Source organism: Sulfitobacter noctilucae (assembly GCF_000622365.1).
In the GTDB taxonomy this organism is placed as follows: domain Bacteria; phylum Pseudomonadota; class Alphaproteobacteria; order Rhodobacterales; family Rhodobacteraceae; genus Sulfitobacter; species Sulfitobacter noctilucae.
Genome location: NZ_JASC01000014.1, coordinates 1,539,858 through 1,597,347 on the forward strand (window position 1 = coordinate 1,539,858; position 57,490 = coordinate 1,597,347).

A 57,490-nucleotide genomic window follows, 5' to 3' on the forward strand; every position below is an offset into this window, starting at 1 on the left:
GCGTGATTTCATGCAGGAAAACGGCGTGGGTCAGCCCTCGTTCAAAGCCACACGCCGCATCAACGACGAGCACCAGATCGAACAGGTCGGCCAAAAGCTGCGTGAAATGATGCCATGGATTTCTGCAGGGAAAATGGTGGATAAGGCCAAGAACTAAGGCTTCTTCCCTGACTATTCAGAAGGCCCGGAGCGATCCGGGCCTTTTTGCTTTATACGTCTGCGGGTTTGCCATGAGACAACTTGGCGTTTGCCCATGTAGAATGCAGCACGCCGTCAGTTTCGATCCGCCGTTCTATCTGTTGCTTGCTGATAAGGGCCAATGTTGCCGAGATCAAAAGGGTGAAGAACGCAATTGCGCCCACAGGTGATGTCCAATCCATGAAGAAGTCTCCTTTATCCTGTCATACCCTAACAACGTGGCCGCGCTTTCATTCGTTCCCGGACCGCCTGTCACTGCGTGATCGACGTTGACCCTGTGTTCGATCCCGCATAGCCCCGTATTATGAACCAGCCCCCCAAAATTACCGCAAGCAGTTGGCTGATGATTGCCGTACTTGCCTTCGTCTGGGGCGGGACTTTCATGGTGACCGAAATTGCCCTGACCGGGATGCCGCCCTTCTGGGTCGCGGCCTCGCGCATCGGCTTTGCGGCGGTGGTCATGGTCGTGATCTGGGGCGCGCGTGGTTTCGCGCTGTTCGAGCAACGCCCCACATTCGCTCAATGGGTCACCCTGTTTTTCGTCGGCTGCCTGAGCGGAGCAGTGCCGTTTGCGCTTCTTGCCTGGGGGCAACAATATGTCACCTCGGGTTTTGCGGGGGTGTCGATGGCGTCTACAGCACTGATCGTCGTGCCATTGGCGCACTTCATGGTGCCGGGTGAACAGATGACATGGCGGCGCGTGGTCGGTTTTGTCATCGGATTTGTCGGAGTGGCCGTGCTGATCGGCGGACAGGCCTTTGACACCACAGGGTCGGATCTGGAAACCGCCGGGCGCATCGCTTGCGTGACCGCGGCCAGTTGCTATGCGCTTAGCTCGATCCTGATGCGGCGGTTGCCGGGGGTCGATGCCATCGGACTGGCCACCCTGCTCTTGGTGATCGGGTCGTTTGTCAGCCTGCCGATGGCTTTGGCCGTGGAAGGCCCACCACCCCTGCCCTCAGGTCAGATTTTGCTGGTGCTGTTGTTTCTGGGACTGGTGCCCACGGCAGCGGCGAATTTCCTGCGCGTACTTGTGGTGCGCAGCGCAGGGCCGGTGTTCATGTCACTCGTCAATTACCAGGTCCCGGTTTGGTCCGTGGTCCTTGGTGCGCTGATACTGTCCGAGCCGCTGCCGCCCTCGCTGCTTTACGCGATGGTGCTGATCCTGATCGGTTTGGGGATCAGCCAATACGGCGCGTTGCGGCGGCTGTTCGGTCGCAAGCCTTAGGCGACGGCCTCTTCGACTGCAGCAACCACGCTATCTACCGCCCGCTCCATCAGGCCAGCATCCAAGTGCTCTGCCATGACCCGCACCAAAGGCTCGGTGCCTGATGTGCGGATCAGCAACCGGCCGCCGCCGGTCAGATCAGCCTCGGCCTGTGCAATGGCAGCTTTGACTGGTGCTGCGTCCAGAGGCGTTTGCCCCGCGCCAAAGCGCACGTTCTTGAGAAGTTGCGGTACCGGATCAAACTGGTGCAGCAAATCGGATGCAGGCCGCTCGGACCGCACCAGCTCCGCCAGAAACTGTAGCCCTGCCATCAGGCCATCACCCGTTGTAGCATGGTCCGTCATCACAATGTGGCCGGATTGTTCACCGCCCAGATTAAAGCCGCCCTGCCGCATCCGTTCCACCACATATCGGTCGCCAACGCCGGTGCGTTCTAGACGCAGCTTGCGGTCGTTCAGAAAATGCTCCAGCCCCAGATTGCTCATCACCGTGGCAACAAGGGCTGCGTTCCTGAGCCGCCCTTCCTCTGCCCACCGCGCCGCCATCAGCGCCATAAACTGATCGCCATCGCCGACATTGCCCTTCTCATCGATCAGGATGACCCGGTCTGCATCGCCATCCAGACAGATACCCACATGCGCACCATGGGCCACGACCATCTCTGCCGCGGCGTGCGGATGGGTCGAGCCGCAGCTCTGGTTGATGTTATGCCCGTTCGGTGCCACCCCCATCGGGATCACTTCGGCCCCCAATTCCCATAAGGTTTCAGGTGCCACGCGGTGCGCAGCCCCATTCGCGCAATCCACCACGACCTTAAGCCCATCGAGCCGCATTTGGCGTGGGAAAGTGGACTTGACCCGCTCCATGTAGCGATACCGCCCGTCGTCGATGCGCTTCGCCCGTCCGATCTCGTTTGAAGGTGCCGCGTCGACGCCGCTTGCGATCAGGGCCTCCAGCTCGGCCTCGACCTTGTCAGAGAGTTTGAACCCGTCCGGGCCGAAAAACTTGATCCCGTTGTCATGCGCAGGATTATGACTGGCAGAGATCATCACCCCCAGGTCAGCCCGCATAGAGCGCGTCAGCAATCCTACCGCAGGTGTAGGCACCGGCCCCAGAAGCAGCACATTCATACCCGTACTGGTCAAGCCCGCCGTCAGTGCGTTTTCGAACATATAACCCGAGAGGCGCGTATCTTTACCGATCACAACCCGGTGCACTGCATGGCCGTCATGGCGGAAATACCGCCCCACCGCAGCGCCGATGCGCAAAGCCATCTCCGGCGTCATGGGGTGGATGTTGGCCGTGCCGCGCACGCCGTCTGTGCCAAAAAGCTTGGTCATAATAGGTGACTTCCTGCCATAGCTGAGCGCCAGAGCGCAATTGCCTGAATTGTTTCAGGGACATCATGCACGCGCAAAATCTGAACGGCATGGGAAATCGCGGCCAATCCTACCCCTAAACTGCCGGGCATGCGGGCCGTGGCTGCCGTAGTGCCACCAATTGTGCCGATGAACCTCTTGCGCGAGGCCCCCAAAAGGACTGGCACACCCAATCCATGAAACAGGCTGAGCCGGGCCAGAAGTGCGAGGTTATGCTCCAGCGTTTTGCCAAATCCGATGCCCGGATCTGCGATAATGCGCGACCGGTCAATGCCCTGCGCTTCCAACGCGGTAATCCGAGCCGCAAGATAGTCATAAACATCAAGCAAAACATCGTCGTATTGCGGGTCTTGCTGCATTGTGGCTGGATCGCCTTGGGCATGCATCACACAGACCGGCAGATCGTGCTGCTGGGCGACAGCGGCCAGATCAGGATCATAAGTAAGACCCGACACATCGTTGACCAGCCCCGCCCCTGCCGTAATGGCGGCCTCGGCCACGCTGGCCTTGCGGGTATCAATCGAAACCAATGTATCGACACCTGCGGCGCGCAGGCCCTGAATGACCGGCACCACACGCTGGGCTTCGTCCTCGGGCCGGACAGTTTCAGCCCCCGGACGGGTGGATTCGCCGCCCACATCCAACAGATCGACGCCCGCATCACGCATCGCACGGCCTGCGGCAACTGCGTCAGTAGAGGCAAAATGTTTACCGCCATCCGAGAAACTATCAGGCGTGGCGTTCAATATGCCCATCACGCGGGGCTGCGCCATAGACAGCCCGCCAATCGCGGCCCTTGGCTGACTAAGCCGTGTGATCACCGCATCAGGCGCTTCGGTCAGTGGGACCACAAGCGGCATGCGCCCCCGCGCCAGCACTTCAAGATGGGTGAACCATGCCCAGCCTCCCGCCAGCCGCACCGCCCCCTTGGGACGCGCGGGGCCAACCTGCGCAAGCGGTCGAAAATAGGAGGTGTCCTCGCTCATAAGTCGCTCTGGGAAACCGGCATCGTACGCAACGGGACAGAGGCATCAGCGGGCAGATCCGCGCCTATCACCAGCATCTCCTGCGCCTCGAAAGTTGCCGCGAACCATGCCGCCAGTGCAACCGCATCACGGGGCTGCGCGGAGGGGGTGTCAACGGAATCCAGCAAGATCTTGGAAGGGGCCCAAACAGAAGTCTGGCCATTCTTCATCGCCCAATCAAGCTCGGTCCGCGTCTCTACCACTACGCAGCGCGGATCGCGCGCGGCCAATACCCAGGCGTTTTGCTCGATCGCCAACAGATCAATACGCCGTTGCGCCATAGGGTGCGGCACCTGCGGTGCAGCACTTTGCGCTGCTCCGACACAAAGGATGAGCGGACTGCCCGAGGCCTCAAGCTGGTCCAGCCAACCTGTGAGATGTGGGGACGCAATCGCGTCATTGCTCAGAAACACAAGTTCGGGATGCGGCAAGTCTTCGGGCAGCGGCAGGCTTTGCAGCGCGTCCTGACGGTTGCGTACGATTTCAACACCCAAAGCACCCGGGCCCCGGTCCAGCTTTTCGATGCGCACGAAAACGCGCATTGCTTGCGGCTCCAGCAGCACACGTTCGGCCACGCGCTCTGCAAGGGTCTCCAGAAGGGCCAACCGTTCCACCGCCAGTTCGGCGGCGATCGCCTCGGTCACACGGTCATAGCTGAGGATACGGTCCACATCATCATCGATCGGCCCTGTCAGCGGCCTGACCTCGACCACCACATTAAAGCAAACCCGTTGGGTGACCCCGCGTTCGGCCTGAAAAGCGCCGATTTCGACCTCGGTAATGTGGTCGCGCAATGATATGCGGTCAAGCGGATCATCCCCCGCCATGGCCGCAGCCCGTTCGGAGGGATGTTCAAAAGCGAGGCGCACTTCATTGGTCATGTCGCAGGTCCTGTCTGCAAGGGCTTGGGACCGTTTAGCGGATCACCCCCCTGCGTACCAACGCAATTTCCGGCAGACCAGCTGCCGAAACCGTCAGTTCGACGCTGAACGCCATGTGTGGCGGTAAAACAAATGCACACCGATCCGGGCTGTCCGGGTATAAACGCGTGCCCAACGGGGGTTCACCGCAGTTGTGTGGTAGTGCGTCGCGCCATCCGTAAGGTTCGGCACTTTGCCGTCCAGAATATAGCGCGCAATCTTGCCCACGCGGGCAAAAGCCGCTGGCTCCGCGATCACTTCCGCATGGCCATCGCAGGTATAGGTGAACTGGCACTGATACTTCTTGCCCGTGCCCTGGTTGATTACACCGCACAAAGAACCCGGAAAACGCGCCGACTTCACCCGGTTCATAATCACTTCCGCCACCGCGAATTGACCTTTGACCGTCTCACCGCGTGCTTCGAAGTAAAGCGCTTCGGACAGGCACCGCCACTCATCCGAGCCACGCGCTTTGGGCTGTGCATCAATCCAATTGCGCGAAAACTGTACGTTGGTTGCGATGGCCGGTTTGGTGATCATATCCTGCAGCCGCGCTTCGCCTGCCGACTTCAGCCCCTGCTGTTCAATCCGGGCAAGGTCTTCGGCCTTTTCGGCGGAGGCATAGGCACCACCACCCAGGGTTGCGAATGCCGCTACTGCGAGGGCAAAAATAGAAAAACGTGAAATAGGCATTTCGGAACTCTGCCGTTGTTAAAGTTGGCCAGCGCCTACTCAGAAACGGTCAATGCGTAAACCCACAGGGCCTAAAATGCGCCAAAAGCCGCCCAAAGGCGCTTTATCTGCCAAAAGCGGTGCCAAAACCTACCCTATCTTGTGGCGAATTGCCAATTGGGCCGCTGCGAGCCGTGCAACCGGAACGCGAAAAGGTGAACAAGAAACATAATCAAAACCCGCATCCCGGCAAAAAGCAATCGATTCGGGGTTGCCCCCGTGCTCTCCGCAGATTGACAATGTGATGCCTGGCTGCACGGACCGACCCCGGTCGGCACCCAATTTCAACAGCTCTCCCACGCCGTCATTATCAAGCACGTGAAACGGGTCTTCAGGGAAAACGCCCTGCTGCACATAGTCCGACATGAAGCGTCCCGCATCGTCGCGCGAAAGCCCATAGGTCATCTGTGTCAGGTCGTTGGTGCCAAAGCTGAGGAACGCGCAATGAGGTGCAATCTCGGCCGCGCGAAGCGCCGCGCGCGGGGTTTCGACCATGACGCCGAGACGGTAAGCAAAGCTGGCATCCTGTTCGGTGCGCACCGCGGCGGCGACGGCATCGACCGAGGCTTTGACCAGTTCGACTTCGCGGCGGGCAGAGACCAGCGGGATCATGATCTCGGGCACCACCGGATCGCCATCGCGGCTGGCCTTGATCGTCGCCTCAAAGATGGCACGCGCCTGCATTTCATAAATCTCAGGCACCGTCACACCCAACCGCACACCGCGCAGACCCAACATCGGGTTATATTCCGACATCGCTTCAATCCGGCGGGTCACGCTGGAGAGCGGCAGATCAAGCGCATCTGCCAACTCGCGCTGGCCCTGTTTGTCCATGGGCAGGAATTCATGCAACGGCGGGTCAAAGAGCCGGATGCACACGGGCTGTCCCTGCATGATACGGAAAAGCTGGGTGAAGTCATCGCGCTGCATCGGCAGCAAACGCTCTAGCACAGCGCGGCGGTCTTTGCCCGTCTCTGCAAAGATCATCTCGCGCATCACGGTTAGGCGACCCGGCTCAAAAAACATATGCTCGGTCCGGCACAAGCCGATGCCGTGGGCGTTGAAGTTGCGGGCGGTCTGCGCATCGGCAGGGGTGTCGGCATTGGCCCGCACCCCGATGTCGGCCACATCCTCGGCCCATTGCATCAAACGCGTGAATGTCTCGTCCAGCGCAGCCTCTTGCATCTTGGCCGCTCCTGCCAGCACCTGACCGCTGCTGCCATCGACCGTGATCGTATCGCCAACATTGAACACGCGGCCATCTGGCGCGGTGAGCTGGCGCTTGATCAGGTTGAACTTCATATTGGACACGCCGACCACACAAGGCAGGCCCATGCCACGCCCGATCACAGCAGCATGGCTGGTGATGCCACCGCGTTCCGTCAGCACGGCAACGGCGGCCTGCATGCCGCGAATATCTTCCGGGCTGGTTTCACGCCGGATCAGGATGCAAGGCTCGTTGCGCGAGGCACAGGCCTGCGCTTCCGTGGCGGAAAACACCATCTTGCCAGTCGCGGCACCCGGACTGGCGGCGATGCCATGCCCTATGATGTCGCGTTTGAACGCGGGACTGATCTGTCGGTGCAGCAGCTCGGTCAGCGTGCGCGGCTCGACCCGCATCAGGGCTTCTTCGCGCGGGATGATACCCTCATCGGCCAGCGCCACAGCAATCCGCACCGCGGCGCGGGAGGACCGTGCTACGCGCATCCCGTCCAGGATGTGCAATTCGCCTCCCTCGATCACAAACTCGACCAGCATCTCGGCCCGCAGCTTTTTGCGCATCAATGCCGCATGGGCGAGCAACTGGGCATAGGCATCGGGGGCAAGCTCTTCCAGGGAGGGACCGCGCGGGTCGCGGGTGATATAAAGTGCGGCGGCATCCCCCTCCATCGCATCACGTCCCTGCGACTGGCTCAGATACCGGCCCGTCACCTGCGGCAACCCCGTGTCGCTGTCCACCAGTTGCAACACGCCCGAGCCGCATTCGCCCACGCCGACGCCAAAGGCCATCTGCTGCACTACCAACCCCAGACCGGCATCGGCAGGCGCACCCTTGGCCTGCCGCAACAGCCGCGCCGAAGTGCCATCCCACGCCCGCGCCATCGAACGCAGCACGGCCGAAAGCTGAACCGTGGTGTCTTGCGGAAACACCTCTTCTTGCTCGGCCTCATAGGCCCGCAGCGTCTGTTCGAGTGCGGCACGCCCCTGCCCCGAAACATCGTCAAACATATCAGGGTCCAACCGTGCCACGTTGATCGCATAGCTTTGCACAAAGCGGGTATAGAGCGCGGCCGCAGGCCCTTCGCCGATGACACCACATAATTCCTCGAACCGGCGGTCGTTGATCCCGATGTTCAGCACAGCCCCCGGCCCGCCCCAATCGGGGTCTTCGCTGGAGGGACGCACACACATCAAGGCGCCCGGCTGCATCTGGGCCACGATGGCGGCGACATCGGGCATCTCGCCCTTGGCGATCTTGGTCACAGCCTCGAATGAAATCGCCACGGTGCGCGGCACCGGCAGATCAAGCCGCACCAGCCGTTGCAGGCACTTGGCCCGCCCGCCGTGCGTGTGGTTCGCAATCGGCGCCTTGGCCGTGACAAGAGTTGTTGTGGGGTTATTCTGCACTGCAGCACCTATGGAGTTCTGATGCAGCATAGGCGGTATTTGAGGGCTGGCAAGCGGCTTGCCCTTCTGACGTAGCGCTCTGCAAACCGTGATACGCGCGGACAGGGCGGTATGGTCATGCCTGTTGCGTGTCTCGCAGCAATTGCAGGAAAGACAACAAACGCCTTCCCCGCCGTTCGGTGTTAGCCGTCGATGCGCGTCAGATCCGCGACTGATGTGCAGATGGTGCGGATCCGGCTGAGCAGGTTCAAACGGTTGCGGCGCACGGTGGCGTTGTCGCTGTTGACCTGCACCGCCTCGAAAAACGCATCGATGGGCCTGCGCAGGGCGGCCATTGCGGACATGGCGGTGATGAAATCCTGTGCATTCATTGCGGGGGTGATCACGGCTTCGGCCTCATCGAGGGCCTTGAACAAGGCCTTCTCTTCGTCTGTCTCGGAAAACTTCACATCCGCGCCGTAGGAGTATTCGACGCCGTCCGCTTCCTCGGCTTGCGTGAGGATGTTGTTGGCGCGTTTGAAGCCCTGGATCAGGTTTTCACCATCGTCGGTGTTGAGGGTTTCGCTGAGGGCGCGGGCGCGTTTGACGAGAAGGGTCAGATCGTCGTTGCCTTCCATGGCGATGCAGGCGTCGATGATGTCGTGGCGAATGCCTTGGTCCCGCAGGTAGACTTTGAGACGATCGTGGAGGAAAGCGATGAGATCATTCGCGTCAGCCGATGCGTTGGCGCTGCGCACCGCCTCAGACGTCCGAAGAGAGACATCGTTCTCGATGAGGATGCGTATAACCCCCAGCGCCGCCCGCCGCAAAGCAAACGGATCCTTGCTCCCCGTCGGCTTCTCATCAATCGCCCAGAACCCGGTCAACTTGTCGATCTTCTCGGCCAGCGCCACGGCCACTGACACGGGTGCGGTCGGCACATCATCGGATGGCCCCAAAGGCGCGTAGTGTTCCTGCGCCGCAGCGGCCACCCCATCGGACATGCCCGCTGCCTGCGCGTAGTAACGGCCCATCAAGCCCTGCAATTCGGGGAATTCATACACCATTTCAGAGGACAGATCGGCCTTGGCGACCCGCGCCGCCTGCTCTGCTTCATCCGCATCGGCCCCCACCATCGGGGCCAATTCGCGGGCCAGCACGGCCATGCGTTCGATCAACTCGGCCTGTGTGCCCAGTTTGTTGTGGAAGGTCACGTTCTCCAGCGCCTTGACCCAAGCGTTCATGCCTTCGTCAGATTTCGCCACGCGCAGGTCGTTCTCCCAAAAGAACTTCGCGTCAGACAACCGTGCCGACAGCACCTTTTCGTTGCCCGCCAATATCGTCGCGCCATCGTCCGCCGTGGTGCGATTGGCCACGGTGATGAAGCGCTCGATCTGGCCGGACTTGGGGTTGCGCACGGAGAAGAACTTCTGGTGTTCGCGCATGGAAGTCTGCAAAACCTCCGGCGGCAGGCCCAGAAAATCATCCGCGATCCGGCCCATCAGCACTACGGGCCATTCCACCAGCCCTGCGACCTCGGCCAGCAACCCGGCGTCCTCTACCACCTCAAGTCCGTTGGCGAAGGCCATATTCGTCGCGTCGTTCCAGATCGTTTCGGCCCGTGCATCGGCGCGCAACACCACATGGGCGCGGGCCAACTTGGTCTCGTAATCATCAAAGCCACTGACGGTGATCGCGTCCGGTGACAGAAAGCGGTGGCCGTAGGTCACATCGCCCGACTTGATCCCGTCGACCTCCATCGGTACGACCTCCGCACCGCCTTCATCGCTGATCACGCAGAGGATGGATTGCAAGGGGCGCACCCATTTCAGACTGCCACTGCCCCAGCGCATGGACTTGGGCCATGGGAAATCACGGATTGTCTGGTCTAGCACCTCGGCCACGATCTCCGCCGCCGGACGGCCCGGTTTGTGGATCATCGCAAACAGGATCGCGCCCTTGGGGGTTTCACGTTCCTCAAGCTGGTCGCGGGTGACGCCGGCACCGCGCAGGAACCCCTCGATGGCTTTTTCGGGCGCGTCGGCCTTCGGGCCTTTGCGTTCTTCGGTCACAGCGGGGCTGGCCGCCAACATCCCGTCAATCGCCAGCGTCAAACGGCGCGGCGTGGCGAAAGCGGCTGCGGAGGCATAGGTCACGCCGGCCTCGACCAGACGATTGGTCAGTAGCTTTTGCAGATCCTCCGCGGCACGCTTTTGCATGCGCGCGGGAATTTCTTCGGAGAAAAGCTCAATCAGCAGGTCAGGCACGGGAGGCATCCTTCGTCTTGCCGCATTGCGGCGCGTCTTTGCGAGTTGAGATAGCCGCCCAGCCCGCAAGGGTCCAGAGCTAGGTTACCGATTTGAGCTTTGCGGCCAATGTCTCGACGTCCGGGCTGCTGAGTTTAGGGACAACCCGATAGGCAGCCTCGACGAAGTTGTAGAAGGCAAAGGCGACAAGCCCCAGCCCCGCAGCGCCCATGAGGAGCCGTCCGTATGTCATACCGCGCAACTCGGTCAAGGCAGCACCCAGCCCCCCTGCTTGTCCGGGGTCGGCATTGAAGGCCGCGAAGCCGATAGAGGTTGCAACAAGTGCCAGTAACGCACCGTAGATAACCAGACCAGCGGTCAGCACCGGATCCACCTGCGTGGTAAAGTCAGAGGCGGCGAGGTGCTCCTTGTACTTCCCGCTCCAGCCTTTGTAGGCATAGTAGATGCCGGCCCCCGCGATCACTGCTGCCGCTGCGCCAATTAGCCAACGGCCCATCGGCATCTGCATTATTTTTTGGGTCCAATCCTGTGCGCTGTCATCCGTACCCGCACCGCCCATCGCAAGTCCAATGACGGACAGGCCGATGATCCCGTGAATGATGCCCGTGGTGATCTGCCCGCCGCGTGCCGTTATTCCCTTGGCATCATGCCCGTGATCCTCGACATCCGCGATGCCCGCAACGATCCGCCAGACCATATAGGCGAAAAGGCCAATACCAATAGCCCAAAGAGCGATTACACCCAAGGGAGTAGCGCGGAGTTCGGCCAAGGCACCTTTGGTGCCTTCGGCCTGCCCGGACCAGAGTGCCGCCTTGAAGGCCAGTCCGCCCACAACAAGATAAATAGCGGCCCGCGCACCATAGCCCGCCCGCATGATCCATTTCAAAGTGTGAACGGATGAACTCGACATATGCGCCCCCTGTTGCATCTGATACAGCGTTCGGGAGCGGCCTTTGGTTCCCGGCTAATGCTATTCAGTTGCTTCCGCAGGGCGGCGTGGGCATTCCTCGCCCACAATGGTACCATCATAGGCTTTGTCGCCACAGTCGTTCAATTCGTGCCAGACATAGCCGCGTCCGTCTTCGGTGATTGCCACAATCCGGTCCACACCGAAGTCCACGTTCTTTGCACCCATGAATGTAAGTGCCGTACCTGCCTCCAGCTCGGCCCCGATTTCGGATGCGTCGAAGCATTCAAACCAGTCAGGCGCATTGCGCGGGTCGACATTGTCGACCAGCACATAGTTTTCTGTCAGGAAAGCAAGGCTTTGCGAGGTGGTGAAACAGGCCCGGTACCGGATCGGAGAGCTTTCGGCGTCGATGGCTTGAAAATTGTCAAACACGATGGTTTCGGGCTGATCGGACGTCAGCGACACCAGTTGCACATCTTCGGTCGCCACGGCCTCGTAGAAGCCATAGACCTGAAGGTAGTACATGCCGATCCCTGCCGCGAGTGATGAGATAAGAATGATGACCCCCATGATTCTGCCGGTCATTGCTGTGCACTTTCTGCTGTCGGCATTTCGGTTCCGAAACACAGGACGTTGCCGTCCGGATCGGTGACCTCAACCTCTTTCATATTGTATGCCGTTACAGTCGGACCTTTGAACACGCAGCTCACAGCCGATAGATGCGCAACCAGTTCTATCAGATCATCCATGTAGAAATGCGCGCGCCAGCCTGCGTAGGGCACTTCTGCACCATCCCAAGCGCTGAGAAATATCATTGCATCGCCGGCACGGAAAATACCAAAGCCCGGATCAGGTTCGCCGGCTTCAGTGATTGGCTCAAAGCCCAAGACCTCGGTGTAGAAGGTCTTTGCACGCTGGTAGTCCGACACCCGAAGGACCGGCTTTGCGTTGCAGTATTTCACGCCGCATCCTCGGTCCAGCCACCTGCCCGCGTTTGCACAAAAGCGTCAGCGCACATCTTGGCCAGCGTGCGGACGCGGCCGATGTAGGCTTGTCGCTCGGTCACGGAAATCACACCGCGTGCGTCCAGCAGGTTGAACATGTGGCTGGCCTTGATGCACTGGTCATAGGCCGGATGCGCCATGACGATACGCTTGCCAGTTTTGGGGTCCGCGGCGGGCTGTTCAAGGATATGCTTGCAATGCGCCTCGGCCTCTTCGAACTGGCGCAGCAGCACTTCCGTATTGGCCGTGTCGAAATTCCAGCGGGCGTATTCTTCTTCGGTCTGTTTGAAGACGTCCGCGTAGGTCAGTTCGATGGGCGAGCCGGGATCGTTGAAAGGCATGTCCATCACGTGATCGACGCCCAGCACATACATCGCCAACCGCTCCAACCCGTAGGTCAATTCGCCCGAGACCGGATGGCAATCATGGCCGCCGACCTGCTGGAAATAGGTGAACTGGCTGACTTCCATGCCGTCACACCAGACTTCCCAGCCCAACCCCCAAGCGCCCAAAGTCGGGCTTTCCCAGTCATCCTCGACAAAGCGGATGTCGTGCAGATCCATATTGATACCGATGGCCTCGAGCGAGCCGAGGTAAAGCTCTTGCAAGTCCGGCGGACTGGGTTTGATCAGCACCTGATATTGGTAATAATGCTGAAGGCGGTTGGGGTTCTCACCATAGCGGCCATCAGTGGGGCGGCGCGACGGCTGGACATAGGCCGCAGCCCAGGGCTTTGTGCCGAGCGAACGCAAGGTTGTCGCCGGATGAAAGGTACCTGCCCCCACTTCCATGTCATAGGGCTGCAGGATCGCACAGCCTTTGGACGCCCAATAATTCTGCAGTGCCAGGATGATGGACTGAAAGGATTTGGGCTTGGACGGGGTGCTGGAAACGGTCTGTGCCATGGGTCTTGCCTCTTGCGGGATCGGGGTTCTACCTACGGGCCACACCCTTGGGCGTCAATTGCATCACATCGACAAAATCGCCGCAGCGGGGCATGGCATCTGACGCGGTTTCCTGCTTATGTCGCTCGAACCTTGATCCAAATGAGAAACTTCCCGTATGACGCGTATTTTCCCGGTTTTGCTGTTTGTTATCCTGAGCACTTTTGCAGCCTTTTCCGCATCGGCACAGTCGCAATCTCCTGATGATGTTGTCTGGGTGCAGATCGAGGCACAGCCCAGTTTATCTGAGGCTACGTCGCGCGCACGGATTTATGCCGGACAACTGGAAGATGTGAACGGATTTGCTTTGGGCGGCGGCTGGTACGGGATCGCAGTCGGGCCTTATCGCCGGGCGGATGCGGAACAAGTGCTGCGCACCTATGTGCGCCAGCGCATCGTGCCGCGCGACAGTTTCATCCAGTTCTCCACTGCCTTTGGCCAGCAGTTCTGGCCCGTGGGAGCCAATGTGCTGAACCGAGGCGTGATCGAAGCCCCTGCGTCGGTCGATACTGCTACCGATGCGACACCGCCCGCTGTGACCGAAGAGCCGGTAGTGGCCGAACCCGTGATCCAGCCCGCAGATGAAACCCTGCGCGAAGCGCAGCGCAGCGAACGTGCCCTGACGGCGGATCAGCGTAAGGAATTGCAAGTCGCCCTGAAATGGGCCGGCTTTTACAATGCCGCGATTGACGGGTCATACGGACGCGGCACGCGCACCTCGATGGCCGAGTGGCAAACGGCGAATAATTTCGAACGCACCGGCGTTCTGACCACTCTGCAACGCGCAGCCCTGCTGGGTCAGTATAACGCCGTTCTTGACGGTCTGGGCCTGCGTATGGTGCGCGACTCCCAAGCCGGGATCGAAATGATGATGCCCACCAACGAGGTCGGTTTTTCCCGCTACGAGGCTCCTTTCGCACACTACGATGCCACTGGTGATATCGGTGCGCGTGTGCTTTTGATCAGCCAGGCAGGCGATCAGGCGACGCTCTACGGTCTTTATGACATTATGCAGACCCTGGATATCGTGCCACTCGATGGCCCCCGTGAACGACAGCGGTCCTCCTTTTCGCTGGTCGGCCAAAACAGCCGCATCGTCAGCGAAACCCGTGCTTCGCTTGAGAATGGCCACGTCAAAGGGTTTACATTGATCTGGCCTGCGGGCGATGAGGAACGCCGCACCCGCGTGCTGGCGGAGATGAACAAAAGCTTCACCCGCCTGCCCGCTGTGCTGGACCCGGCCGCTGGTGGCGACGCTGAGCAGGCGATTGATCTGGTGTCGGGGCTTCAAGTGCGCCAGCCGAAACTCTCGCGTTCGGGCTTTTTCATTGACGGCAGCGGTGCCGTGCTGACCACCACCGAGGTTGCAGGCAGCTGTGGACGGCTGACCCTGGACGGAGAGACCGAAGCCGATCTGGTGGCACAGGATCCAGCAAGCGGTGTCGCGGTCCTCAAGCCGCGCAGCCCGCTGGCACCCTTGGCCGTGGCCGCATTCAATCTGGGGACACCGCGCCTGCAATCCGAAGTATCGGTGGCAGGCTATTCCTATGAAGGTGTCCTGAGTGCGGCAACGCTCACCTTTGGCAAGCTGGAGGACTTGCGCGGCCTTGGCGGTGAGGAAAACCTGAACCGTCTGTCGCTCAAGGCGCAAAGCGGCGATGCCGGTGGTCCTGTCTTTGATGCCAGCGGCAATGTGATGGGCATGCTTAGGCCGCAGCCTTCCACAGGTCCGCAACTGCCAGAGGATGTGAGTTTTGCTGTCGACGGGACAGCAATTGCCGATGTGGCAGGGCAAGCGGGTGTGCAACTGACAGCCGCCACCGCCGGCGGCACTGTCGCCCCGCGTGATCTGCGCATCGCGGCACAGGGGATGACAGTGCTGGTCAGCTGCTGGGAGTGAGCGGAAACTTTCAAAGTTTCCGGCCCGTTTTCTTTGAAAGAAAACGTTCAGGCGGTGAGTGCCGGTGTCAGATAAATCAAGGTCGGGCCGTCCGCTTTGAACGCGGCCGCGACGGCCGCCTGCATCTCTTCTAGCGTTTGCGGTGCCACCGCCCCTGCGCCAAAGGCTTCTGCCAGTTTCACGAAGTCAGGGTTGCGCGCGACCACTGCATTGGGCGCAATTTGTGCCCGCACCATGCTGTCCTCAATCTCGCCCAGCTTGCCATTGTCCCACAGGATGATTGGCAGGCTCAGCCCGAGTTCGACCGCCACGCCAAGTTCCTGCACAGTATAGTGAAACCCGTAATCCCCGATGATCGCCATCGTGGGTTTGCCGCGCCGCGCCACTGCCCCGCCGATAGCCGCAGGGGTCGCGTAGCCCAACGTGCCAAAGCCGTAAGGATGGTGCCAATGGCCGGGGCGGTCCATGTCCCAGACCTCCTTGGCCACATAAGCGAATTGGGTCATGTCGGAGTAGATCATAGTGTCGGCTGGCACAGCCTCGCGCAACGCATCGCAAATCGGCACGATACCGGGCCGCTCGGCATCTGTCTCGACTCGCCAGCGGGCACGGGTCTTGGCGATTTCTTGCGCCGTCCATCCGGTTGCAGGCCTATGTCCTTCAACGGCATCCAGCACCGCCTCCATCGTTTCATAGGCCTCGCCCAGCACAACACTGTCTTGCGCGCGTTGTTGGCTGGCAAGCACGGCAGGATCGATATCAACCCGGATGATCGGTGCATCCCCGCCCAGATTGTCACGCCACAGATCCACTTCGGCCAGTTCACAACCGACTACCAGGATCAAATCAGCGCTTGCAATGACCCGTTCGGACTCCGGCCGCGCCAAAACGGCACCGAAGGACAAAGGATGCTCTGGCGGCATGATGCCGCGCCCGGCGTAGCTGGTGAAAACGGCTGCCCCCACCTTTTCGGCCAGCTTTGAATAAAGCGATGCACCCGTAGTGGCACCGCCCCCAAGGACCATGACGGGCCGCTCCGCCGACATCAGCGCATCCGCAATGCGGCGCACCGCCAAAGCATCGCGTCGCATGTCGCCGGCAAGTTCAGCGTTGGCCATTTCGGGCGCGGGCGGTGCGTCCGCCTCCAAAAGCTGGATCGGCACTTGCACATGTTTGGACCGTGCACGCCGGGTCTCGAACTCCATGAAGGCACGGTCGATCAGCGCATAGGCCGCCTGCGGCGTCCGCGCTTCCTCTGACCAATCACACACCGTCGCTGCCGCCGCGCGCTGATCCTTCATCTGGTGCAACTGCCCGCGCTTGGCCGCCACCTCATCCAGACAAGACGAGATGACCAGCATCGGCACGCTGTCCGAATAGGCCTGCCCCATCGGTGTCATGATATTGCACACCCCCGGACCGGTGATCACGTAGGCCACCCCCGGTTTGCCTGTCGCCCGTGCATAGCCGTCGGCCATGAACCCCGCCCCCTGTTCGTGCCGCGCCAACACATGGGTGATGCCCGCCTCTTCGATGCCACGGTACATTTCCTGATTGTGCACGCCGGGGATGCCAAAGATCACATCAACACCACGATCTTTTAGCATATGGGATATCTGCGCCCCGAGGGGTCTTGCAGTCTCGGCCATCAGGCTCTCCAGAATTTGACGGTTAGAATAACGTAGACGGCCATCAGCTCCAGCCGTCCGATCAACATGGAAATGCTAAGGATCCATTTCGCAGTATCGTTGAGGGTGCTGAAATTGCCGGCAGGGCCAATGATCGGCCCCAACCCCGGTCCGATATTGGCCAGCGCGGCCCCGGCCCCGGAGATGGAGGTGATAAAATCGAGGCCTGTCAGGCTCAGCGCGACAGCGGCCAATCCGAGTGTCAGCACAAAAAACATGAAGAACGACATGACAGAGGACAGCACATCCGGTCCCACAGGCCGTCCGTCATAGCGCGGCGTAAAAATACCGTGCGGAGAGCGGATGCGCCGCAGTTGCGCGCGAATGGAGGCAAACAGAAGCTGGAACCGGAAAATCTTGATTGAACAGGCTGTGGACCCCGCACAGCCGCCAATCAGCCCGATGAAGAAGAACAAAGCAACCGCAAAGGAGCCCCATTTCATGTAATCGACAGAAGCATAGCCTGTGCCCGAGATGATTGAAGTGATGTTGAAAAGCGCCTCGCGCAGGACGCGTTCCTCTTCGCCCGGAAACACGTTTTGCAGCAGCACAAAGACCACTGTGACAAGGACCGCTATCGTCATCAGAAAGCCGCGCACCTGTGGGTCGCGGTGCAGCGCTTGCGCATTGCCGTTCAAAATTTGCACATAGCGCACGAAAGGCAGCGCCGAGAGAATCATGAACAAGGATGCAACATATTCGCCGGGGCCGGAAAATGCCCCGAAAGAGGCATCGTAATTCGAGAACCCACCCGTAGAAATTGTCGTCAGCGCATGTACTGTCGCGTCAAAGACGGACATGCCAACAGCGATATAACTCATGACACAGGCCAGCGTCAGCCACAGATAAATCACCGAAATCTGGCTTGCGATCTGGCCGGCGCGGGGCAGGATTTTTCCAAAAGTATCAAAGCTTTCAGATTTAAAGATCTGCATCCCGCCAACGCGGAGTTCGGGCAGAAACACCATCGCGACAACGATGATACCAATGCCCCCTAACCATTGAAGGATGCCGCGCCACAAGAGCAATCCTTTGGGCAGAGCGTCCAACCCCGTCAACACGGTAGAGCCGGTCGTTGTCAAGCCCGACATCGCCTCAAAAAACGCATCGGTGAAGCTGGATTGCGTGGCCCCCAGGATGAACGGCAAAGCCCCGAAAAGTGGCAGCATCATCCAGACGCCAGTGGTCAGCAAAAACGTCTGCTGGATGGTCAGCCCTTCGTTCACACCATTGGCACAGGCCAAGGCGATCAATCCGCCTGCAAGGATGCTCAGCGCGCCAGCTTCGGCGAAGACCAGCCAATGGCCGCGCCCTTCGGCGACATCCACCAGAAGCGGCAACACCATGGCCACGCCCAGCACTGCAACCAAAAGGCCGATCACATATCCGACAGGGCGCAAATCCAACATGGGCAAAGCGTTGGCGCGGCGCTTGGCCGGTGTCAAGCGGTCACCGCTGTGCAGAGGTCCGCGCAGTTGACATGCAAACGGCCCGGCCTGCCCCGCGAAGGACAAGACCGGGCCGTAAACCCATCATCCGAACCGACGATCAAATGTGGTAAAGATCGCCGAAAACGTGATGTACGATATCGTCACGTCTGATGTTCAAACGCTTCAGCTGGTCATCGCTCAGATCCTGCAGGGCGTGCACCTGGTTTACGCGGCGCTGACCTTCGGAGGCCATTGCCATGTTCTGGGCAATCTGGCCGAACCATGCGCCGATCCCTGCAAAAAAACGGCCTGTTGCGGCGATTTCCTGGTTCAGAACGATATTGGCTTGAGTAACTTCTTGGTATGCCATGATATTTCTTTCATTGCGGTGTGTTTCGTTGAGACAGAGATAGGCCGATGCTGCACTGCAGAGAAGGCCCAAATCTGCATAGCCGCCCCTCGCTTTGCGCATGCCGCGAATAGAATTATCTGAAAATTTTCAGCTTTAGATTTGGGTCGACACCACAACGATCATCGTACCCGCGAAAGCGAAAAGCCCACGCCCACCGATAGGTGAGCATGGGCTTCTAAAAGGCACACGGGCGCAGGTTAGAACGGCTATCTCAGCCCGTATGGAACAGCGTGTTGAACAACTTCGGATCTATGCTGTGCACCTCGAAGGTCGGCCCTTCGGTCAGGATCGAAATCGCGTCGTGGCTGTGCAGGCTTTCCTGATGACTTGCGATCACGCGAAAATCCTTGACCCGGGGTTCCGCCAAAAGCTGTTCACAAAACAAACGCGCAGCGTCTTCGACAAAGATCGGGTTGGCCGCGTTCAATTCGGCAAAGGCCTGTTCATCTTCACGTTTGACCATCACCTGCGTTTCTGTTGGTACAGCGCGGCGGCAAGCGTCGATCATATCCTCAAACCAAAGGCACCCACTGTCGGGGTTGATCAACGCCGAAATCCGCGCGACCGAACGCTGCGAATGAGGCGTCGCGAGCTGGCCCCGCGTGGCACGGGCATGTTCGGAAAGCTCCAAAGAACAGGGGCATGTGCTGGAATAGACGTAGTCAAGATGAATGATCTTCTGCCGCACCCCGTCTTTTTCGACCAGTTCAAGCGCCACATCATAATATTGATAACCCGATAGACCTGACCGGAGGGATTCGATCTTCATCGGGAAGGAAAAACGCATCTGTATGCGGGCATCCATGCTTTCGAGATCGGCTTTGTAATCATCAAGCGCGGCCTCGATCACGTCAAAGCTGAATGTCTGCTCGGCATGTTTGTAGAAACTGCGCATGATGCGGGACATGTTGATGCCCTTTTTATCCGCCTCCAGGCTGACGGAACCGGTGATCGACGTTTCAAGCGTCAAATCATCGTTGTCACGGCTGTGAAAGCGGATTGGCAGGCGGAAGTTCGAAATGCCCACATGCTGGATTTGCTGACGCGCTCCGCGGATCAGGCTGGACGGACCATTCTGTAGGTCCGGCAGCGTGGCTTTGTAATTATCGCCAACGGCAAAATCTTCGGGATAGGTGCGGCTGAACGCAGGATAGGCCACATCGGGCACCAAAAATCGCGAAACCGTCGGATCGAGCGCGTCAATCTCGGTCTGGCTCGCCTTTGCGGCCCATGCCTTGAGCACGGATAGCGCCTCTTCGGCCTCTGAAAGCGCAGGCGTTTTGGTCACGGAAGTGATTGCATTCATGAACTTGCCCCCCTCTTGAGTGAGTAAGTCATAGTTAGGCTATGCCACATCATTTACCAATGAAGATATTGCGAGCGGGCGCAGTGTACACCTAACCCGCTGCAAACTCAGCAGATTCAATCAAGCAAGGCCTGGGTGAAATCTGCCAACAGATCGTCTGCATCCTCAAGACCCACCGAAATCCGCACCAGACCGGGCGTGATGCCCAGCGCGTCTTTCTGCTCCTGCGGCAGGCGCTGATGGGTGGTAAATGCGGGCGGCGTCAGGATCGTTTTAGCGTCCCCGAGATTGTTCGAGATCAGGCCGATCTTGCAGGCGTTCAGGAACTTGTAGGCACCCTCTTTGCCGCCCTTGACCTCGATCGCCAGCATCGTGCCACCCGCCCCCATCTGCGCCATCGCCAGCGCATGTTGCGGATGGCTGGGCGAACCGGGATAGATAACGCGTGAAAGTTGCGGATGGTCTTCGAGGGCCGAGGCCAGATATGCGGCAGTCGCAGTCTGTTCGCGCACCCGAAGGCGCATCGTTTCGAGCCCTTTCAGCATGATCCACGCGGTGAACGGGCTCATGGAGCCGCCGGTGTGCTTCATGTAGGGCTCGATCGTTTTGCGGATCAGTTCGCGGCTGCCCAGGATCACACCGCCCAGCGCCCTGCCCTGTCCGTCGATGTGTTTGGTTGCCGAATAGATCACCAGATCAACACCCTGCGCAATGGCGTGCGAATAGACCGGCGTGGCAAAGACGTTGTCGCAGATCACCAAAGCGTCCTGTCCATGGGCCAGCTTTGCCACCGCTTCGATATCGACCAGTTCCAACGCCGGGTTCGACAGCGATTCAAAGAACACAGCGCGGGTGTCGGGCCGGATTGCCGTCTCCCAAGCGCTCAGGTCACTGCCATCGACAAAGGTCACCTCGACCCCGAAACGCGGCAGAATTTCTTCAGCGATGTAAAGGCATGAGCCAAAGAGCGCACGGGCAGAAACCACATGATCGCCGGCCTTCAGCACCGACATCATCGCGCCATTTACCGCTGCCATGCCAGAGGCTGTGGCGAATGCATCCTCGGCCCCTTCGAGTGCAGCAATGCGTTCTTCGAACATCGCGACGGTTGGGTTGCCATAGCGGGCATAAATAAATTCGTCAGGTCCGGCGCTTTCGAAGCGGGCCTCGGCAGCTTCGGCTGTGTCATAGACAAAGCCCTGGGTCATAAAGATCGCCTCGGACACCTCGCCATATTGGCTACGCTTGCTGCCTGCATGCACCGCTTTGGTGCCCTGATCCCAATCCTTGCTCATCTTCATATCCTTCCGGCCCACATGTCAGCGGACAATAAAAAACCCCAGACGCGGTCAAGCGAAAGGGGGCTTTCATCCTGACCTTTTAGCAGCATGTTTAACGTGGTCCGCAATCCGGTAACAAATCACCACGGGGGCTGGCATACGCCGCTTGGGGATGCGCGTCAATCACAGGCCTTGGCAAGAATGATGTTTTCGTCATGATAGCGCCAACTGACAGGAGATACCGATGACCGCCCCCATTGACATGTATTACTGGCCCACGCCGAACGGCTGGAAAATCTCTGTTGCTTTGGAAGAAATGGGCCTGCCCTATGAAACCCACCTCATCAACATCGGTGCGGGTGACCAGTTCGCGCCGGATTTCCTCAAGATCGCGCCGAACAACCGGATGCCCGCGATAGTGGATCCCGACGGGCCAGATGGTGCACCAATCTCGATCTTCGAAAGCGGGGCCATCCTGCAATACCTTGCCCGCAAGACAGGCACATTCTGCGGCAGCACGGAGCGCGAGCGAATCGCAGTTGACGAATGGCTGATGTGGCAGATGGGCGGTCTTGGGCCGATGGCCGGACAGGCGCATCATTTCCTGAAATTCGCCAAGGAAGACGTGCCTTACGCCAAGGACCGCTACCGCGCCGAAACGGGGCGGCTCTATGGGGTACTAGACCGGCAATTGGCGCGGCATGAATTTGTCGCGGGTGACTTTGTGTCGATTGCGGATTTCGCCATCTGGGGTTGGGCGTCGCTTTGGGAAGGCCAACAGCAGACGTTGGACGACAAGCCGCATATGGCACGCTGGCTGGACACGATGGGTAAGCGTGAGGGGGTGCAGCGGGGCCGCGCGCTTTATGCAGAATTGCGCAAGAGTTGACTGGGTCGGGTTCTTTTAAAAAGAAAACAGTCGGAAACTTTGAAAGTTTCCGGCTTTTACTCTGTGTCATCCGCTTCAGTATATTTCTCAAGCGAGACGATCTGGCTCCATAAGAACACAAACATCAACGCGGGAAAGCCGAAGGTCTCGATCTTGACCCAGGCGTCCGTCGACATGGTGCGCCAGACGACCTCGTTTGCGATGGCAAGCACAAGGAAGAACACCGTCAGACGCCGGGTCAGCACCATCCAGCCCTCGTGTTTCATCGGGATCATTTCGGACATGACGTAAGCCAGATAGCTTTGCCCCCGGATCAAACCGATCGACAGGATCGCGGCGAAAAAGGCGTAGACGATCGTGGTTTTCATCTTGAAGAACCGCTCGTCATTGAACCAAGCGGTCAGGCCACCAAAAAAGATCACCATGAAGGCTGTGAAGATCTGCATCCGGCTCAACTCTCCGGTCAGCGCCCAAAGCACGCCCATCGCTGCCAGCAGGATCGGCACGAAAATGATCGTGGCCACGATAAAACCGGTATACTCCGTCCCACCGAAGGTGAAGACATCATCGCGAATCCGCAGATAGATCAGAAAGAACACCAGCGTCGGGCCAAGCTCCAGCGCTTGTTTGAGGATCGGGTTGATGGTTTTTTGCTCGCTCACGATTGCTCTCCTAGCCACCCAACTCAACTATCACGGCACCCGCCGCAATCAATGCCATGAGTGCCACTCGGCGTGGTCCAACGGTTTCTTTCAGGAACACAACGCCGATGACAGCGGCAAACACGGTCGAGGTTTCGCGCAGCACGGCGGCTTCGCCCACTTTGTCCAGCCGCGTGGCCATCATGATGGACCCGAAACTCAGGAATGCTACGATGCCGCCAAAGACGCCGCGGGTCATCAATGGCACAAGGGCCGGTGCATCTGCCATCCGCATCCAGCGCCGGGCTGCCACCACCGGCATCACCAACCCGTCGATCATGAAAAACCACGCCAGAAATGTAAACGGATTGGCCGTCGCGCGGATGCCGTAAGCGTCGTAGGTGGTATAAGCCGCCACAAAGAGCCCGGTCAGTACCGCAATGGCCAGCGCCGCATTCAGTGTGTCCCGCTCGGACACCAGATATTTCATGTTATAGACCGCCAGCCCGAAGATGCCCGCCAGCAAGACGCCGACGCCCAGCCATTGCACCCCGGTGAAGCGTTCCTCGAATATCAGATAGGCCCCGATGACCGCAAACAGCGGCCCGGTGCCACGCACCACCGGATAAACGACCGTATAGGCGCCCTTGGTATAGGCCCAAGCCTGCAAACATTTGTAGATGATGTGAATGGCGAAGGCGCCGAAAAAAATGATCCACATGTGCGGTTCCGGCCAAGGCACGACAAACAGCGCGAAGGGGGCCGCCATTATGCAATAACAGAAATCAATCGCCCCACGGGTCAGCCAGGGATCATGCCGCCCCTTTTGCAAAGCGCCAAACACCGCGTGCAAGAAGGCCGCCATGAGGGCAAGGATCAGCGCCATTTGATGCCCTGATGCGGTGCCTTCGATCGAAAGCAGCCATTCGGTCACAATGCGGTCCCGTCAGTTGTCTTCACCGTTCGTAACCAACGAGAGCGTCCGCGAATTCCTGTGGATCGAAGGGCGACAGATCGTCGATCTGCTCGCCGACCCCGATGGCATGAATGGGCAGACCGAATTTGTCCGCCAGTGCCACCAGCACACCGCCTTTTGCGGTCCCATCCAACTTGGTCATCACCAGCCCCGTCACATCCGAGATGTCCTGAAAAACCTTGACCTGGTTGACTGCGTTCTGACCGGTCGTCGCATCCAGCACCAACAAGGTGTTATGCGGCGCACTGGGGTCTTTCTTGCGGATCACGCGGACGATTTTGGCCAGCTCTTCCATCAAATCGCCTCGGTTCTGTAAACGGCCCGCCGTGTCGATCAGCAACAGGTCGGCGCCATCGGCTTCGGCTTTGCCCATCGCATCAAAGGCGAGGCTGGCGGGGTCACTGCCCTGTGCTGCCGTCAGCACGGGCACACCAGCGCGATCGCCCCAGACCTGCAATTGCTCTACCGCTGCGGCGCGAAAGGTATCGCCCGCGGCGATCACCACCTTCTTGCCCGCTGCTCTGAACTGGCTGGCAAGCTTGCCAATTGTTGTGGTCTTGCCAGAGCCGTTCACGCCTACCACCAGCACCACTTGCGGGGTCTGCGGATAAAGCGGCAGCGGCTTGGCAATCGGCTCCATGATGCGGGCAATTTCATCGGCCATCAGCTGTTTGATCTCGGCCACCGAAAGCTTCTTGCCAAAGCGACCTTCGGCCATGTTCGCAGTGACACGCAGGGCTGTATCCACGCCCATATCTGCGGTGATGAGCAGCTCCTCGAGTTGTTCGAGCATCTCGTCATCAAGCGCTCGACGGACCACGGTCTGTGGTGCCGCGCGTCCCATGAGACGACCGAGCAGACCCGGCTTGGCCGCCGGCGCGTCCGGGGTTTGGGGCAGATCAGGGGACACGGGTGTCAGCGTCGACTTCAACGGCTCAAGCGGCACCGGCACCGCGTCACGAGCGGCGGCTTCCTGTGCTGCCTTTGCATCGGCTTTGGCTTGCGCTGCTGCGGCCTCTTCCGCTTCGCGCGCTGCGGCGGCAAGGCGGTCCTCTTCTGCCTTGCGAGCTGCCTCCGCCTTTAGCTGCGCTGCCGCCTCTGCCGCAGCCCTACGGGCTGCATCTGCGTCTGTCCGCACAGCCGCTGCTTCTTCAGCCTTGCGGGCTGCATCCGCCGCTGCCGCCTCTTCAGCCTTCACAGCTTCCTCGGCCAACCGGGCCTCTTCAAGTGCGCGCGCTTGCTCGGCTTCCGTCTGCGCTGCCGCCTCAGCCGCTGCGCGCTCGGCCTGTGTCTCTGTCTCTTCGGTCTCAATCGCCTGAGCAGGGGCTTCCTGCATCACCTCATCAACCGGTGCCTCGGCCATGCCGCCATCGCTGACAATAGCCTCCAGCCCCTCGTCGATCTTCGAGGAGGACTTGAACAAACGGTCTTTAAGCTTCTTGAAAAACGCCAAGGGGGGTCTCCGCACCTGAATTTCCTCAGGCTTACCCCCTCTGTGCGGCGGATGGAAGCGCCTGTGGAATTGACATGCCACACCGATCCCTGCACCAACAGAACATGCGACCGCTCTTGGCCCTTGTTATTGCTTTATATGTCTGCCTGAACGCCCCCTCTGTGCGGGCCGAACCGGGCATCATGTGTTCGAGCGAAAAGTGGGGCCATTCCCACTGCATCCGCCGGTCGCATTTTGTCTATGACACCTGCAATGCGATCAAGACATTTTCGGAACGGCACGGTCTGAACACGGATTTCTTTGCCAGACTGATCTGGCAGGAAAGCCGGTTTGACCCCAATGCGCTCAGCCACGCCAACGCGCGGGGCATTGCACAGTTCATCCCCTCGACCGCAGCGCTGCGCGGGCTGGTGGACCCCTATAACCCGGCAGATGCGCTGGAACATTCGGCCCAATACCTGGCCGAAATGGTGCGCCGCTATGGCAATGAGGGCATGGCTGCGATTGGCTATAACGGCGGAGAACGCCGCGCCGAGGGTTTTTTGGAGGGCAAGGGGCTGGCCCCCGAAACGGTAAACTACGTGCCGATCATCACCGGGTTGAACGCCGAGGACTGGCGCAATGGCAAACCGAAAGCCCAGGATATGCGCCTGTCTAAAACACAGAGCTTCCTGCCAGCCTGCTACGCGATGGCGCAAAAGCGCAGGGTCACGCCGCTAGCAAAGCCCAAACCGCCAGCGCCCCGCATCAAACCTTGGGGCGTTCAAGTGGGCTTTGCGCAGTCCAAAAAGGCCGCCACCGCAGGTGCTCGCACCCGCACAGCCGCCTGTCGCGGTGTCCTGGGGCGCGAAAAGCCGGAACTGATCTATAAGCCGCATAAGGTCGCGACCAAGAAGGGATATTTCTTTGCCCGCTACGGGCGCAACAGCCGAGATGGGGCGAGGCAACTTTGCACGGCGATGCGCAAAGCAGGCTGCAGTTGCCGCGTGATGCAGAACTAACGGGGGCGGAAACTTCAAAAGTTTCCGACCGTTTTCTTCACAAGAAAACGCCCCGTTCTAAATCTCGTCCGCGAAGTGTTTCATCACCATACGGATCGGATTGGGTGCCGCCTGCCCTAGGCCACAGATCGAGGCATCGACCATCGCACTCGACAATTCCTCCAATAGCCCGGTGTCCCATCGCTCGGCCTGCATCAGTTTCACCGCCTTCTCGCATCCGACGCGGCAAGGCGTGCACTGCCCGCAGCTTTCATCCTCGAAGAACCGCAGCATGTTCAGCGCCGCCGCACGGGCCGAGTCTTGATCGGACAACACAACCACAGCCGCAGAGCCGATGAAGGAGCCATGCGGCTGCAACGTATCAAAATCGAGCGGCACGTCATCCATCGATGCCGGCAACAGCCCCGAAGACGGCCCACCCGGTTGGTAGGCCTTGAACACATGACCCGCCGACATCCCACCGGCTGCTGCAATCACATCCGTGATGGTGGAGCCTGCGGGCATCAGATAAACGCCAGGCTTGGCCACACGGCCGGAAACCGAATAGGAACGCAATCCCTTGCGCCCGTTCTTCTCAACCGATGACAGCACCTCCGGCCCCTCGCGGCAAATTCGCGCAACCCAATGCAATGTTTCAATATTATGCACCAGCGTGGGCCGCCCGAAGACACCAACCTGGGCCACAAAAGGCGGGCGATGGCGCGGTAACCCGCGCTTGCCTTCGATGCTTTCAATCATCGCGGATTCCTCACCGCAGATATAGGCACCGGCCCCACGTCGCAGATCGACAAAGCCTGCCTCCACAATCCCGGCAGCTTCCAATGTTTTGATCTCACGCGCCAAAATCTCGAGCACGGCGGGGTACTCATCCCGCATATACAAGAACACCTTCGCCGCTTCGACTGCCCAAGCGGCAATTAGCATGCCCTCCAAGAACAGATGCGGCACCCGCTCAAGGTAGTAACGGTCCTTGAACGTCCCCGGCTCGCCTTCATCCCCATTCACAGCCATATAACGCGGCCCTGCATTGTCCCGCACAAAGCCCCATTTCTTGCCGGACGGGAACCCGGCCCCGCCTAGCCCCCTCAAACCGGACGCCAGCACCTTGTCCTGTACCGCCTCCCAATCCCCGCCCTTGCGCAAGGCCTGCAAGGTGGCATAGCCGCCCTCTGCAACATAATCATCGAAGGTCTCGTAATCCGGCATATGCGCATGGATCTCGCCTGCCGCAATTGCCGCCTGCACTTTCTCGGGCGTGGCGTGGTCGATGTGATGATGCCCCAGTTCCAGCACAGGCGCGGTATCACAGCGTCCCATGCAGGGCGCGCGCAGCACGCGCACTTCGCCGGGGTCCAGCCCATCTTCCAGCGCGGCCTTCAAAGCCTGCGCCCCGGCCAGTTCGCAAGACAGCGAATCGCACACTCGGATGGTCAACGCGGGCGGCGGTGCCTCCCCCTCTTTGACCACGTCGAAATGGGCATAGAACGTAGCCACCTCATAGACCTCGGCCATGGACAGCCGCATTTCTTCAGCCAAGGCCCGCAGGTGTGCTGCAGACAAATGCCCATAGGAGCCCTGTATCAAATGCAAAAACTCGATGAGCATATCGCGGTCTCGTGCGCGGTTCCCCAAGAGTTCCCGCACCTCGGCCCAGGCGTCATCGCGCAGCTGACGACCCTTGGTATGGTGCCGCCCCTTGCCCTTGCCGGATTTCCAGACGCCCTTTTGCGGCCCTTTGCCGCCTGCCTTGTCATGCTGATCCAGCGCCATGATGCGTCCCTCCGACCGATGTTAAGGCGTTTCTACCAAAGTCCGCTCTCGCCCTGCGATCAAAAAGCGACAATTGCGCAGCCCTTTGCGCGGCTGACTGGCCCCGTCTGCGTCACGATGTGTTCTTTGCCGCGCCCCATTTCGCCTATAAGAAACATGCACAGCACAAATGACCGAAAGCCGATGATGTTCTGGTACGCCACAGCCAGCCTGACCCCCGCCGCCCTTCTGGCGCTGGCCTGCCTTTTGGGCGGGCCGTTTCCACTGCTGGCGGTGCTGTCGATCACGGTGCTGGTCTTTTTCATGGATAAACTCACGCGGCACCTGCCGGCCAGCCAGACCTGCGGGCGTACCCTTAGCCTGACGCTGGCCGCCGTGCATTTCCCGCTGCTGGCGCTAGGGGTCTGGGCATTGGGCAGCGCGGACGCGCTCTCCTTGCTCGACAAGCTGCTGATATTCACAGGCCTTGGGCTTTACTTCGGACAAGTGTCAAATTCCAACGCCCACGAGTTGATTCATGCCGCCGCCCGCTGGCCGCACCGCATCGGCGCTGCGATCTACATCTCGCTTCTCCACGGCCACCATGTTTCAGCCCATCTCAAGGTCCACCACGTCTTTGCCGCCACAGCGCAGGACCCCAACTCAGCAAGACTGGGCGAGGGTTTCTGGTCCTACGTCCTGCGCGTGCTGCGCGGAGAGTTCGCAGCGGGCCTCAGGGCCGATAATGCGCAGCGCGCCCGCGCCTCCGCCAACCCGCCCATCTGGACGCACCCCTATGCGGCCTATGTCGGCGGAGGTGTCATCGCACTGGCTCTCGCATATCTCATCGCTGGTCTCAAAGGTATTGCAGCCCATCTCGCCATCGCCCTTTACGCACAACTGCAACTGCTGCTGTCTGACTATGTCCAGCACTACGGCCTGCGCCGCAGGCTAGATGCCACCGGCAAACCCGAACCCATCGGGCCACAACACAGCTGGAACGCACCCAAATGGTACTCCAGCGCAATGATGCTGAACGCGCCGAAACATTCGGATCACCACATGCGCCCTGCGCGGCCGTTTCCCGCCCTCGAAGTCACCCCGGACACAATGCCGGTCTTGCCCCATTCGCTGCCCGTGATGGCCGTCGTTGCGCTTGTTCCACCGCTCTGGCGGCGCATTATGGATCGCCGCGCAAGGAAATGGCAAAAACCTGTACCCCCCTCTGGTCGCGACGCGGCCTTTCTGCCAAGCTAACAGCATGACTCTACGCGCCTCCCTGATTGCACTCTTGCTTACCGCCGCCCCGGCCCTCGCACAGGACCTGATGACGGCCGAACAATTTGACAATTATACCCGCGGCAAAACGCTGTTCTATGGTCAGAACGGGCAGACCTACGGGGCTGAAATCTATCACGATAACCGCCGCGTGGAATGGTCCTTTCTCGACGGCGATTGCAAAGCCGGCGAATGGTACGAAGACGCAGGCCTCATCTGCTTTGTCTATGAAAACAACCCGAACCCGCAATGCTGGAGCTTCACCCGTGGTGCCTCCGGCCTGATCGCCCGGTTTGAGAACCGCCCCAACACCACCGAACTTTACGAAGCCGAAGAAGGCGGAGAAAAAATGCTCTGCCTTGGCCCCAAAATCGGCGTCTGATCAAACGCACCCGACGCCTGCCGCCTTTCTCTTTTTGGCCTTATATACCGCAGTGCGCCAGATACCTCAGGTACTCTGCCCTCCCGCAGTCTTGACGCTACAACAGGCTGCCCTGTTCGGGCGGTGGCTCTTTAGGCTTCTTGCGCGGGGCAGCGCCCGCCGCTCCCACAGTCATACGCCCATCGGCAAACTCGATCTCCAGAGCGCCTGCTTTTTGCGCGGCTTTGACGCCTGTGACCACAGCACCATCGCCGCGCACAACCGCATAACCCCTTGCCAGTGTCGACTTGTAGCTCAGGGTCTCGCGCAGCCGTTCCATGCCCGCCAAGCGCCCACGCCAATCCCGTGTTTGCCGCTGACCGGCATCAGATAGACGCTTGACCAGTTTCGCAAAAGCGTCCGCTTTCGCCCTCCTGTCCCGCTCCAGTGCAACAGGTCGGAACCTTTGTGCGCGCGTCTCGAACCGCTCGCGCTTGCTGGTCAAGGCGCGCGTCAAGGCCGGATCAAGTCGCGCGGCCAATCCGGCCAGACGCTGCTCTTCGGTTCTCAGCCTTTGGCGTAGCGTGGCGGGCCGCAGGCTCCCCGATACATCTGCCAGACGCACGCGGCGGCGTTGAACGCCGGTGATCAGTGCAGGGCCCAATTGCTCACCGGCGCGGTCCAGACGTTGGCGCGGTCCGTCCAGCAGGGTGTCGGGCCGGGGCAGCGCCCGCCCCAGATCGCGCAGCCGTTGGCCGCGTGCGCTCAACCCGTTGCTCAGAAGCTGGCCCATCCGCGCGCCCTGCCCGTCGAGCCATGCGGCCAGTTCGTGCCGGACCGGCACGGCTAGCTCTGCCGCCGCTGTTGGGGTCGGTGCCCGCCTGTCCGAGACGAAATCAATCAGCGTGGTATCCGTCTCATGCCCCACCGCTGAAATCAGTGGGATCTCGGACGCTGCTGCGGCACGTGCCACGATCTCCTCGTTGAAGCCCCAAAGGTCTTCGACCGAGCCACCACCCCGCGCCACAATCAGCAGATCAGGCCGGGGCAAGGCACCGCCGGGGCTCAGCGCGTTGAATCCGGCGATCGCACGGGCCACTTCAGGCGCACATTTTGCCCCCTGCACCGCCACAGGCCAGATCAGCACCTTGCGCGGAAACCGGTCGCGCAATCGGTGTAGAATATCACGGATCACCGCCCCAGAGGGCGAGGTCACCACGCCGATGACCTCCGGTAGGTAGGGAAGAGGCCGCTTGCGGGCGGTGTCGAAAAGACCTTCTGCCGCCAGCATTTTCTTACGCTTTTCCAGAAGCGCCATCAGCGCACCCATGCCCGCAGGCTTGATGTCTTCGATGACAATCTGGTATTTCGATTGGCCGCCGAAGGTGGTGATGCGACCGGTGGCCACCACTTCCATCCCCTCTTCCGGCTGGGTCTCCAACCGCGCCGAGACACCTTTCCAGATCACGCCAGAGATGACCGATTTGTCGTCCTTGAGATCCAGATAGATATGCCCCGAGCGCGGACGGCTGACGCGGCCCACCTCACCCCGGATGCGCACATGGCCGAATTCGCCCTCGATCACGCGTTTGATCGCGCCCGACAGTTCGGTCACGGAAAACTCGGGGCTGTTCTGCCCTTCCATAGGATCGTCGATCAGGTCCATCGTCTTTGCCTTGCCCCTTGCTACCGCACAGCTTAGAACGCCCCCAGTCAAAGGCCAAGGGAGGGCTTGCCCATGAACATCCTTATTTTGGGCAGCGGCGGGCGCGAACACAGTCTCGCCTGGGCCACCTTGCAGAACCCCAAATGCGACAAGCTGATCGTGGCACCCGGGAATGCCGGCATTGCCGCCATCGCTGATTGCGCCAGTATCGACATCATGGACGGTGCCGCTGTGATCGCCTTTTGCGAATCCAACAGCATTGATTTCATCATCATCGGCCCTGAGGCGCCGCTGGCCGCAGGGGTCGGCGACGACCTGCGTGCGGCAGGGTTCAATGTTTTCGGTCCTTCCGCTGCAGCGGCCCAGCTCGAAGCCTCAAAGGCCTTTACAAAGGATATCTGCGATGCCGCGCAGGCCCCCACGGCAGCCTACGGCCATTTCACCGATGCCGCCAGCGCCCGCGCCTATGTAGCCAAGCAAGGCGCGCCCATCGTCATCAAGGCGGACGGTTTGGCCGCAGGCAAAGGCGTGATCATCGCCATGACCGACGCGGAGGCTGCGGCGGCGGTTGATGAAATGTTCGACGGGGCCTTTGGCGATGCAGGCACCGAGGTCGTGATCGAGGAATTCATGGAAGGCGAAGAAGCGTCTTTCTTTGTGCTTTGCGATGGCGAGACCGTGCTGCCCATCGGCACGGCTCAGGATCACAAGCGCGTGGGCGATGGCGACACCGGCCCCAACACCGGCGGCATGGGGGCCTATTCCCCTGCCCCCGTGCTGACAGATGCGATTGCGGAAAAAGCCTTGGCCGAGATCATCCGCCCTACCATGGCCGAAATGGCGCGGCGCGGCACACCTTATCAGGGCGTGCTTTATGCCGGATTGATGATCAAGGATGGCCAGCCCCGTCTGGTCGAATACAACGCCCGCTTCGGTGATCCTGAATGCCAGGTGCTGATGATGCGTCTGGGCGCGCAGGCCTTTGATCTGATGCATGCCGCCGCTGAAGGGCGGCTGGCCGATATGCGCGTGAACTGGGCCGATGATCATGCAGTGACGGTGGTCATGGCCGCAAAAGGGTATCCCGGAGCCTATGAAAAAGGGTCAGTGATCGGCGGGCTGGACACCTTGCCCGAAGACAGCCGCAACATGACCTTTCACGCCGGTACCACCGCAAAAGACGGTGCAATCACCGCGACGGGCGGACGTGTTCTGAATGTCACGGCGCGGGGCGATACCTTGGCCGAAGCGCAAAAGCGAGCCTATGCGATGGTTGACCAGATCGACTGGCCCGAAGGGTTCTTCCGCCGTGATATCGGATGGCGCGCGCTCGAATAAGCGGACCGCATTCGGCAGGCGCTGCACTATGGTATTTTTAAAAGGGTGAAGATAGGGGTCAGCGGCAGGCAACTGCGCTTTGCACTGCTTGGCGGCTGGTGTTTGGGCCAATGTCGCGGCTGTGGTACCCGCCGTCTTGCCATGAAACTTCGACGATCCTTATCCAATCCGGCGTGAGCAGGATCATTTGCGGTCCTTGCCCGCAATCGCGCATCCCGCCCGAGATGAAGTCATCTCCGATCCGGTGATTTGTAAGCTTGAAGGGAAGTTCGTGCTCTTCCAGCCTGCCCGTTCCGTAGCGCAGCATGACAAGACGGCGGGCCAGATGTGGACGATCGACGATCGCGATGTCTTGCACACCGTCGCCATCGAAATCGGCAATGCCCACCGGGGCCAGCCAGCGAAACCGCGTTCCTATGTACTCCGTCGCGGCGCGTTCCACTGGCGCACCCGCCCCGTCGAGGCCGAAAACCACCAGCCTCGCACCTTTGTCCTGATGACTCTCCACCGCGATAATTTCGGGACCGGGCACATCATCAAGGTCAGTCAAACGCGGGCTCAAATCTTCGAAGACACGCGCTTCGGGTAGACGCAACTGGTAGGTTTTCTCAAAAGACGGAATTGCAGGATCGCGCACAACAATAGTGAGAGCACCCCACTCCTCTTTGTCCCCTAGCACCCCGTGGGGGTAGCGGGTTGTCGGCTCCGCATAGACGGCCGAGGCGATTTGCGGAGCGGCGGAAAGAGGCCCTGCCGCGAGCCAGAATAGCGCAGCGGCAAGAGCCCGTCGCATCAGATCTGCTTTTCAGGCATCTGTACGCGCAGACCGTCCAGCGCATCGGTCACCTTGATCTGGCAAGTCAGGCGCGAGCGGGCCGGATCAGGTTCGAACGCAAAATCGAGCATGTCTTCTTCCATGTCGTCCTTGGCCGGGATTTTCTCGACCCAGGCCGGATCAACGTAGACATGGCAGGTCGAGCAGGCGCAGGCGCCGCCGCAATCCGCCTCGATGCCCGGAATATTGTTGTCGCGTGCGCCTTCCATGACCGTCATGCCATTGGCCACATCGACCACATGTTCCGTGCCGCCGTGTTCCACATAAGTGATTTTTGCCATCGTTCCGTTCCCGTTCGATAATGTCTTTGATGGTTTCTAACGGGGCCGGCGCGGCGCTGCCACCCCCTTTTGTGCCGCAGCCATGCGGCTCTGGGCAGTGCGCCGTGAAGGGGTTATGCTGGCGGCAAAAGACCAAAGGTTCGAGCATATGAGTTATTCCCAGTTTCCCGCCGCAAGTCTGCGCCGATTTTCCCTTCTGGCCATCATGATTGGTGGGCTTGCCGCCTGCGATCCTGCCGCGACCGGGCCGGACGCCGATGCGCCACCCGAGCCGGGTGTGATGGAGGCGACCCGCAATGGACCTGCCGGGGCGGCCCCCGGCACCTGCTGGGGCAAAACGATCAGCCCAGCCGTGATCGAGACGGTGAAGACGCAAGTGCAGATCAAACCCGCGCAGGTCAATTCTGATGGTACTGTGGGCAAACCGCCGGTCTACAGCACCGAAAACCGGCAGGAGATTGTCACGCCCCGCCGGGACAACTGGTTTGAAACTCCCTGCCCCGATGTCTTGACGGCTGAATTCGTCTCCTCCCTGCAACGGGCGCTGAAGGTACGCGGGAGCTATGCCGGCGCTGCAACGGGTGTGATGGACGATGCGACCCGAGAGGCCATTCTGCGCGTGCAACAACAAGAGGGGCTGGACAGCGGGGTGTTGTCGCTCAAGACAGCGCGCAGTCTGGGGTTGGTGGCCGTGCCGCGCAGCACAACGGATTAGAGTGCAACAGCAAAGGGGCGCACCATTGGTACGCCCCTTACAATTCGCACCGCCTGCTGCGGATCAGTCTTCGAGCGACAGTGCCACGAAACGCGGGTCACCCGCACGGCGCACCAGCAGCAGCAAAGACTTGCGTCCGCCGTCTTTTGCCGCGGTCACACGTGCTTCCAAATCGTCAATGCTTGTCACCTTCTGCTGGCCCGCTTCGGTGATGATGTCACCGGTCCGCAAGCCCTTCTCGAAGGCTTCAGAGGTTTCATCCACTGCGACCACTGCAAGACCATCCGTATTGCTATCGGCACCAAGCTCTTCGCGCATCTCGTCCGTCAGCGGTTGCAAGGTCAGGCCCAGCAAATCCTTGGTCTGTGGCTCTGCACTGTCTTCGGGGTCAGATCCGTCCGCAGGCTCGGACGCATCGGCATCTTCACGGCGTCCAAGGACCACCAGAATGGTCTGGCTTTTGCCTTCGCGCATGACGGTCACGCGGACCGAGGCCCCGACAGGGCTGTTGCCGACCTGACGGACCAGCCCGCGGGTGTCTTCGACGTCAACGCCATCGAAGGACATGATGACATCACCCGTCAGCAGACCTGCTTCCTTGGCTGGTCCTTCGGGGACATCGGTGATCAACGCGCCGCTGGCAGAGGCGAGACCCATCGCGTCCGCCACATCTTCGGTCACGTCCTGGATACGCACGCCAAGCCAACCGCGCCGCGTTTCGCCATATTCTTTCAGTTGGTCAACCACGCGGGTGACAACATTGGACGCCATCGAAAAGCCGATACCGATCGAGCCGCCGTTAGGCGACAGAATGGCCGTGTTCACACCGATTACATCACCGGCCATGTTAAAAAGAGGCCCCCCCGAGTTGCCCCGATTGATCGCTGCATCGGTCTGGATGTAGTCGTCATATGTGCCGGACAACGCCCGGTTGCGGGCAGAAACAATGCCCGCCGACACAGAAAAGCCCTGCCCCAACGGATTGCCCATAGCGATCACCCAGTCGCCCACGCGGGCAGCATCACTGTCGCCGAATTTCACGAAGGGAAGTGCGTTTTCCGCTTCGACCTTCAACAGCGCGATGTCTGTGTTCGGGTCGGTGCCGATCACGGTCGCTTTCAACTCCGCACCGGAAAAGAATTCGATTGTGATCTCATCCGCGCCTTCGATCACATGATTGTTGGTAACAACAAAACCATCCTCTGAGATGACAAAACCCGACCCAAGGGCTGAGGAACGCCGCGCTCTTGGACTTTCGTCGTCATGGTTGCGGTCTTGAAACTCGCGAAAGAAGTCCTCGAACGGGGAACCTTCGGGCACGATACCACGCGGGCCGGTACGCCCCTCAACCATCGTCGAGGTTGTAATGTTGACCACAGAGGGGCTGATCTTTTCTGCGAGCGGTGCCAGGCTCTCCGGCTTGGCAAATGCTGCGATACTTTGCGCGACGACCAGCACAACCGCCAAAACGCCGAGCATCATCACCTTGAAAAGCATACTTTCGGTCAGCGAAAGAGATTTTACCTTGGCCCGTGCCGGTACAGCGCGGTGGTTCTTTTGCTGATGGGGGACCTGAGTGGCCCGGCGCGTGGGAGCCTGTGGGTGCATGGGTGGTTCTCCTGCTTTGGTCGTTGGGGCGCAACTGCCCGGCATTCATTAACAACAGAGTGCATCGCCGGTGTCCCTGCCGCAATATGAAAGATGTAGTCGTTCACAGGGTTTTCAACACGCGGCCGTGCAATTGTCGCGCAGAACCCGTCACGGTGCTGTCAGAGACCGAGTTGGAACGCGCACCAAACCAGGACCAGCCCGCCGATGATGACCAATGCGCCGATCTGGCGGACTGCGCTTTCTGGCATCTGCCGCAGGGCTTCCAGCATTCGTTCCAAAAGCGAAGGGGCCAGTGCGTACACCAGCCCCTCGAAAATCATGACCAGCCCGAAAGCCAGCAAGAGCAAGCTCAATTGCGCTCTCCCTCGACAGAGCGGCTGCCCTGATCGGAACGCAGGTAGTTGAAGAACTCCGAGTCAGGCGACATCACCATTGTGGAGTTGCTCCCCTGAAGCGCTTCCTCGTAAGCGGTCAGCGAGCGGTAGAATTCAAAGAACTCCTGATCCTTGCCATAGGCCTGCGCAAAGATGCGGTTCCGCTCGGCGTCGGCTTCACCTTCGATGATCCGCGCGTCGCGACGTGCTTCCGAGAGGATCTCTTCGTAGGTCCGGTCGGCCAAGGCCGTGACCCGCTGCGCGGCCTCGCGGCCACGGGCGCGTTCGTCAGTCGCTTCGCGGTCCCGTTCGGCAATCATGCGCTGCAGCGTCGCGTCAAAGTTCTGTTCCGGCAGGTTGGTCTGGCGCAGGCGCACATCCACAACTTTGAGGCCCAAAGCATTGGCGCGTGCATCCGCACGCACACGGATCTGGTCCATCAGTGCGGAACGCTCTGGCGACAGGATCGTGTTGGATGTCACACCCTGAGAACCCAAAACCGCACGGATCTGCGATTCCAGAATACCGCTCAGGTCGTTCACAGCCTGACGTTCGCCGCCGGCACCGATCGCTTGGCGATACTGCACAATGTCATCAATCCGGTAGAGAACGAAAGCGTCGATCTCGAGCCGCCGGTCATCGGCAGGCGTGACTTCGATCACCTCGGTCTCAAGGCTCATGATACGGTCCTCAAACCGGACAACCTCGTCCAGAAGCGGCACTTTGAACCCGATACCGGGGTCGGTCACCACTTGCTTGATCTGGCCGAAACGCAGCACCAGCGCTTTCTCACGTTCATCTACAACAAAGATCGCAGACAGCGCCGCAACAATCGCAACCACCACGACGGGCAGCAAAAATCCCATCTTTTTCATCAGTTCGTTCCTCCGCTGCGACGCAGCTCGTTCAAGGGCAGATATGGCACGACACCCTGCTGTCCGTCCCCGCCGCCGTTCTCAAGAATGATCTTGTCAACGTCGCCCAGTACCTTCTGCATTGTCTCCAGATACAAACGCTTGCGCGTCACTTCGGGTGCGGCGGTGTATTCGGTCAAAACGGCTTCAAAGCGGCTCGCCTCACCAATCGCGTCGTTTACAACGCGCGCACGGTAACCTTCAGCGGCTTCCAGCAATTGCGCGGATTCACCACGCGCTTCGGCAGTGCGGCGGTTTGCATAGGCATCCGCCTGACGCTCGACCCGGTCACGTTCCTGCTCGGCGGCTTGCACGTCGCGGAAGGCATCCACAACAGAGCCTTGGGTCGTCGTGCCATCGGCGTTGGTGATGACTACATTCTGGCTGGGCGGGTCGACCTTGTTCAGGTTGACACGCAGAACATTGATGCCGGTTTCACGGTTGTCCAAGGTGGTCTGGATCAGGGTTTTGACCTGATCAGCCACAGCGCCCCGGTCCCGGCTGAGGATCGGCGCAAGCTCGGATTGTGCGATCACTTCGCGCATCGCAGATTCGCTAATGGCGCGGACTGACGCTTCTGGATCGCGCAGCGAGAATTTGAACTGTTCGGCGTTCTTGATGTTCCAGACCACCTGAAAGTCGATGTCCACGATGTTTTCATCCGTGGTCAGCATCAAACCTTCGTTGTCCGAATTGCCACGGCGCACACCCAATTCTTCGGTGCGGTTGGTCGTTACGTCGAACACTTCGGCTGTTACGAAAGGCCAAGGCGCGAAGTTCAGACCTTCGGTCCCCACTTCCGAGAACTCACCAAGGAACAGCTCAACAGATTGCTGTTCGGGCCGGACCGTATAAAAACTTGCAAAGCTCCAAGCGACGACTGCCGCCACGATGCCAAGACCGACTGTGCCGCGGGTGATCACAGGACCACCCCCGCCAGAGCCGCCCCCGCCATTCACGCGTTCGCGGCCACCGCCGCCGCCCATCAAGACGCGCAGCTGCTCTTGGCCTTTTTTCACCAACTCGTCGATCTCGGGGATTTGGTTCTTGTCGCCGGGACCACGCCCGCCACCATTGTTGCCACGGTTCCCGGACGGCTCTTTGCGCCCGTCATCATCGCCACCTGAATTTCCGCCGCCGCCCCAAGGGCCGCCGTTGTTTCCAGCCATCTAGTTTCTTCCCCTTTTTATGCCGCTATTTCGCGGCAAACGTCCGTTCTTCCATGCTAGGCATGTGGTTGCAAACGGCTTGAATTCAAGTCGTCCGCGTTGGATTGCGCATGGTCACAAGCTCTTCCGACATGGTCGGATGCACCGCGCAAGTCGCGTCGAATTGCTCTTTTGTCAGCCCCGCTTTGACCGCAATGCCCACCATCTGGATCAGCTCACCCGCATTCGGTGCGACGATGTGACAGCCCAGAACCACGCGTGTTTCTTTGGAAACGACCAGTTTCATCAGCACCCTATCTGACGCGCCGGCAAACGAGGTCTGCATCGGTTTGAACGATGTGCAGTAAATCTCGACTTCTTCGGCGTCACGCGCGTCTTCTTCACTCATGCCAACGGTGCCCATTTCCGGCTGGGTAAAAATCGCACTTGGGATCAATTCGTGATCCACCGGTGTCGGCTCTCCGCCGAAAACCGTCTGTACAAAGGCCATCCCTTCGCGGATCGCGACCGGCGTCAGGTTCACCCGGTCGGTAACGTCGCCAATCGCATAGATCGATGGCACATCCGTCTGGCTGTATTCATTGACAACGATCTCGCCCCGCCGTCCCAGCTTTACGCCCACATCCTCAAGGCCCATGTCCTTGGTCGAGGGGTTGCGACCAGTGGCGAACAGCACCGTATCGAACACCTTCTCACCGCCGTTGGTGGATTTCACCCAGATCGGGCCGGAGCGGTTTGGCGCGACATCGCCATCATCGCTTGCCGCAGATGCATCCAGCGTAGAAGCCCCCATCGAGGCGTCCGAAGCCGTCGGCTGTGGTCCGTCCTTGCGATCCGCGACCCGCGTCATTTCAACGATGTTGCTGCCTACATGCAGATCAATACCGCTATCGCGCATGCTTTCGGCAACCAACCCGCGGGCTTCTTCGTCAAATCCGCGCAGCACCTGCGCACCGCGATAATACTGCGTCACCTCGACACCCAGACCGTTCATGATGCAGGCAAATTCGCACGCGATGTAGCCGCCACCGATGATCAGCATGGATTTCGGCAGCTGTTCAAGATGAAAGATGTCGTCCGAGACGATGCCCAGATCGGCATTGGGCAGGTCAGGCCGCACCGGCGCGCCACCTGTGGCGATCAGAATATGCTTTGCCCTCTTGGTCGTACCATCAGACAACTCGACAGTATGCGCATCCTTGATCACGGCACGTTGGTCAAACATCTCGACCCCTGCACCATCAAGAAGCTTGCGGTAAATGCCTTCAAGCCGGTCCAGCTCTCCATGCAATTTCCCCTTGAAGCCGTGCCAGTCAAATGGTCCCGGTCTGAAGTCCCACCCATAGGCCGCCGCCTCTTCTGGCACACGCGCATATTCAGACGCAAAAACCATCAGCTTTTTCGGCACACAGCCCCTGATCACACAGGTCCCGCCATAGCGGTCTTCTTCGGCCAAGGCGACTTTGGCACCATGTTCGCTTGCTGCGACACGCGCTGCGCGCACCCCGCCCGAGCCACCACCAATGACAAAGAGGTCGTAATCGAATTTATCTGCCATGTTGGTGTTCCTTAGTCGCTCAGGTCAGAAAACAAATTGTCTGTTTCCACAAAATCCAGCCGTTCGGTAGCGACAGTGCCTTCGTTGATATCGCGCACCTCGACCCGGCCATCGCCATAGCCGATCACGACCGCATCGCAGATGTCGATAAACAGGCCGTTCTCCACCACTCCCGGCATCTGGTTCAGCACCAGCGCCAATTGCCGCGCATTTCCGATCCGGTTGAGGTGCAGATCAAGGATATGATTGCCCTCGTCGGTCACAAACGGCACCTCGCCGTTCATCCGCAAAGTAGAACTGCGCCCCAGCACGTCCATCGAAATCAACGTTTCCTCGACCAGAGCCTGCGTGGTTTGCCAGCCAAAGGGGATCACCTCGACCGGCAAGGGAAACGCACCCAGCGTTTCGACCTCTTTGCCAACATCGGCGATCACGACCATCTGGTCACTGGCTGTGGCGACAATCTTCTCTTGCAGCAACGCGCCGCCGCCGCCTTTGATCAGGTTCAACTCGCCATCGAACTCGTCTGCACCGTCGATGGTCAGATCCAGCCACTTCGCTTCATCAAGGCTAATCACTTCGATGCCCACATCCCGCGCAAGCGCTGCCGTACGGCTGGAGGTTGGCACACCTTTGATGCGCAAACCGTCGTCGCGCACCATCTCACCCAGACAACGCACCAGCCATGCGGCGGTAGATCCGGTGCCCAGCCCCACGCGCATGCCGTCCTCGACATATTGCGCGGCGCGTTTAGCGGCGACGAATTTCGCTTTGTCGATGGGGGATAATTCTCCGGCCATGGGGCAGCTCCAATGCAGATGGTCTTGGGGGCTTATAGGCAGATTCCCTGCAGGGTGCGAGTGCAGGAGACCGCTTTTTTCCCAACCTTGCGCTGGATCACCTGAAATGGTCGTATTCGCACACGCAACCCGCCGGAAACTTGCCAGAACCATCTGGTGCGGGGTTGCAAAAATCCGCGTTCGATAGAAGGCTGCCGTGCAATGTTCCTCTCTGTCTTCGACATGTTCAAAGTGGGCATCGGCCCCTCCTCCTCCCACACCATGGGTCCGATGGTGGCCGCCGCGCGGTTTCTCAACCTGATGCGTGCCTCGCCCTTCCAGTTCGCCGGCGTCCGCGCCTCGCTGCATGGCAGTCTCGCCTTCACTGGTGTTGGGCACGCGACAGACCGCGCCACAATCCTGGGGCTTGCCGGCTTTACCCCCGAAACATATGACGCATCACAGGCGGAAGCCGCGTTAGCCGCGATCACCGCAGAGCAGCAAATCACCGTCGACGGACTGCCACCTCTACGCTTTGACCTCAAAACCGATCTACTCTTTGACTATGACACAAAGCTGACGGGCCATGCCAACGGCATGATGCTGATGGCAACAGACGCACAAGGCGACGTGACCCTGCGCGAAACCTATTATTCCATCGGTGGCGGATTTGTGATGACGGAAGCCGAGCTTGCCGCCGGCAAAGACACCGATGAAGGGCCGCCCGTACCCTTCCCTTTCAAATCCGCCGCCGAGATGTTGGAAATGTCAAAATCATCCGGTAAATCCATTGCCGCGATGAAACGCGCCAACGAGGTGTCCCGCAATGGCGAGGTGCATGTTAAAACCGGCACCAAACGTCTTTGGCAGGTGATGAACGAATGTATCGACCGCGGGCTGAGCACGGACGGCACCCTGCCGGGTGGTTTGCATGTCAAACGCCGCGCCAAAGGCATTCATGAAGCTCTGTTGGCAGAGCGTGGAACGAACCAATCCGCACCACATACAGTTAACGACTGGATGAGCGCCTATGCGATGGCCGTGAACGAAGAAAACGCGGCCGGAGGCCAGGTTGTGACGGCCCCCACCAATGGTGCGGCGGGCGTGCTGCCCGCGACACTTCGCTATTACCTCGACCATGTGCCCGGCGCATCAGAGGCCCATATCGAAGATTTCCTTCTGACCGCCGCCGCCATCGGTGGGTTGGTGAAATTCAACGCCTCCATCTCTGGTGCCGAAGCGGGCTGTCAGGCCGAAGTCGGCTCTGCCGCTGCCATGTCTGCCGCCGGTCTTTGCGCCGTGCTGGGCGGTACGGTAGAACAGATCGAAAACGCCGCAGAAATCGCACTGGAACATCACCTTGGCATGACCTGCGACCCGGTCAAAGGTCTGGTGCAGGTCCCCTGCATCGAACGCAACGGGTTGGGGGCGATCAAAGCCGTCTCTGCGGCATCGCTGGCCCTGCGCGGCGACGGCACCCACCTTGTGCCATTGGACGCCTGTATCGAAACGATGCGCCAGACCGGAGAAGACATGAGCGAGAAATACAAAGAAACCTCGTTGGGTGGTCTGGCCGTGAATATCCCCAACTGCTGATGACCGATACCACCGCCGCCCTGCGCTTTCTCGAACTCACGCTTGCCGAAGCACAGGCAACCGTGCGCAGCTATGATACAAAAGCGCAGATCGTAGGCATCGGATACACCTTTGCCCTGAACATCGTGGCCAACGCCAGCGCGGGGTTCCCTCGTGCAAGCGACGGCGGAATGATGGCGCTCGTGGTCTTCTGGAGCATCGTGATGGCCCCCCTGTTCCTGTTCGGCGCGGTCCTCTATCCCTCGCGCCGGCTGGCACCCAAAATCCATAAAGGCGATACCGAACCGCGCCGCCTGATGTACGTGGAAACGGCCCGTTTCGAAGACCTCAGCGCATTGTGCGATGCCACTGGTGATCCCGACTGGCACAATGAGATATGCTACGAAATACTCAAGGTCTCACGCCTGCGCGAATTAAAACGCGCCCGCTTCATCCGCGCCCTTGCCGCCAGCATGCTCTCTTTCGCTGTCCTGTGCGCGCTGGAACTCGCCCACCTGGTCTGATGGCCAAACCGGTGATTCTCCGCGGGTCAAGGATCGCAAAGCGACCAGGCTTGCCCGGCCCGTCCTTGAGGCTGCGCAGAATCGCCACCACCCTTGGTAAGGTGACTTGAGGATTATTCTGATCCCTCAAGCACCTCTCAGCAAAAAGGGGTCCAGCCCCCATCCAGCCACACCGCAGATGCCCTGCGAGCACACCCGCCTTAAGCGCCAAAAATTGTCTCGCGCAAAGCGCGGCAACACGGTCACGCCCCCGCGCGCACCGGCACTTCATACCCGCGTTCTTCGGGCTCATCATCCACCAGTTCGGTCGGAAAACCGGGTGCTGTGATGCTCAGCCCCGTGGCTTCTTCCAGTCTTTCGATCATCCGGTCCGATTGCGCCGCCTCTCCACAGCGCGCCTGGCCATCTGTCAGCATCGAAATCATCAATGGCGACAGTTCAAGCGGCACATGATGTTCATCCGCTAACTTCTGGAAAAGGCCGACATCTTTCTGGACCAGATCGAGTGTGAAGTTCACATTCCGAGCCCCCGATAGGATCAACTGGCTCTCAGTTTCATGAACAAAGGAATTGCCCGACGACGCAGCAATTGCCTCATAGGTCACGCCAAGGTCCATTCCGGCTGCCTTCATCACCGTCAACGCCTCGCACAACGACAAAAGATTAATCGTTGCCAGATAGTTAGTCATCACTTTTAACGTGCTGGATACACCGACATCGCCCACATGCAGTATGCGTCGCCCCATATGTGTCAGGACCGGCAGCACCTTGTCGAACGTCGCACGGCTACACCCGGCATAGATCGAGATATTGCCCGTGTCTGCCCGGTGACAGCCGCCCGAAACGGGGCAGTCTACCGCCTCCCCGCCGCGTGCAATGACCGCCTTAGCATGATCCTTGATCTGATCTGCATCCGTAGTCGACATCTCCATCCAGATTTTGCCGGGACCTACATGCGGCAACATCTCGGCCATGACCGAGGCACAGGCGGCAGGACTGGGCAGACAGGTGATCACCGCATCACAGCTTTGCATCAGCGCCGCCGCCGAACCACCTGCCCGTGCGCCACGCGCTACAAAACCGGCCACGTGTTCCGCGTTCAGATCAAACACCGCCAGATCAACGCCATTGCGCAGCAGAGATCCCGCCAGCTTGCCGCCAACATTGCCCAGCCCGATAAACCCTACCTTCATGCCCGTCTCCTTGGCGATTTCTGCCTGCCATGAGTACGCCCCATCCGCGACCTGTCTTTCCCAAAGACGACCTTTGCTTGCGAACCCCCGTTTTCTGCAATGCGTTGTTGGTTACCTACGCAAAGCCAACCCCCAGAACGCTCTGCGCATTCACGCACAAGCTGCGTTCGCTGAGGCCGTTGAACACGCCCTGCGCATGGCCCATCTCTTAATGATCCGAGCAAAGGAGTTCCCCCATGTCCCTTAGACCCACATTAGAGACCCGCCGCGCCACCCCCACACTGGAAGGTGCAGGCGTCAAACTGCATCGTGCGTTCGGTTTTCAGGATCCCAGCGAGCTGGACCCCTTTCTGCTGTTCGATGATTTCCGCAACGAGCACCCACGGGATTTCGAGAAGGGCTTCCCCTGGCATCCTCACCGCGGGATCGAGACCATTACCTATGTGCTGGAAGGGACAGTCGATCATGCCGACAGCCTTGGCAACAACGGGTCACTTGGTGCGGGCGACGTACAATGGATGACCGCCGGGCGCGGGATCCTGCATCAGGAAATGCCGCACGGCAACGCGCGCGGCCAGATGCACGGCTTCCAGCTTTGGGGCAATCTGCCGTCGGATCAAAAGATGACCGCCCCCCGCTATCAGGACGTTACATCCGCCGAGATTCCCGAAGTGACCGACGACGACGGCACCCATGTCCGCGTGATTACCGGTGAATTCTGGGGCAAGACCGGCCCGGTGGATTGCATTGCCGCCGATCCGCAGTACCTAGATATTACTGTGCCCGCGGGGGTTAAGAAGACCTTTCGCATTGATACCTACCGCCGCGCCTTTGCCTATGTTTTTCAGGGTGCGGGCGCTTTTGCCGATGCATCGACACCTTCGGGCGTTCTGCTGGAAAAAGAAGTCGCGGGCGAAGAGGTCAACATCCGCGACATGTCCGGCGACCGAACCCTGATCCGCTTTGGCACCGGCGATGAGGTGACTGTTCAGGCCGGCCCCGAGGGCATCCGCTTTTTGCTGATCTCGGGCGCGCCGATTGAGGAGCCTGTCGCCTGGCACGGCCCCATCGTCATGAACACCCGCGCCGAGTTGGAACAGGCCCTTGCTGAGCTGCGCAACGGCACTTTCATCAAGCCTGCCCACTAGATTTTAGTACGGTCACAGAACGCGGCGGCGCCCGCTGCCGCGTTCATACCCATTAATCAAGTTAACCAATTTACCTCTTAACCATCTGTTAAGGTACAACTTTCCGAAAAGTGAAAACTGGGCGATACCTGACGTCAGAACCGACGGGGGCCGGTACCGCTTAGTTTTATCAAAGGAAAGTTTCAATGCGCCGTTCTCTCTTGCCAGCCGTTCTTCTGTTCCCCGTCCTGTCCCTCCCTGTCCTGGCCGATTCCGGTCTGGGCATCATCGGTGGCGAGCTGCGCTTGGGTTTTTCGAACCAGGAGTTGGAGGGCGGATATGTCGGTGCCACTGTAGATGTGGCAATCACCGAACACCACGGTGCTCAATTCGATTTGCAGTACGAAGAACGCGCCACCGGTGGTGTCGGGCGACTGGGCACCGTGGTCTATATGACCCCGCGGGAGGGACAGAAATACGGGCTAAGCGCGATGGTCGCGGACAAAAACGACATCTCTGCAACATATGGCCAGGTGGGTGCGGCTGCGATGTTTGAGGTCGCACAAGGCTTCAATATCGAGTTACGCGGCAGCATTGGCGTGTCGACCGATAATGATATGGATTGGATCACCGCAGGCGGCGGTCTGCACTGGCAGGCAACGCCGGGCACACGGGCTTATGCGCATTACGACATCACCGAATTTGATGAGGAAACCTTCGATGCCGTCGCCCATGAAGCAACTCTTGGCGTTCAGTCCCGGCTGAACAACACCCCCGCATCGGTCTTCGCCGAAGCATCGCGTGACTGGCTGACGGGCCAGGATGCGGCAGCGGGCCAGAATACCTTTCGTGCAGGTGTGTCGCTGTCTTTGGGTCACACAGGCAACAATCAGCCGGCCTTTCGGGTCGCTGATCCGATGCGCCAGATCCTGCGGCGCAAGCTGTACTGAACCAGAGCCACCGTCAAACATTACCGCCGATTAACCACGAATGCGCCGGTGGATGCTTTTCAGACCGCTGGCGCGTTAGTCTATGCCACGCCGACAGACTTGCGCACCATGTCCCAATACTGCGCCACAACCTCATCCAGCGTCAGCCGCCCGCTTTGCCGGAACCAGGTGTTCACTCCGGTCAGCATGGCGATGATCGCAAGGGTGACGATCTTGGTGTCCTTGACGCCAAAGGCCCCTGCCGTAGCGCCCTCTTGCAAGATCGCTTCGAGTGCATCCTCATATCGACGGCGCAGGGCTTCGATGGTGGCAAAGTTTTCGGGGTTCAGATTGCGCAGCTCCATGTAGGCGATGAAAACCGCATCGGGCCGGTCCGCGTGAAACCGGATATGGAAATCCACAAATCCCTCAAGCCGCGCCAGCGGGGCGCCCTGCCCCTGCGGCATCGACGCCAGCAGGTCTTCCATATGGCCGCACATCAGCTCGAACAGCAATGTCTGCTTGTCCGGCGTGTAATTATATAGCGCCCCCGCCTGCACGCCCACCTCTGCCGCGATGGCTCGCATCGACACGGCCGCATAGCCACGCTGCGCAAAAAGACGCAAAGCGGCTTTGCGCACTTTGGGGCCTGTAATGCCTGCATGTGATCCGGTGGTGCGTGCCATGGGAGCAAATTAATGAACAATCGTTCAAAAGCAAAGCCGCTTGCGTGGCTGCGGGTGCTGGTGCAAACACAATATATGATACGCGCCTATCTTCTTTGCACCCTGACGACCTCTGCGCTGGGTATTGCAGGTTGCACCCAGTTTCCTGATCTGGACCGCACCCAGACGGCTGAGCTGGAAGCCGCCGACTATCCCGCGCTTGTGCCGCTTGCCCCGTTGCTGAACCGCGCCACCACACCCGGCCCCGATCCGGTCCAGACCGAAGCCGCATTGAACAGCCGCTTGTCGGGCTTGCGTGCCCGCGCCGACCGGATGCGCGGCACAGTCCTAAGCGATGCGGAAAAGCAGCGGTTGGAACAGGGCCTGAGATAGCGGCTGCGATCACTGGCCGGGGGTGGCTTTGCCGCGTTGCAAGGGTCGCGCGAACCCGCTACATCGCGTGGCAAACACCGGCCATGATTTAACAAAAGGACCGCGCGCATGTCTGATACTCTTCGTCTTGGAATAGCAGGGCTTGGCACCGTCGGTGTCGGCGTGGTTCGCATCATCCGGCAGCAGGCCGCTCTGCTTGAGGCGCGCACCGGGCACAAGATCTCGATCAGCGCCGTCTCTGCCCGTTCCAAAAACAAGGACCGCGGCATCACCCTTTCGGATTACGCATGGGAAGAGGATCCCGTGGCGCTGGCCACCCGCGATGACGTTGATCTGTTTGTCGAATTGATGGGCGGCGAAGACGGCCCTGCCAAGGACGCCACCGAAGCAGCGCTCAAGGCAGGCAAAGACGTGGTCACGGCCAACAAGGCGATGCTGGCGATCCACGGTCAGGCGCTGGCCGAACTGGCCGAAGCGGAGGGCCGAGCGATCCGCTACGAGGCCGCAGTTGCAGGTGGCATCCCCGTCATCAAGACATTGATGGAGGGATTGGCCGGAAACGAGATCAAGCGCGTGATGGGCGTGATGAACGGCTCGTGCAACTACATCCTGACGCGGATGGAGAACTCCGGCAAAACCTATCAGGAGATCTTTGCCGAAGCCGATGGGCTGGGCTATCTTGAGGCCGATCCGCAGCTGGACGTGGGCGGCATTGATGCGGCGCATAAGCTGGCGATCCTGTCGGCCATCGCCTTTGGCGCGCGGGTCGATTTTGACGGCATCCAGCTGGAGGGGATCGAGCGGGTCAGCATCGAGGACATCCGCGCCGCTGCCGACATGGGATACAAGATCAAACTGCTGGGCGTCGCGCAGATGAGCGGTCGCGGGCTTGAGCAGCGCATGCAGCCCTGCCTTGTGCCCGACACCTCGCCGCTGGGTCAGCTGGACGGCGGCACCAATATGGTCGTCCTCGAAGGCGATGCCGTGGGTCAGATCGTGCTGCGCGGGGCCGGTGCCGGTGAAGGGCCAACCGCAAGCGCGGTGATGGCAGATGTTTGCGACATTGCACGCGGTTTGCGCGGGCCTGTGTTCGGTCAACCTGCGACCAGCCTTGTCGCCGCAAAATCTGCCCTGTCTAAGATGCCCGCGCCCTATTATCTGCGCATGACTTTGGTCGATAAACCGGGCGTGCTGGCCAAGATTGCCACCGTTCTGGGTGAAGCGGGCGTCAGCATCTACCGGATGCGCCAGTATGAGCACGACGATAGTTCTGCGCCGGTGCTGATTGTGACCCACAAGACCACGCAGACCGACATCGAAGCGGCCATCGCTGCGATGGACGGCACGGGTGTATTGGCTGGAGCGCCCGTGGCCCTGCGCATCGAAGAGGTCTGAACCTTAGGGTTCCAGCGCTTTCGACGCCAAACTGAGAAAACGCGCTCTTTCGGCACCCGTCAGCCCCGGCAATATTGCTTCCTGCGCTTGTGCGACCACAGGGCGCAAGGCTGTCAGGAGCGCATTCCCCTCCTCTGTTAGGCTAAGCCGGAAGGCTCGGCGATCCGTGGCATCGGGCACTCTGCGGATCAATCCGCGTGCTTCCAATCGTTTGACTACCCCGCCGGTGGTGGCGCGGTCACAGGCGATCCGTCTGGCCAGGGCAGCCTGATCCATTTCGCCCTTATGGCTGAGCGTCTCAAGGGCGGCGAATTGGACTGATGTGACCTCAAACCCTGCATGTTTGATGCGGTCCTGAAACACCGCTGTCGACTGCTGCTGCAAACGCCGGATCAAATGGCCGGGCATATGGTCCAGGGAAATCCTGTCGGTCATACTGCCTCCGAGAAAGTAGGTATACTTACTATATTGACATGCGATCGCGTCGTCCACTATTTAGTATGCGTACTTACCAAATAGAGACGCGCAATGCAGTACCACCTTGACGGATTTCGCCCCGGTGACCCCGCCGTGCAACCCGCGCAGGAAGCACGCGATGATGTGGATGTCTTGATCGTCGGCTGTGGCCCTGCGGGGCTGACGCTGGCGGCACAGCTGTCGGCCTTCCCTGACATCACCACCAGAATTATGGAGCGAAAAGCCGGACCGCTGGAAATGGGTCAGGCGGATGGTATCGCCTGCCGCTCTATCGAGATGTTCGAAGCCTTCGGTTTTGCCGAAAAAGTACTGAAGGAAAGCTATTGGGTGAACGAGGTAGCCTTCTGGCGCCCTGAAGCGGACGGTGTTGGCCTGCACCGCGCCGACCGCATTCAGGACGTCGAGGATGATCTGTCCGAAATGCCCCACGTCATTCTTAGCCAAGCGCGTATTCATGATTTTTATCTGGATCTTATGCGCCATTCTTCACACCGTATGGAACCTGCTTACAACCGCGCCCTAACCACGCTGACCCCGGCCAGCGCCCCCGACGAGCCCGTCACCGCCACCTTTGAGTGCCTTGATGCAACCGGCCGGACCGAGACGATCCGCGCACGCTTCGTGGTGGGCTGTGATGGCGCGCGCAGTGCGGTGCGCGGTGCCTTGGGGCATAGTTTGCAAGGCGAAGCGGCACGTCAGCTTTGGGGTGTGATGGATGTGCTTGCCGTGACCGATTTCCCCGACATCCGCCTGAAATGCGCGATTCAGTCAGCGGAGCACGGTAGCATGCTGATAATACCGCGTGAGGGCGGCTATCTGGTGCGCATGTACATCGAGCTGGACGCGCTGACAGGCGACGAACGCGCCGCCGACCGGAATGTCAGCGCCGAGAAGCTGACCGAGAAAGCCCGCGACATCCTTGCCCCCTATGCGCTGGAGGTAAAGGAGGTCGCATGGTGGTCGGCCTATGAGATCGGGCAGCGCGTCTGTGACCAGTTCGACGATGTGCCCGAGACAGAACGCGCCACCCGCACGCCGCGCATCTTTATCGCCGGTGACGCCTGCCACACCCACAGCCCCAAGGCCGGTCAGGGGATGAATGTCTCGATGGCCGATACGTTCAATCTGGGCTGGAAACTGGCCGCCGTGCTGCGCGGTCAGGCGGTACCCGCGCTGCTGCACAGCTATTCAGGCGAACGGCAGGCCAAGGCCAAAGAGCTGATCGACTTTGACCGCGACATGGCGCGGCTGTTCAGCGCCAAGCCCAAGGACGCGGCAGAGGCCGCGCAGTTCCAGCGCTATTTCAAGAAACACGGGCGTTATACCGCCGGAGTCGAGACGCGCTATGACCCTTCGATGATCACCGGCGACGCGGCGTATCAGGATCTGGCCAACGGTTTGACAGTGGGCAAACGGTTTCACTCCGCCCCGGTGATCCGGCTGGGCGATGGCAAGCCGATGCAACTGGGCCATACGCTGAGGGCAGACGGACGCTGGCGGCTGATGGCCTTTGCAGGGGCGAATGATGAGGGTCAGGCGGGCGGCGAAATCTCGGCACTTTGTGAGTGGCTGAGTAGCGCACCCGCCAGCCCGATCCGGCGGTATACACCCCAAGAGGCCGATATTGATTCTGTGATTGATTTGCGTGCTGTCTTTCAACAGCCACACCGCGAGATGCAGTTTGACAGGCTGTCCCCACTGCTGCGCCCTACAAAAGGCCGGTATGGTCTGACGGATTATGAGAAAGCCTTTTGTCCTGATCTGAAATCCGGAGCTGATGTCTTTGATCTGCGCAGTGTTGACCGTAGGCAGGGTGCCTTGGTCGTGGTGCGCCCGGATCAGTTTGTCACGCAGGTTCTGCCATTGACCGCGACTGGCGCTTTGGCATCCTTCTTTGAAACCTTCATGCTGGCACCTGACCGGCAGGCCTGACTGCCCCCCTGGCAAGGACCACGCCATGCTCGCCTATCTGGGCCTCTTCGCGTCCGCGCTCATCGCCGCGACCCTGCTGCCGATGCAATCCGAAGCGGTTTTGGTCGCGCTTCTGGTGCAAGGTGAACGCCCTGTGATCGCTCTGCTGACCATTGCCACGCTGGGCAACGTGCTGGGCGCGGTGATCAACTGGGCCTTGGGGCGGTTTTTGTTGCGGTACCGGGACCGGCGCTGGTTTCCCGCCTCGGATGCGCAGCTTGCCCGAGCCGAAAGCTGGTATCAACGCTATGGCCGCTGGTCGCTTCTGGGCAGTTGGCTGCCCCTGGTCGGTGATCCGCTGACCGTGGTTGCGGGCGTGTTGCGCGAACCCCTGCCCTCGTTTCTGATCCTCGTGACGCTGGCAAAGGCCGGGCGCTATCTGGTGTTGGCCACGCTGACATTGGCTTGGTTGCAGTAACCCAACCCTCAGGCGCGCTTGTGCAAATACGCCCCTGCCGCTAGAGGGGGAGCCAGGAAAACAACATCAAGGACCGTTTCCATGACTGCCACAGCCGATTTTCAGGACCGTATGCTCTCCCTTGGCCTTGCCCGCGTGTCCGAGGCTGCCGCACTCGCCTCGGCCAAGCTGATTGGCAAAGGCGATGAAAAAGCCGCCGATCAGGCGGCGGTGAACGCCATGCGCGAGCAGCTGAACATGCTGGATATCGCAGGTGTGGTGGTGATCGGCGAAGGCGAGCGGGACGAGGCACCGATGCTGTTCATCGGCGAAGAGGTCGGCACCGGCAAAGGCCCCGGCGTGGACATCGCGCTGGACCCGCTGGAGGGCACAACCCTGACCGCCAAGGACATGCCCAATGCGCTGACGGTGATTGCAATGGGGCCACGCGGCTCCATGTTGCACGCGCCGGACACCTATATGGACAAGCTGGCCATCGGGCCGGGATTTGCAGCGGATGTGGTCACGCTTGACATGACCCCCGGCGAGCGGGTCGAGGCGCTGGCGGCGGCCAAGGGCTGTGCCCCCTCTGACATCACGGTTTGTATTCTGGAGCGTCCGCGCCACGAGGCGATGATCGCAGAGGTGCGTGCCAAGGGTGCGGCGATCCGGCTGATCACCGACGGCGATGTGGCGGGTGTGATGCATTGTGCCGAACCGCAGACGGGCATCGATATGTACATGGGCTCGGGCGGCGCACCCGAGGGCGTGCTGGCGGCGGCGGCACTCAAATGCATGGGCGGTCAGATGTACGGTCGTCTTCTGTTCCGCAACGACGACGAACGCGGCCGCGCCAGCAAGGCGGGCATCACCGATTTCGACCGCGTCTATACACGCGATGAAATGGTCACCGAAGACGTTATTTTTGCCGCGACCGGCGTCACCGATGGCAATCTGGTGCCGGGCGTCAAGCGCGAGCCGGGCTGGATGACCACCGAGACGATCATCATGCGCTCGCGCACCGGATCGGTACGGCGGATCAACTACCGCACGCCCATCGACCCTGATTGATCGGCGCACCTGCTGCAAAGGCAGGACATGGTATTTATATAAAGGGTGAAGGGGCAGTTCCGTGTCATACTTGGGCGTTGAGACATCCTTGACCGGACGGCGCTGGGTGGGCCCCGGTGTCGAGGTCGAGCGTGCTGCCGAGTTGCTGGTGCAGCGCAACAGCCTGCCTGCAGCCGTCTGTCAGGTGCTGGCGCGGCGGGGCGTACCCCCTGAGGAGGCCGAGGCATTCCTCACCCCTTCCTTGCGCGAGCTATTGCCCGATCCGCGCTCCCTGAAAGACATGGAAAAGGCCGCAACGCGGTTTCTGGCGGCCGTCCGGAAACGCGAGCGCATTGCGGTTTTCGCGGATTATGATGTTGATGGCGGCAGCTCTGCCGCGCTGCTGCTGGTCTGGCTGCGCGAGATGGGCTGCACTGCGACACTTTACGTGCCTGATCGGATCGACGAAGGCTACGGCCCCAATGACGAAGCAATGGCCGGGCTGGCCGCTGCACACGATCTGATCATCTGTGTGGATTGTGGAACGCTTTCGCATGGTCCGATCGCGGCGGCACGCGGGGCGGATGTGGTGGTGCTGGATCACCACTTGGGCGGCGAAACGCTGCCAGAGGCACTGGCGGTGGTGAACCCCAACCGGCAGGACGAAGACGGTGCCTGCGCCCATCTCTGTGCGGCGGCGGTGGTGTTCCTGATGCTGGTCGAGGCCGGGCGGCAGCTGCGCGAGGCCGGGACCAAGGGGCCTGACCTGATGAGCATGCTGGATCTGGTGGCCCTTGCCACGGTCGCGGATGTGGCCCCTCTCACCGGCGTGAACCGGGCGTTCGTGCGCCAAGGCTTGCGCGTGATGGCCCGGCGCGAGCGAGCGGGACTGACAGCATTGGCGGATGTCGCACGGATGGAGACCGCGCCGACCGCGTATCACCTGGGGTTCTTGCTCGGCCCGCGCATCAATGCAGGCGGGCGCATCGGGCAAGCCGATCTGGGCGCGCGCTTGTTGGCATCAAACGATTCGCACGAGGTCGCGGCTTTGGCTGAACGGTTGGACGCGCTGAACACGGAACGGCGCGAAGTCGAAGCCTCGGTCCGCGCGGCCGCTTTGGACCAGGCCGAGACGCGGGGTACGGATGCGGCCTTGGTCTGGGCCGTAGGCCCCAGCTGGCACCCCGGCGTTGTGGGCATCGTAGCATCGCGACTCAAGGAGGCCACCAACCGGCCCGCCATCGTGATCGGTGTCGAGGATGGCATCGGCAAAGGGTCGGGCCGCTCTGTCAGCGGAATCGATCTGGGCGCACCCATCCAGCGGCTAGCCGCTGAAGGGCTGCTGATGAAGGGCGGTGGGCACAAGATGGCCGCAGGGCTGACTGTGGCAGAAGACAAGATTGACGCCGCGATGACCCGGCTGGAAGAGCTGCTGGCCAAACAAGGCGCACATCTGGCGGGACCGGCCGATTTGAGCATCACAGGACTGCTGATGCCGGGTGCTGCGACAGTTGAGCTTGCCGAAATGCTGGAGCAGGCCGGCCCTTTCGGGGCGAGTGCCCCTGCCCCACGCTATGTCTTTGCCGACATGCAAATCCTGTTTGCGAAGCGCGTCGGTGAAAGCCACCTCAAGATCAGCTTTGGCGACGGGCTGAGCGGGAAACTGGATGCCATCGCCTTTGGTGCCTATGACACCGATTTAGGCCCCGCATTGGAGGGGCATGGCGGCGCGAGGTTCCATCTTGCCGGGCGGCTGGACATCAACGACTGGCGCGGACGGCGCACCGTGCAACTGCGCCTCGAAGACGCCGCACGGTCGATTGCATAATTTCTGCAATCACAGCCAAATTATCTCTTGCGCCGAGCCGTGGGTTTCCGTAGAGAACCGCTCACAAGATAGTGGCCCGTTCGTCTATCGGTTAGGACGCCAGGTTTTCAACCTGGAAAGAGGGGTTCGATTCCCCTACGGGCTGCCATCTTGTTCTCCCCTAATTGTGAAACTGCGGAAACGTCAGTCTCGGTCTGCGTCCAATTCCCTATTGGGCTTTACACCGCAATTCCTCCGACTTACCTCTGGTAGTGTTGGGGACCGCCCTCCAACTCATCCGATCGGAGAAGTGTGATGGGCCTGAGACGTCTGCTTGGCTTAAAGAAAAACCCCATTCCCGAATTGGTGATACCTGAAGCGCCGCCACCCGAACCTGTCATCGAAGAATCAGAGGAAGAAGTCCTCACAATTGACCCTATGGTCCCGACTTCGGCCTACGACCCTACTGGCCTTTTCGGGTATTCACCGAAAGCAGTCGAGCCTTTGACCGGGGTGCTGCCGGGGATGGGCCCTATTCCCTTTCGGTCAGAGACCTGCTCAAGCCACCACTTTCTTTTGTCCTGCTATCAACACTGGTGCCAGGAAATAGACGAAGTACCGCGCTATCACCGGAAGCAGTGGGAATTCGTCTACATCCTCCAGTCGCTTTGGGAACGGGGTTATCTGACGGCAGGCAAACGCGGTGTGGGCTTTGGCGTCGGTCGGGAACCTCTCAGCGCAGTGATGGCGTCACATGGCTGCAACGTGGTTGCGACGGACCTTGAAGTAGAAGCTCAGATGAGTGCCGATTGGGCAAATACGGTTCAGCACGCGTCGACGCTGGCCCATTTAAACGACAAGGGCATCTGCGCACCATCAGTATTTGAGAAGAATGTCACATTCCGTCCTGTGAACATGAACCACATCCCTTCTGACTTGCAAGGATTCGACTTTTCCTGGTCCGCATGCTGCCTTGAGCATCTCGGATCACTGCAAGCTGGCATGGATTTCTACAAGAATTCTCTGGCGTGTTTGAAGCCCGGCGGATTGGCGATCCATACGACTGAAATCAATCTGTCCAGTCTTGAGGATACTGTGGAGGTAGGCGATACCGTCCTGTACCGTCAGCAGGATATCGAGCGCCTGATGGATGAACTGAGATCGGAAGGGCACGCCTGCGAACCGCTTCTGATACATTATGGCTCTCAGCCGATTGATGGCTTCGTGGATGTTCCCCCTTATCGGGTTGAACCCCACCTTCGCCTCACGCTTGAACAATACGTGACAACGTCCATCGGCGTCATTACCCGAAAGGCGATGTGACGGGTAAGGCAGTCTAGATTTGACTGCCTTACATTACACCTGTTCGCGCCCCTTCCCCCTTGTCAGCCGCGCAACCATAGCAAAGAAGAAGGGCACCAGTATAATGCCGAAGACGGTGGCCGAGATCGTACCGGACAGGACGCCGCTGCCGATGGCGGTACGCCCGCCTGATCCTGCACCAGTACTGAGCACCAGGGGCAAGACACCCAGACTGAACGCCACCGACGTCATGATAATCGGACGGAACCGCTGGCCTGCCGCTTCGACAGCAGCATCAAAGATGCTTTTTCCGTCATCGCGCAGTTCGCGGGCGAATTCGACGATCAGGATTGCGTTCTTGCCCGTCAGGCCGATGACCGTCAGCAAGCCCACCTGAAAAAATACGCCGTTCTCGAACCCGCCAAGCCATGCACCGGCTAGTGCACCCAACACGCCAATGGGCATTGCGAGCATGACGGCAAAGGGGATGGACCAGCTTTCGTAGAGCGCTGCCAGCGACAAGAAGATTGCCGCCAGTGATAGCGCGTAAAGCAAGGGGGCCTGATTGCCGGATTCCTGTTCCTCAAGCGACAGACCCGTTGGCGCAATCACGAAGCCGGGGGGCAGTTGGCTTGCCAGACGGTCCAGTTCGGCCAGGGCCTCGCCCGTGCTGGTCCCCGCTGCGGGCGAGCCTTGCAATTGCATCGCGGGCACGCCGTTGTAGCGATTGACCCCTTGCGGACCGTAGGTCCAGTTCGCATCCGCGAAGTTGGAGAAGGGCACCAGACCACCGCTGGCATTGCGCACCCGCCACTTTTCCAAGTCTGACGGCAGGGCGCGGGCTTCCGGCTCGGCCTGCACATAGACCCGCTTGATCCGCCCCTCGTCGATAAAGTCGTTCACATAGCGCCCCGCCCAGGCGGTGGTGAGCAGATTGCCCACATCCTGCGCGGTAACACCCATAGCACCTGCGCGGCGCCAGTCGATGTCGAGGTTGAATTGCGATGCATCCTCCAAGCCACTCGGCCGGGCTGACGCGATCAGCGGGCTTTGCGCAGCGGCGCCCAGAAGCTGATTGCGCGCGTTCAAGAGCTGTTCATGGGTTTGCCCGCCACGGGCCTGCAAATAGACATCAAAACCCGAGACGTTGCCCAGTTCGATCACGGAAGGCGGCACAATCGGAAAGACCTGCGCATCCTGAATTTGACTGAAAGCACCGAAGGCCCGTCCTGCCAAAGCCTGAACGCTTGCGGCAGGGTCTGTCCGTTCGCTCCAGTCCTTGAGCCGCACAAAGACGATGCCAAGGTTTTGCCCCTGCCCAGCAAAGCTGAACCCGACGACGCCAAAGACCGATTCCACCATCTCGTCCTCTTGTTCAAGATAGTAATCCTCAACCTGCTTAAGAACATCCAGCGTGCGTTCCGCCGTGGCCCCTGTGGGTGCCTGCACCAGTGTAAAGAGAATGCCCTGATCCTCCTCCGGCAGGAACGCCTGTGGTGTGCGCAGAAACAGCATTACCATGCCCGCAACGACGGCAAGATAGACGATCCCGCTGATAAACGGGTGCTTGATGGTGCGGCCCACCAACCCGGTGTAGCCTCTGCCTACGCTGTCAAATCCTTTGTCGAACCATTTGAATGGCCCCCGTTTCGCCCCATGACCTTTAGGCTTGAGCAAAGTCGCGCAGAGCGCCGGGGTCAATGTCAGCGCCACAATCACCGAAAGGGTCATGGCTGAAATGATCGTTACCGCAAACTGTTTATAGATCACCCCGGTGGAGCCGGGAAAGAAAGCCACAGGCACAAAGACCGCAGACAGAACCACCGTGATCCCGATCAAGGCACCGGTGATCTGGTCCATCGACTTG

At 60.1% G+C, this 57,490-nt stretch carries 52 protein-coding genes, 1 tRNA gene, 1 pseudogene and 1 riboswitch (2 of these 55 only partly in view); of the genes and pseudogenes, 21 read left to right on the forward strand and 33 right to left on the reverse strand.

All coding sequences use genetic code 11. The features are described from left to right. Positions 1–157 carry the 3' end of a ketol-acid reductoisomerase gene (gene ilvC / locus Z945_RS0117655; protein ID WP_025053420.1) on the forward strand. It extends 866 nt beyond the left edge of the window, so only the last 157 of its 1,023 coding nucleotides appear in the window; its start codon lies beyond the left edge, outside the window; its stop codon occupies positions 155–157. A 52-nt stretch (positions 158–209) separates the two neighbouring features. Here the strand turns inward: ilvC and Z945_RS20645 are convergent, their stop codons facing one another. Further along, a complete protein-coding gene (locus Z945_RS20645; RefSeq protein WP_161634101.1) occupies positions 210–380 on the reverse strand; it encodes a hypothetical protein in 171 nt (56 codons plus the stop codon). 122 nt (positions 381–502) lie between these two features. On the opposite strand from Z945_RS20645, the gene Z945_RS0117665 reads away from it, so the two are divergent. Beyond that, positions 503–1,426, forward strand: coding sequence for a DMT family transporter (locus Z945_RS0117665; protein ID WP_025053421.1), 924 nt, complete (start codon positions 503–505; stop codon positions 1,424–1,426). Here the strand turns inward: Z945_RS0117665 and glmM are convergent. The 10 genes from glmM to Z945_RS0117715 all read right to left on the reverse strand — a co-directional run bounded on the left by glmM (position 1,423) and on the right by Z945_RS0117715 (position 13,175). Further along, positions 1,423–2,766, reverse strand: coding sequence for a phosphoglucosamine mutase (gene glmM / locus Z945_RS0117670; protein WP_025053422.1), 1,344 nt, complete (start codon positions 2,764–2,766; stop codon positions 1,423–1,425). The genes Z945_RS0117665 and glmM overlap by 4 nt on opposite strands. Next, a complete protein-coding gene (gene folP, locus Z945_RS0117675) occupies positions 2,763–3,791 on the reverse strand; it encodes a dihydropteroate synthase (protein WP_025053423.1) in 1,029 nt (342 codons plus the stop codon). Before folP ends, glmM begins: the two co-directional genes overlap by 4 nt. Further along, the gene (locus tag Z945_RS0117680) at positions 3,788–4,711 is read right to left on the reverse strand and encodes a dihydroneopterin aldolase (protein ID WP_025053424.1); all 924 of its coding nucleotides are present in this window, start codon (positions 4,709–4,711) and stop codon (positions 3,788–3,790) included. Before Z945_RS0117680 ends, folP begins: the two co-directional genes overlap by 4 nt. A gap of 93 nt (positions 4,712–4,804) precedes the next feature. Next, positions 4,805–5,443, reverse strand: coding sequence for a cell wall hydrolase (locus Z945_RS0117685; protein ID WP_025053425.1), 639 nt, complete (start codon positions 5,441–5,443; stop codon positions 4,805–4,807). Positions 5,444–5,572: 129 nt separating this feature from the next. Further along, positions 5,573–8,140, reverse strand: coding sequence for a putative PEP-binding protein (locus Z945_RS0117690; protein WP_052862677.1), 2,568 nt, complete (start codon positions 8,138–8,140; stop codon positions 5,573–5,575). A 152-nt stretch (positions 8,141–8,292) separates the two neighbouring features. Continuing rightward, positions 8,293–10,356 carry a glycine--tRNA ligase subunit beta gene (gene glyS / locus Z945_RS0117695; RefSeq protein ID WP_025053427.1) on the reverse strand — a complete coding sequence of 688 codons (2,064 nt, stop codon included), beginning with the start codon at positions 10,354–10,356 and terminating at the stop codon, positions 8,293–8,295. A gap of 79 nt (positions 10,357–10,435) precedes the next feature. Continuing rightward, positions 10,436–11,266 carry a DUF1206 domain-containing protein gene (locus tag Z945_RS0117700; RefSeq protein WP_025053428.1) on the reverse strand — a complete coding sequence of 277 codons (831 nt, stop codon included), beginning with the start codon at positions 11,264–11,266 and terminating at the stop codon, positions 10,436–10,438. Positions 11,267–11,326: 60 nt separating this feature from the next. Next, positions 11,327–11,851, reverse strand: coding sequence for a DUF6446 family protein (locus Z945_RS0117705; RefSeq protein WP_025053429.1), 525 nt, complete (start codon positions 11,849–11,851; stop codon positions 11,327–11,329). Continuing rightward, the gene (locus Z945_RS0117710; protein WP_025053430.1) at positions 11,848–12,228 is read right to left on the reverse strand and encodes a glyoxalase superfamily protein; all 381 of its coding nucleotides are present in this window, start codon (positions 12,226–12,228) and stop codon (positions 11,848–11,850) included. The genes Z945_RS0117705 and Z945_RS0117710 overlap by 4 nt, the downstream gene beginning before the upstream one ends. After that, on the reverse strand, positions 12,225–13,175 hold the full coding sequence (locus Z945_RS0117715) for a glycine--tRNA ligase subunit alpha (protein ID WP_025053431.1): 951 nt from the start codon (positions 13,173–13,175) through the stop codon (positions 12,225–12,227). Before Z945_RS0117715 ends, Z945_RS0117710 begins: the two co-directional genes overlap by 4 nt. Positions 13,176–13,332: 157 nt before the next feature. On the opposite strand from Z945_RS0117715, the gene Z945_RS0117720 reads away from it, so the two are divergent. Further along, complete coding sequence (locus Z945_RS0117720) at positions 13,333–15,114, forward strand: serine protease (protein ID WP_025053432.1); 1,782 nt, start codon at positions 13,333–13,335, stop codon at positions 15,112–15,114. 47 nt (positions 15,115–15,161) lie between these two features. Here the strand turns inward: Z945_RS0117720 and Z945_RS0117725 are convergent, their stop codons facing one another. The 5 genes from Z945_RS0117725 to metZ form a co-directional block, all read right to left on the reverse strand. After that, on the reverse strand, positions 15,162–16,763 hold the full coding sequence (locus Z945_RS0117725; protein WP_081781023.1) for a 5-guanidino-2-oxopentanoate decarboxylase: 1,602 nt from the start codon (positions 16,761–16,763) through the stop codon (positions 15,162–15,164). After that, positions 16,763–18,211 carry a TrkH family potassium uptake protein gene (locus Z945_RS0117730; protein WP_025053434.1) on the reverse strand — a complete coding sequence of 483 codons (1,449 nt, stop codon included), beginning with the start codon at positions 18,209–18,211 and terminating at the stop codon, positions 16,763–16,765. Before Z945_RS0117730 ends, Z945_RS0117725 begins: the two co-directional genes overlap by 1 nt. Positions 18,212–18,350: 139 nt before the next feature. Then, positions 18,351–18,602 carry a DUF1127 domain-containing protein gene (locus Z945_RS19850; RefSeq protein WP_037971479.1) on the reverse strand — a complete coding sequence of 84 codons (252 nt, stop codon included), beginning with the start codon at positions 18,600–18,602 and terminating at the stop codon, positions 18,351–18,353. A gap of 253 nt (positions 18,603–18,855) precedes the next feature. Beyond that, positions 18,856–19,950 carry a GTP cyclohydrolase FolE2 gene (folE2, locus tag Z945_RS0117740; RefSeq protein WP_025053436.1) on the reverse strand — a complete coding sequence of 365 codons (1,095 nt, stop codon included), beginning with the start codon at positions 19,948–19,950 and terminating at the stop codon, positions 18,856–18,858. 116 nt (positions 19,951–20,066) lie between these two features. Next, positions 20,067–21,245, reverse strand: a complete 1,179-nt coding sequence (metZ, locus tag Z945_RS0117745; protein ID WP_025053437.1) for an O-succinylhomoserine sulfhydrylase — start codon at positions 21,243–21,245, stop codon at positions 20,067–20,069. Positions 21,246–21,310: 65 nt separating this feature from the next. Further along, positions 21,311–21,387, reverse strand: a riboswitch (SAM riboswitch). 87 nt (positions 21,388–21,474) lie between these two features. On the opposite strand from metZ, the gene Z945_RS0117750 reads away from it, so the two are divergent. Continuing rightward, entirely contained in the window at positions 21,475–22,119 is a 645-nt protein-coding gene (locus Z945_RS0117750) for a glutathione S-transferase N-terminal domain-containing protein (protein ID WP_025053438.1), read from the forward strand. A 56-nt stretch (positions 22,120–22,175) separates the two neighbouring features. On the opposite strand, the gene Z945_RS0117755 is transcribed toward Z945_RS0117750, so the two are convergent. The 3 genes from Z945_RS0117755 to ftsY are packed head-to-tail and all read right to left on the reverse strand — an operon-like array spanning position 22,176 to position 25,189. Further along, on the reverse strand, positions 22,176–22,781 hold the full coding sequence (locus tag Z945_RS0117755) for an inner membrane-spanning protein YciB (protein ID WP_025053439.1): 606 nt from the start codon (positions 22,779–22,781) through the stop codon (positions 22,176–22,178). A 10-nt stretch (positions 22,782–22,791) separates the two neighbouring features. Beyond that, a complete protein-coding gene (locus tag Z945_RS0117760) occupies positions 22,792–23,694 on the reverse strand; it encodes a DMT family transporter (protein ID WP_025053440.1) in 903 nt (300 codons plus the stop codon). A 22-nt stretch (positions 23,695–23,716) separates the two neighbouring features. After that, complete coding sequence (gene ftsY / locus Z945_RS0117765) at positions 23,717–25,189, reverse strand: signal recognition particle-docking protein FtsY (protein ID WP_025053441.1); 1,473 nt, start codon at positions 25,187–25,189, stop codon at positions 23,717–23,719. Between the two features lie 74 nt (positions 25,190–25,263). Between ftsY and Z945_RS0117770 the strand changes: the two genes are divergently transcribed. Then, positions 25,264–26,190, forward strand: a complete 927-nt coding sequence (locus Z945_RS0117770) for a lytic transglycosylase domain-containing protein (protein WP_241434525.1) — start codon at positions 25,264–25,266, stop codon at positions 26,188–26,190. A 57-nt stretch (positions 26,191–26,247) separates the two neighbouring features. Here Z945_RS0117770 and Z945_RS0117775 read toward each other — a convergent pair whose 3' ends face one another. Continuing rightward, positions 26,248–27,960: an NAD(P)H-dependent oxidoreductase subunit E gene (locus tag Z945_RS0117775; protein ID WP_025053443.1), complete on the reverse strand. Its 1,713-nt coding sequence runs from the start codon at positions 27,958–27,960 to the stop codon at positions 26,248–26,250. A gap of 186 nt (positions 27,961–28,146) precedes the next feature. On the opposite strand from Z945_RS0117775, the gene Z945_RS0117785 reads away from it, so the two are divergent. Both Z945_RS0117785 and Z945_RS0117790 read left to right on the forward strand, forming a co-directional pair. Continuing rightward, on the forward strand, positions 28,147–29,196 hold the full coding sequence (locus Z945_RS0117785) for an alkane 1-monooxygenase (RefSeq protein WP_025053444.1): 1,050 nt from the start codon (positions 28,147–28,149) through the stop codon (positions 29,194–29,196). Positions 29,197–29,200: 4 nt separating this feature from the next. After that, on the forward strand, positions 29,201–29,599 hold the full coding sequence (locus tag Z945_RS0117790; RefSeq protein ID WP_025053445.1) for a hypothetical protein: 399 nt from the start codon (positions 29,201–29,203) through the stop codon (positions 29,597–29,599). Positions 29,600–29,696: 97 nt separating this feature from the next. Here the strand turns inward: Z945_RS0117790 and xseA are convergent, their stop codons facing one another. After that, positions 29,697–31,244 (reverse strand): exodeoxyribonuclease VII large subunit, encoded by a 1,548-nt coding sequence (gene xseA / locus Z945_RS0117795; protein WP_025053446.1) that lies wholly within the window; start codon positions 31,242–31,244, stop codon positions 29,697–29,699. A 72-nt stretch (positions 31,245–31,316) separates the two neighbouring features. Here xseA and purD point away from each other — a divergent pair, with 72 nt between their 5' ends. Next, positions 31,317–32,582 (forward strand): phosphoribosylamine--glycine ligase, encoded by a 1,266-nt coding sequence (purD, locus tag Z945_RS0117800; protein ID WP_025053447.1) that lies wholly within the window; start codon positions 31,317–31,319, stop codon positions 32,580–32,582. A gap of 58 nt (positions 32,583–32,640) precedes the next feature. Here purD and Z945_RS0117805 read toward each other — a convergent pair whose 3' ends face one another. Then, on the reverse strand, positions 32,641–33,375 hold the full coding sequence (locus Z945_RS0117805) for a hypothetical protein (RefSeq protein ID WP_025053448.1): 735 nt from the start codon (positions 33,373–33,375) through the stop codon (positions 32,641–32,643). Continuing rightward, positions 33,375–33,698 (reverse strand): 2Fe-2S iron-sulfur cluster-binding protein, encoded by a 324-nt coding sequence (locus Z945_RS0117810; RefSeq protein WP_025053449.1) that lies wholly within the window; start codon positions 33,696–33,698, stop codon positions 33,375–33,377. Before Z945_RS0117810 ends, Z945_RS0117805 begins: the two co-directional genes overlap by 1 nt. Before the next feature lie 148 nt (positions 33,699–33,846). On the opposite strand from Z945_RS0117810, the gene Z945_RS0117815 reads away from it, so the two are divergent. Next, complete coding sequence (locus Z945_RS0117815; protein WP_037971481.1) at positions 33,847–34,413, forward strand: peptidoglycan-binding domain-containing protein; 567 nt, start codon at positions 33,847–33,849, stop codon at positions 34,411–34,413. A gap of 63 nt (positions 34,414–34,476) precedes the next feature. Here Z945_RS0117815 and Z945_RS0117820 read toward each other — a convergent pair whose 3' ends face one another. The 6 genes from Z945_RS0117820 to rpiA form a co-directional block, all read right to left on the reverse strand. Continuing rightward, positions 34,477–35,895: a DegQ family serine endoprotease gene (locus Z945_RS0117820; protein ID WP_420911465.1), complete on the reverse strand. Its 1,419-nt coding sequence runs from the start codon at positions 35,893–35,895 to the stop codon at positions 34,477–34,479. A gap of 287 nt (positions 35,896–36,182) precedes the next feature. Next, positions 36,183–36,377 (reverse strand): DUF2065 domain-containing protein, encoded by a 195-nt coding sequence (locus tag Z945_RS0117825; protein ID WP_025053452.1) that lies wholly within the window; start codon positions 36,375–36,377, stop codon positions 36,183–36,185. Next, on the reverse strand, positions 36,374–37,273 hold the full coding sequence (gene hflC / locus Z945_RS0117830; protein ID WP_025053453.1) for a protease modulator HflC: 900 nt from the start codon (positions 37,271–37,273) through the stop codon (positions 36,374–36,376). Before hflC ends, Z945_RS0117825 begins: the two co-directional genes overlap by 4 nt. After that, positions 37,273–38,481, reverse strand: coding sequence for an FtsH protease activity modulator HflK (gene hflK, locus Z945_RS0117835; RefSeq protein WP_025053454.1), 1,209 nt, complete (start codon positions 38,479–38,481; stop codon positions 37,273–37,275). The genes hflC and hflK overlap by 1 nt, the downstream gene beginning before the upstream one ends. Positions 38,482–38,566: 85 nt before the next feature. Beyond that, a complete protein-coding gene (locus tag Z945_RS0117840) occupies positions 38,567–40,039 on the reverse strand; it encodes an FAD-dependent oxidoreductase (RefSeq protein ID WP_025053455.1) in 1,473 nt (490 codons plus the stop codon). Positions 40,040–40,050: 11 nt separating this feature from the next. Then, positions 40,051–40,839, reverse strand: a complete 789-nt coding sequence (gene rpiA / locus Z945_RS0117845) for a ribose-5-phosphate isomerase RpiA (RefSeq protein WP_025053456.1) — start codon at positions 40,837–40,839, stop codon at positions 40,051–40,053. A 201-nt stretch (positions 40,840–41,040) separates the two neighbouring features. Between rpiA and Z945_RS0117850 the strand changes: the two genes are divergently transcribed. Beyond that, complete coding sequence (locus Z945_RS0117850; protein ID WP_025053457.1) at positions 41,041–42,414, forward strand: L-serine ammonia-lyase; 1,374 nt, start codon at positions 41,041–41,043, stop codon at positions 42,412–42,414. Next, positions 42,414–42,917 carry a Pycsar system effector family protein gene (locus Z945_RS0117855; protein ID WP_025053458.1) on the forward strand — a complete coding sequence of 168 codons (504 nt, stop codon included), beginning with the start codon at positions 42,414–42,416 and terminating at the stop codon, positions 42,915–42,917. Before Z945_RS0117850 ends, Z945_RS0117855 begins: the two co-directional genes overlap by 1 nt. A gap of 242 nt (positions 42,918–43,159) precedes the next feature. Here the strand turns inward: Z945_RS0117855 and Z945_RS0117860 are convergent. Beyond that, positions 43,160–44,161 (reverse strand): annotated as a pseudogene (locus Z945_RS0117860) (NAD(P)-dependent oxidoreductase); the annotation flags it as partial. A 185-nt stretch (positions 44,162–44,346) separates the two neighbouring features. Between Z945_RS0117860 and Z945_RS0117865 the strand changes: the two are divergent. Continuing rightward, positions 44,347–45,258 carry a pirin family protein gene (locus tag Z945_RS0117865; RefSeq protein WP_025053460.1) on the forward strand — a complete coding sequence of 304 codons (912 nt, stop codon included), beginning with the start codon at positions 44,347–44,349 and terminating at the stop codon, positions 45,256–45,258. A gap of 185 nt (positions 45,259–45,443) precedes the next feature. Continuing rightward, the gene (locus Z945_RS0117870; RefSeq protein ID WP_025053461.1) at positions 45,444–46,187 is read left to right on the forward strand and encodes a hypothetical protein; all 744 of its coding nucleotides are present in this window, start codon (positions 45,444–45,446) and stop codon (positions 46,185–46,187) included. Between the two features lie 80 nt (positions 46,188–46,267). Here Z945_RS0117870 and Z945_RS0117875 read toward each other — a convergent pair whose 3' ends face one another. Beyond that, on the reverse strand, positions 46,268–46,852 hold the full coding sequence (locus Z945_RS0117875; protein ID WP_025053462.1) for a TetR/AcrR family transcriptional regulator: 585 nt from the start codon (positions 46,850–46,852) through the stop codon (positions 46,268–46,270). Between the two features lie 12 nt (positions 46,853–46,864). Between Z945_RS0117875 and Z945_RS0117880 the strand changes: the two genes are divergently transcribed. Both Z945_RS0117880 and Z945_RS0117885 read left to right on the forward strand, forming a co-directional pair. Next, entirely contained in the window at positions 46,865–47,224 is a 360-nt protein-coding gene (locus Z945_RS0117880; protein WP_025053463.1) for a hypothetical protein, read from the forward strand. A 108-nt stretch (positions 47,225–47,332) separates the two neighbouring features. Further along, positions 47,333–48,619 (forward strand): homoserine dehydrogenase, encoded by a 1,287-nt coding sequence (locus tag Z945_RS0117885; RefSeq protein ID WP_025053464.1) that lies wholly within the window; start codon positions 47,333–47,335, stop codon positions 48,617–48,619. A 3-nt stretch (positions 48,620–48,622) separates the two neighbouring features. Here the strand turns inward: Z945_RS0117885 and Z945_RS0117890 are convergent, their stop codons facing one another. After that, positions 48,623–49,054: a MarR family winged helix-turn-helix transcriptional regulator gene (locus Z945_RS0117890; RefSeq protein ID WP_037971151.1), complete on the reverse strand. Its 432-nt coding sequence runs from the start codon at positions 49,052–49,054 to the stop codon at positions 48,623–48,625. 93 nt (positions 49,055–49,147) lie between these two features. Between Z945_RS0117890 and Z945_RS0117895 the strand changes: the two genes are divergently transcribed. From Z945_RS0117895 to Z945_RS19855, 6 genes are all read left to right on the forward strand, one after another. Next, entirely contained in the window at positions 49,148–51,028 is a 1,881-nt protein-coding gene (locus tag Z945_RS0117895) for an FAD-dependent monooxygenase (RefSeq protein ID WP_025053466.1), read from the forward strand. A gap of 25 nt (positions 51,029–51,053) precedes the next feature. Next, on the forward strand, positions 51,054–51,485 hold the full coding sequence (locus tag Z945_RS0117900; RefSeq protein WP_025053467.1) for a YqaA family protein: 432 nt from the start codon (positions 51,054–51,056) through the stop codon (positions 51,483–51,485). Between the two features lie 81 nt (positions 51,486–51,566). Beyond that, a complete protein-coding gene (gene glpX, locus Z945_RS0117905) occupies positions 51,567–52,535 on the forward strand; it encodes a class II fructose-bisphosphatase (protein WP_025053468.1) in 969 nt (322 codons plus the stop codon). Between the two features lie 61 nt (positions 52,536–52,596). Continuing rightward, positions 52,597–54,342, forward strand: a complete 1,746-nt coding sequence (recJ, locus tag Z945_RS0117910; protein WP_025053469.1) for a single-stranded-DNA-specific exonuclease RecJ — start codon at positions 52,597–52,599, stop codon at positions 54,340–54,342. Between the two features lie 73 nt (positions 54,343–54,415). Next, a tRNA-Glu gene (locus Z945_RS0117915) sits at positions 54,416–54,490 on the forward strand. Positions 54,491–54,636: 146 nt separating this feature from the next. Continuing rightward, on the forward strand, positions 54,637–55,644 hold the full coding sequence (locus Z945_RS19855; protein WP_025053470.1) for a class I SAM-dependent methyltransferase: 1,008 nt from the start codon (positions 54,637–54,639) through the stop codon (positions 55,642–55,644). Between the two features lie 33 nt (positions 55,645–55,677). On the opposite strand, the gene Z945_RS0117925 is transcribed toward Z945_RS19855, so the two are convergent. Beyond that, positions 55,678–57,490: the 3' portion of an efflux RND transporter permease subunit gene (locus tag Z945_RS0117925; protein WP_025053471.1), read on the reverse strand. Its footprint extends 1,295 nt past the window's final position; 1,813 of the gene's 3,108 nt are visible here — the last part of the coding sequence; its start codon lies off the right edge, out of view; it ends in the stop codon at positions 55,678–55,680.

Bases quoted from the DNA above. Each gene is read 5' to 3' on its own strand.
- Z945_RS20645 (WP_161634101.1), bottom strand. From the start codon at position 380: ATGGATTGGACATCACCTGTGGGCGCAATTGCGTTCTTCACCCTTTTG.
- Z945_RS0117665 (WP_025053421.1), top strand. From the start codon at position 503: ATGAACCAGCCCCCCAAAATTACCGCAAGCAGTTGGCTGATGATTGCC.
- glmM (WP_025053422.1), bottom strand. From the start codon at position 2,766: ATGACCAAGCTTTTTGGCACAGACGGCGTGCGCGGCACGGCCAACATC.
- folP (WP_025053423.1), bottom strand. From the start codon at position 3,791: ATGAGCGAGGACACCTCCTATTTTCGACCGCTTGCGCAGGTTGGCCCC.
- Z945_RS0117680 (WP_025053424.1), bottom strand. From the start codon at position 4,711: ATGACCAATGAAGTGCGCCTCGCTTTTGAACATCCCTCCGAACGGGCT.
- Z945_RS0117685 (WP_025053425.1), bottom strand. From the start codon at position 5,443: ATGCCTATTTCACGTTTTTCTATTTTTGCCCTCGCAGTAGCGGCATTC.
- Z945_RS0117690 (WP_052862677.1), bottom strand. From the start codon at position 8,140: ATGCTGCATCAGAACTCCATAGGTGCTGCAGTGCAGAATAACCCCACA.
- Z945_RS0117700 (WP_025053428.1), bottom strand. From the start codon at position 11,266: ATGTCGAGTTCATCCGTTCACACTTTGAAATGGATCATGCGGGCGGGC.
- Z945_RS0117705 (WP_025053429.1), bottom strand. From the start codon at position 11,851: ATGACCGGCAGAATCATGGGGGTCATCATTCTTATCTCATCACTCGCG.
- Z945_RS0117715 (WP_025053431.1), bottom strand. From the start codon at position 13,175: ATGGCACAGACCGTTTCCAGCACCCCGTCCAAGCCCAAATCCTTTCAG.
- Z945_RS0117720 (WP_025053432.1), top strand. From the start codon at position 13,333: ATGACGCGTATTTTCCCGGTTTTGCTGTTTGTTATCCTGAGCACTTTT.
- Z945_RS0117725 (WP_081781023.1), bottom strand. From the start codon at position 16,763: ATGGCCGAGACTGCAAGACCCCTCGGGGCGCAGATATCCCATATGCTA.
- Z945_RS0117730 (WP_025053434.1), bottom strand. From the start codon at position 18,211: ATGTTGGATTTGCGCCCTGTCGGATATGTGATCGGCCTTTTGGTTGCA.
- Z945_RS19850 (WP_037971479.1), bottom strand. From the start codon at position 18,602: ATGGCATACCAAGAAGTTACTCAAGCCAATATCGTTCTGAACCAGGAA.
- folE2 (WP_025053436.1), bottom strand. From the start codon at position 19,950: ATGAATGCAATCACTTCCGTGACCAAAACGCCTGCGCTTTCAGAGGCC.
- metZ (WP_025053437.1), bottom strand. From the start codon at position 21,245: ATGAGCAAGGATTGGGATCAGGGCACCAAAGCGGTGCATGCAGGCAGC.
- Z945_RS0117750 (WP_025053438.1), top strand. From the start codon at position 21,475: ATGACCGCCCCCATTGACATGTATTACTGGCCCACGCCGAACGGCTGG.
- Z945_RS0117770 (WP_241434525.1), top strand. From the start codon at position 25,264: ATGCCACACCGATCCCTGCACCAACAGAACATGCGACCGCTCTTGGCC.
- Z945_RS0117775 (WP_025053443.1), bottom strand. From the start codon at position 27,960: ATGGCGCTGGATCAGCATGACAAGGCAGGCGGCAAAGGGCCGCAAAAG.
- Z945_RS0117785 (WP_025053444.1), top strand. From the start codon at position 28,147: ATGTTCTGGTACGCCACAGCCAGCCTGACCCCCGCCGCCCTTCTGGCG.
- Z945_RS0117790 (WP_025053445.1), top strand. From the start codon at position 29,201: ATGACTCTACGCGCCTCCCTGATTGCACTCTTGCTTACCGCCGCCCCG.
- xseA (WP_025053446.1), bottom strand. From the start codon at position 31,244: ATGGACCTGATCGACGATCCTATGGAAGGGCAGAACAGCCCCGAGTTT.
- purD (WP_025053447.1), top strand. From the start codon at position 31,317: ATGAACATCCTTATTTTGGGCAGCGGCGGGCGCGAACACAGTCTCGCC.
- Z945_RS0117805 (WP_025053448.1), bottom strand. From the start codon at position 33,375: ATGCGACGGGCTCTTGCCGCTGCGCTATTCTGGCTCGCGGCAGGGCCT.
- Z945_RS0117810 (WP_025053449.1), bottom strand. From the start codon at position 33,698: ATGGCAAAAATCACTTATGTGGAACACGGCGGCACGGAACATGTGGTC.
- Z945_RS0117815 (WP_037971481.1), top strand. From the start codon at position 33,847: ATGAGTTATTCCCAGTTTCCCGCCGCAAGTCTGCGCCGATTTTCCCTT.
- Z945_RS0117820 (WP_420911465.1), bottom strand. From the start codon at position 35,895: ATGATGCTCGGCGTTTTGGCGGTTGTGCTGGTCGTCGCGCAAAGTATC.
- hflC (WP_025053453.1), bottom strand. From the start codon at position 37,273: ATGAAAAAGATGGGATTTTTGCTGCCCGTCGTGGTGGTTGCGATTGTT.
- hflK (WP_025053454.1), bottom strand. From the start codon at position 38,481: ATGGCTGGAAACAACGGCGGCCCTTGGGGCGGCGGCGGAAATTCAGGT.
- Z945_RS0117840 (WP_025053455.1), bottom strand. From the start codon at position 40,039: ATGGCAGATAAATTCGATTACGACCTCTTTGTCATTGGTGGTGGCTCG.
- rpiA (WP_025053456.1), bottom strand. From the start codon at position 40,839: ATGGCCGGAGAATTATCCCCCATCGACAAAGCGAAATTCGTCGCCGCT.
- Z945_RS0117850 (WP_025053457.1), top strand. From the start codon at position 41,041: ATGTTCCTCTCTGTCTTCGACATGTTCAAAGTGGGCATCGGCCCCTCC.
- Z945_RS0117855 (WP_025053458.1), top strand. From the start codon at position 42,414: ATGACCGATACCACCGCCGCCCTGCGCTTTCTCGAACTCACGCTTGCC.
- Z945_RS0117865 (WP_025053460.1), top strand. From the start codon at position 44,347: ATGTCCCTTAGACCCACATTAGAGACCCGCCGCGCCACCCCCACACTG.
- Z945_RS0117870 (WP_025053461.1), top strand. From the start codon at position 45,444: ATGCGCCGTTCTCTCTTGCCAGCCGTTCTTCTGTTCCCCGTCCTGTCC.
- Z945_RS0117875 (WP_025053462.1), bottom strand. From the start codon at position 46,852: ATGGCACGCACCACCGGATCACATGCAGGCATTACAGGCCCCAAAGTG.
- Z945_RS0117880 (WP_025053463.1), top strand. From the start codon at position 46,865: ATGAACAATCGTTCAAAAGCAAAGCCGCTTGCGTGGCTGCGGGTGCTG.
- Z945_RS0117885 (WP_025053464.1), top strand. From the start codon at position 47,333: ATGTCTGATACTCTTCGTCTTGGAATAGCAGGGCTTGGCACCGTCGGT.
- Z945_RS0117890 (WP_037971151.1), bottom strand. From the start codon at position 49,054: ATGACCGACAGGATTTCCCTGGACCATATGCCCGGCCATTTGATCCGG.
- Z945_RS0117895 (WP_025053466.1), top strand. From the start codon at position 49,148: ATGCAGTACCACCTTGACGGATTTCGCCCCGGTGACCCCGCCGTGCAA.
- Z945_RS0117900 (WP_025053467.1), top strand. From the start codon at position 51,054: ATGCTCGCCTATCTGGGCCTCTTCGCGTCCGCGCTCATCGCCGCGACC.
- glpX (WP_025053468.1), top strand. From the start codon at position 51,567: ATGACTGCCACAGCCGATTTTCAGGACCGTATGCTCTCCCTTGGCCTT.
- Z945_RS19855 (WP_025053470.1), top strand. From the start codon at position 54,637: ATGGGCCTGAGACGTCTGCTTGGCTTAAAGAAAAACCCCATTCCCGAA.